67 protein-coding genes and 2 tRNA genes (2 of these 69 only partly in view) are annotated in these 54898 nt (G+C 51.7%); 48 read left to right on the top strand and 21 right to left on the bottom strand.

Annotated elements, in window-relative coordinates:
• From JOD20_RS00570 to JOD20_RS00545, 6 genes are all read right to left on the bottom strand, one after another.
• Nucleotides 1-812 carry the 5' portion of an aspartate carbamoyltransferase catalytic subunit gene (locus JOD20_RS00570; protein ID WP_204753411.1) on the bottom strand. It extends 145 nt beyond the left edge of the window, so the window shows 812 of its 957 coding nt (coding positions 1-812); the start codon lies at nucleotides 810-812; the stop codon falls past the left edge of the window.
• A 73-nt stretch (nucleotides 813-885) separates the two neighbouring features.
• Nucleotides 886-3969 (bottom strand): AAA family ATPase, encoded by a 3084-nt coding sequence (locus JOD20_RS00565; RefSeq protein ID WP_204753410.1) that lies wholly within the window; start codon nucleotides 3967-3969, stop codon nucleotides 886-888.
• The gene (pyrR, locus tag JOD20_RS00560; RefSeq protein ID WP_204753409.1) at nucleotides 3969-4505 is read right to left on the bottom strand and encodes a bifunctional pyr operon transcriptional regulator/uracil phosphoribosyltransferase PyrR; all 537 of its coding nucleotides are present in this window, start codon (nucleotides 4503-4505) and stop codon (nucleotides 3969-3971) included. The genes JOD20_RS00565 and pyrR overlap by 1 nt, the downstream gene beginning before the upstream one ends.
• 107 nt (nucleotides 4506-4612) lie before the next feature.
• Nucleotides 4613-5329 carry a dolichyl-phosphate beta-glucosyltransferase gene (locus JOD20_RS00555; RefSeq protein ID WP_204753408.1) on the bottom strand — a complete coding sequence of 239 codons (717 nt, stop codon included), beginning with the start codon at nucleotides 5327-5329 and terminating at the stop codon, nucleotides 4613-4615.
• Between the two features lie 366 nt (nucleotides 5330-5695).
• Complete coding sequence (fahA, locus tag JOD20_RS00550; protein ID WP_204753407.1) at nucleotides 5696-6994, bottom strand: fumarylacetoacetase; 1299 nt, start codon at nucleotides 6992-6994, stop codon at nucleotides 5696-5698.
• Nucleotides 6994-7890 (bottom strand): hypothetical protein, encoded by an 897-nt coding sequence (locus JOD20_RS00545; protein WP_204753406.1) that lies wholly within the window; start codon nucleotides 7888-7890, stop codon nucleotides 6994-6996. The genes fahA and JOD20_RS00545 overlap by 1 nt, the downstream gene beginning before the upstream one ends.
• Nucleotides 7891-8116: 226 nt before the next feature.
• Between JOD20_RS00545 and JOD20_RS00540 the strand changes: the two genes are divergently transcribed.
• The 5 genes from JOD20_RS00540 (at nucleotide 8117) to JOD20_RS00520 (ending at nucleotide 13452) form a co-directional block, all read left to right on the top strand.
• On the top strand, nucleotides 8117-8674 hold the full coding sequence (locus JOD20_RS00540; RefSeq protein WP_204753405.1) for an RNA 2'-phosphotransferase: 558 nt from the start codon (nucleotides 8117-8119) through the stop codon (nucleotides 8672-8674).
• A 129-nt stretch (nucleotides 8675-8803) separates the two neighbouring features.
• Nucleotides 8804-9361 carry a CvpA family protein gene (locus tag JOD20_RS00535; RefSeq protein ID WP_204753404.1) on the top strand — a complete coding sequence of 186 codons (558 nt, stop codon included), beginning with the start codon at nucleotides 8804-8806 and terminating at the stop codon, nucleotides 9359-9361.
• 42 nt (nucleotides 9362-9403) lie between these two features.
• Nucleotides 9404-11827, top strand: coding sequence for an endonuclease MutS2 (locus tag JOD20_RS00530; RefSeq protein ID WP_204753403.1), 2424 nt, complete (start codon nucleotides 9404-9406; stop codon nucleotides 11825-11827).
• Nucleotides 11828-11880: 53 nt separating this feature from the next.
• The gene (locus tag JOD20_RS00525) at nucleotides 11881-12261 is read left to right on the top strand and encodes a hypothetical protein (RefSeq protein ID WP_204753402.1); all 381 of its coding nucleotides are present in this window, start codon (nucleotides 11881-11883) and stop codon (nucleotides 12259-12261) included.
• Nucleotides 12262-12351: 90 nt separating this feature from the next.
• Nucleotides 12352-13452 (top strand): sensor histidine kinase, encoded by a 1101-nt coding sequence (locus JOD20_RS00520; protein WP_204753401.1) that lies wholly within the window; start codon nucleotides 12352-12354, stop codon nucleotides 13450-13452.
• Between the two features lie 33 nt (nucleotides 13453-13485).
• On the opposite strand, the gene JOD20_RS00515 is transcribed toward JOD20_RS00520, so the two are convergent.
• Nucleotides 13486-14166, bottom strand: coding sequence for a deoxynucleoside kinase (locus JOD20_RS00515; RefSeq protein ID WP_204753400.1), 681 nt, complete (start codon nucleotides 14164-14166; stop codon nucleotides 13486-13488).
• A gap of 559 nt (nucleotides 14167-14725) precedes the next feature.
• On the opposite strand from JOD20_RS00515, the gene JOD20_RS00510 reads away from it, so the two are divergent.
• Nucleotides 14726-14801 (top strand) — tRNA-Thr (locus tag JOD20_RS00510).
• A gap of 30 nt (nucleotides 14802-14831) precedes the next feature.
• Here JOD20_RS00510 and JOD20_RS00505 read toward each other — a convergent pair.
• The 3 genes from JOD20_RS00505 to JOD20_RS00495 form a co-directional block, all read right to left on the bottom strand.
• Nucleotides 14832-15767 carry a YitT family protein gene (locus JOD20_RS00505; RefSeq protein ID WP_204753399.1) on the bottom strand — a complete coding sequence of 312 codons (936 nt, stop codon included), beginning with the start codon at nucleotides 15765-15767 and terminating at the stop codon, nucleotides 14832-14834.
• Between the two features lie 483 nt (nucleotides 15768-16250).
• Entirely contained in the window at nucleotides 16251-17804 is a 1554-nt protein-coding gene (locus JOD20_RS00500; RefSeq protein WP_204753398.1) for a sensor histidine kinase, read from the bottom strand.
• A 107-nt stretch (nucleotides 17805-17911) separates the two neighbouring features.
• The gene (locus tag JOD20_RS00495) at nucleotides 17912-18394 is read right to left on the bottom strand and encodes a DUF2306 domain-containing protein (RefSeq protein ID WP_204753397.1); all 483 of its coding nucleotides are present in this window, start codon (nucleotides 18392-18394) and stop codon (nucleotides 17912-17914) included.
• Nucleotides 18395-18599: 205 nt separating this feature from the next.
• Here JOD20_RS00495 and JOD20_RS00490 point away from each other — a divergent pair, with 205 nt between their 5' ends.
• Nucleotides 18600-19181 (top strand): AhpC/TSA family protein, encoded by a 582-nt coding sequence (locus JOD20_RS00490; RefSeq protein ID WP_204753396.1) that lies wholly within the window; start codon nucleotides 18600-18602, stop codon nucleotides 19179-19181.
• Nucleotides 19182-19184: 3 nt separating this feature from the next.
• On the opposite strand, the gene JOD20_RS00485 is transcribed toward JOD20_RS00490, so the two are convergent.
• From JOD20_RS00485 to JOD20_RS00460, 6 genes are all read right to left on the bottom strand, one after another.
• Complete coding sequence (locus tag JOD20_RS00485; protein ID WP_204753395.1) at nucleotides 19185-19931, bottom strand: tetratricopeptide repeat protein; 747 nt, start codon at nucleotides 19929-19931, stop codon at nucleotides 19185-19187.
• Nucleotides 19928-20941 carry a vWA domain-containing protein gene (locus JOD20_RS00480; RefSeq protein ID WP_204753394.1) on the bottom strand — a complete coding sequence of 338 codons (1014 nt, stop codon included), beginning with the start codon at nucleotides 20939-20941 and terminating at the stop codon, nucleotides 19928-19930. The genes JOD20_RS00485 and JOD20_RS00480 overlap by 4 nt, the downstream gene beginning before the upstream one ends.
• Complete coding sequence (locus tag JOD20_RS00475) at nucleotides 20941-21933, bottom strand: vWA domain-containing protein (protein ID WP_204753393.1); 993 nt, start codon at nucleotides 21931-21933, stop codon at nucleotides 20941-20943. The genes JOD20_RS00480 and JOD20_RS00475 overlap by 1 nt, the downstream gene beginning before the upstream one ends.
• 184 nt (nucleotides 21934-22117) lie before the next feature.
• Complete coding sequence (locus JOD20_RS00470; protein WP_204753392.1) at nucleotides 22118-23038, bottom strand: hypothetical protein; 921 nt, start codon at nucleotides 23036-23038, stop codon at nucleotides 22118-22120.
• Between the two features lie 10 nt (nucleotides 23039-23048).
• A complete protein-coding gene (locus JOD20_RS00465; protein ID WP_110514133.1) occupies nucleotides 23049-23936 on the bottom strand; it encodes a DUF58 domain-containing protein in 888 nt (295 codons plus the stop codon).
• Nucleotides 23937-24103: 167 nt separating this feature from the next.
• Complete coding sequence (locus JOD20_RS00460; RefSeq protein WP_239583658.1) at nucleotides 24104-25081, bottom strand: AAA family ATPase; 978 nt, start codon at nucleotides 25079-25081, stop codon at nucleotides 24104-24106.
• A gap of 312 nt (nucleotides 25082-25393) precedes the next feature.
• Between JOD20_RS00460 and JOD20_RS00455 the strand changes: the two genes are divergently transcribed.
• The 5 genes from JOD20_RS00455 (at nucleotide 25394) to mtnP (ending at nucleotide 30258) form a co-directional block, all read left to right on the top strand.
• On the top strand, nucleotides 25394-25876 hold the full coding sequence (locus JOD20_RS00455; RefSeq protein ID WP_204753391.1) for a plastocyanin/azurin family copper-binding protein: 483 nt from the start codon (nucleotides 25394-25396) through the stop codon (nucleotides 25874-25876).
• Nucleotides 25877-26124: 248 nt separating this feature from the next.
• Nucleotides 26125-27204: a phosphate ABC transporter substrate-binding protein PstS family protein gene (locus JOD20_RS00450; RefSeq protein ID WP_204753390.1), complete on the top strand. Its 1080-nt coding sequence runs from the start codon at nucleotides 26125-26127 to the stop codon at nucleotides 27202-27204.
• Between the two features lie 2 nt (nucleotides 27205-27206).
• Nucleotides 27207-28880 carry a sensor histidine kinase gene (locus JOD20_RS00445; protein ID WP_204753389.1) on the top strand — a complete coding sequence of 558 codons (1674 nt, stop codon included), beginning with the start codon at nucleotides 27207-27209 and terminating at the stop codon, nucleotides 28878-28880.
• A 26-nt stretch (nucleotides 28881-28906) separates the two neighbouring features.
• Entirely contained in the window at nucleotides 28907-29299 is a 393-nt protein-coding gene (locus tag JOD20_RS00440; RefSeq protein ID WP_204753388.1) for a response regulator, read from the top strand.
• Nucleotides 29300-29397: 98 nt separating this feature from the next.
• Nucleotides 29398-30258 (top strand): S-methyl-5'-thioadenosine phosphorylase, encoded by an 861-nt coding sequence (mtnP, locus tag JOD20_RS00435; protein WP_204753387.1) that lies wholly within the window; start codon nucleotides 29398-29400, stop codon nucleotides 30256-30258.
• A 106-nt stretch (nucleotides 30259-30364) separates the two neighbouring features.
• Here the strand turns inward: mtnP and JOD20_RS00430 are convergent, their stop codons facing one another.
• From JOD20_RS00430 to JOD20_RS00415, 4 genes are all read right to left on the bottom strand, one after another.
• Complete coding sequence (locus tag JOD20_RS00430) at nucleotides 30365-30520, bottom strand: Flp family type IVb pilin (RefSeq protein WP_204753386.1); 156 nt, start codon at nucleotides 30518-30520, stop codon at nucleotides 30365-30367.
• 226 nt (nucleotides 30521-30746) lie between these two features.
• Nucleotides 30747-30902, bottom strand: a complete 156-nt coding sequence (locus tag JOD20_RS00425; protein WP_204753386.1) for a Flp family type IVb pilin — start codon at nucleotides 30900-30902, stop codon at nucleotides 30747-30749.
• Nucleotides 30903-31002: 100 nt separating this feature from the next.
• Entirely contained in the window at nucleotides 31003-32046 is a 1044-nt protein-coding gene (locus JOD20_RS00420; RefSeq protein WP_110514139.1) for a sensor histidine kinase, read from the bottom strand.
• Nucleotides 32047-32110: 64 nt separating this feature from the next.
• A complete protein-coding gene (locus JOD20_RS00415) occupies nucleotides 32111-33307 on the bottom strand; it encodes a beta-ketoacyl-[acyl-carrier-protein] synthase family protein (RefSeq protein ID WP_204753385.1) in 1197 nt (398 codons plus the stop codon).
• A gap of 106 nt (nucleotides 33308-33413) precedes the next feature.
• Between JOD20_RS00415 and JOD20_RS00410 the strand changes: the two genes are divergently transcribed.
• The 36 genes from JOD20_RS00410 (at nucleotide 33414) to rpsI (ending at nucleotide 53286) form a co-directional block, all read left to right on the top strand.
• Nucleotides 33414-34265: a DUF72 domain-containing protein gene (locus tag JOD20_RS00410; RefSeq protein ID WP_204753384.1), complete on the top strand. Its 852-nt coding sequence runs from the start codon at nucleotides 33414-33416 to the stop codon at nucleotides 34263-34265.
• Between the two features lie 32 nt (nucleotides 34266-34297).
• Nucleotides 34298-34394 (top strand) — tRNA-Sec (locus JOD20_RS00405).
• Nucleotides 34395-34661: 267 nt separating this feature from the next.
• A complete protein-coding gene (tuf, locus tag JOD20_RS00400; RefSeq protein WP_054535852.1) occupies nucleotides 34662-35864 on the top strand; it encodes an elongation factor Tu in 1203 nt (400 codons plus the stop codon).
• 65 nt (nucleotides 35865-35929) lie between these two features.
• Nucleotides 35930-36238, top strand: coding sequence for a 30S ribosomal protein S10 (gene rpsJ / locus JOD20_RS00395; RefSeq protein ID WP_041307187.1), 309 nt, complete (start codon nucleotides 35930-35932; stop codon nucleotides 36236-36238).
• Nucleotides 36239-36323: 85 nt separating this feature from the next.
• Nucleotides 36324-36962: a 50S ribosomal protein L3 gene (rplC, locus tag JOD20_RS00390; RefSeq protein ID WP_054535853.1), complete on the top strand. Its 639-nt coding sequence runs from the start codon at nucleotides 36324-36326 to the stop codon at nucleotides 36960-36962.
• A gap of 10 nt (nucleotides 36963-36972) precedes the next feature.
• A complete protein-coding gene (rplD, locus tag JOD20_RS00385) occupies nucleotides 36973-37602 on the top strand; it encodes a 50S ribosomal protein L4 (RefSeq protein ID WP_054535854.1) in 630 nt (209 codons plus the stop codon).
• Between the two features lie 12 nt (nucleotides 37603-37614).
• A complete protein-coding gene (rplW, locus tag JOD20_RS00380; protein ID WP_012192435.1) occupies nucleotides 37615-37911 on the top strand; it encodes a 50S ribosomal protein L23 in 297 nt (98 codons plus the stop codon).
• 11 nt (nucleotides 37912-37922) lie between these two features.
• Entirely contained in the window at nucleotides 37923-38750 is an 828-nt protein-coding gene (gene rplB / locus JOD20_RS00375; protein WP_110514143.1) for a 50S ribosomal protein L2, read from the top strand.
• A 147-nt stretch (nucleotides 38751-38897) separates the two neighbouring features.
• Nucleotides 38898-39185 carry a 30S ribosomal protein S19 gene (rpsS, locus tag JOD20_RS00370; protein WP_041304992.1) on the top strand — a complete coding sequence of 96 codons (288 nt, stop codon included), beginning with the start codon at nucleotides 38898-38900 and terminating at the stop codon, nucleotides 39183-39185.
• A 10-nt stretch (nucleotides 39186-39195) separates the two neighbouring features.
• Nucleotides 39196-39537, top strand: coding sequence for a 50S ribosomal protein L22 (gene rplV / locus JOD20_RS00365; RefSeq protein ID WP_012192438.1), 342 nt, complete (start codon nucleotides 39196-39198; stop codon nucleotides 39535-39537).
• Nucleotides 39538-39632: 95 nt separating this feature from the next.
• Entirely contained in the window at nucleotides 39633-40343 is a 711-nt protein-coding gene (rpsC, locus tag JOD20_RS00360; protein WP_054535856.1) for a 30S ribosomal protein S3, read from the top strand.
• Nucleotides 40344-40346: 3 nt separating this feature from the next.
• Nucleotides 40347-40784: a 50S ribosomal protein L16 gene (gene rplP / locus JOD20_RS00355; RefSeq protein WP_012192440.1), complete on the top strand. Its 438-nt coding sequence runs from the start codon at nucleotides 40347-40349 to the stop codon at nucleotides 40782-40784.
• Nucleotides 40774-40977, top strand: coding sequence for a 50S ribosomal protein L29 (gene rpmC / locus JOD20_RS00350; RefSeq protein WP_054535857.1), 204 nt, complete (start codon nucleotides 40774-40776; stop codon nucleotides 40975-40977). Before rplP ends, rpmC begins: the two co-directional genes overlap by 11 nt.
• Complete coding sequence (gene rpsQ / locus JOD20_RS00345; RefSeq protein ID WP_054535858.1) at nucleotides 40977-41315, top strand: 30S ribosomal protein S17; 339 nt, start codon at nucleotides 40977-40979, stop codon at nucleotides 41313-41315. Before rpmC ends, rpsQ begins: the two co-directional genes overlap by 1 nt.
• Nucleotides 41312-41680, top strand: coding sequence for a 50S ribosomal protein L14 (rplN, locus tag JOD20_RS00340; protein WP_054535859.1), 369 nt, complete (start codon nucleotides 41312-41314; stop codon nucleotides 41678-41680). Before rpsQ ends, rplN begins: the two co-directional genes overlap by 4 nt.
• 72 nt (nucleotides 41681-41752) lie before the next feature.
• Nucleotides 41753-42061, top strand: a complete 309-nt coding sequence (gene rplX / locus JOD20_RS00335) for a 50S ribosomal protein L24 (protein ID WP_041304996.1) — start codon at nucleotides 41753-41755, stop codon at nucleotides 42059-42061.
• A gap of 165 nt (nucleotides 42062-42226) precedes the next feature.
• Nucleotides 42227-42766 (top strand): 50S ribosomal protein L5, encoded by a 540-nt coding sequence (rplE, locus tag JOD20_RS00330; RefSeq protein ID WP_054535861.1) that lies wholly within the window; start codon nucleotides 42227-42229, stop codon nucleotides 42764-42766.
• Between the two features lie 63 nt (nucleotides 42767-42829).
• Nucleotides 42830-43015, top strand: a complete 186-nt coding sequence (locus JOD20_RS00325) for a type Z 30S ribosomal protein S14 (protein WP_083469995.1) — start codon at nucleotides 42830-42832, stop codon at nucleotides 43013-43015.
• Nucleotides 43016-43033: 18 nt separating this feature from the next.
• A complete protein-coding gene (gene rpsH / locus JOD20_RS00320) occupies nucleotides 43034-43432 on the top strand; it encodes a 30S ribosomal protein S8 (protein ID WP_012192447.1) in 399 nt (132 codons plus the stop codon).
• 55 nt (nucleotides 43433-43487) lie between these two features.
• On the top strand, nucleotides 43488-44027 hold the full coding sequence (gene rplF, locus JOD20_RS00315; RefSeq protein WP_110514146.1) for a 50S ribosomal protein L6: 540 nt from the start codon (nucleotides 43488-43490) through the stop codon (nucleotides 44025-44027).
• A gap of 69 nt (nucleotides 44028-44096) precedes the next feature.
• Complete coding sequence (gene rplR / locus JOD20_RS00310; protein WP_054535863.1) at nucleotides 44097-44462, top strand: 50S ribosomal protein L18; 366 nt, start codon at nucleotides 44097-44099, stop codon at nucleotides 44460-44462.
• A gap of 17 nt (nucleotides 44463-44479) precedes the next feature.
• On the top strand, nucleotides 44480-45028 hold the full coding sequence (gene rpsE, locus JOD20_RS00305; protein WP_054535864.1) for a 30S ribosomal protein S5: 549 nt from the start codon (nucleotides 44480-44482) through the stop codon (nucleotides 45026-45028).
• Nucleotides 45029-45030: 2 nt separating this feature from the next.
• Entirely contained in the window at nucleotides 45031-45228 is a 198-nt protein-coding gene (gene rpmD, locus JOD20_RS00300; RefSeq protein ID WP_054535865.1) for a 50S ribosomal protein L30, read from the top strand.
• Nucleotides 45228-45680 (top strand): 50S ribosomal protein L15, encoded by a 453-nt coding sequence (gene rplO, locus JOD20_RS00295; protein WP_204753383.1) that lies wholly within the window; start codon nucleotides 45228-45230, stop codon nucleotides 45678-45680. The genes rpmD and rplO overlap by 1 nt, the downstream gene beginning before the upstream one ends.
• 105 nt (nucleotides 45681-45785) lie before the next feature.
• The gene (gene secY / locus JOD20_RS00290) at nucleotides 45786-47105 is read left to right on the top strand and encodes a preprotein translocase subunit SecY (RefSeq protein ID WP_054535867.1); all 1320 of its coding nucleotides are present in this window, start codon (nucleotides 45786-45788) and stop codon (nucleotides 47103-47105) included.
• A gap of 86 nt (nucleotides 47106-47191) precedes the next feature.
• Nucleotides 47192-47848: an adenylate kinase gene (locus JOD20_RS00285; RefSeq protein WP_204753382.1), complete on the top strand. Its 657-nt coding sequence runs from the start codon at nucleotides 47192-47194 to the stop codon at nucleotides 47846-47848.
• Between the two features lie 195 nt (nucleotides 47849-48043).
• Complete coding sequence (gene infA / locus JOD20_RS00280; protein ID WP_012192455.1) at nucleotides 48044-48265, top strand: translation initiation factor IF-1; 222 nt, start codon at nucleotides 48044-48046, stop codon at nucleotides 48263-48265.
• A gap of 80 nt (nucleotides 48266-48345) precedes the next feature.
• The gene (gene rpmJ / locus JOD20_RS00275; protein ID WP_083469996.1) at nucleotides 48346-48462 is read left to right on the top strand and encodes a 50S ribosomal protein L36; all 117 of its coding nucleotides are present in this window, start codon (nucleotides 48346-48348) and stop codon (nucleotides 48460-48462) included.
• A 12-nt stretch (nucleotides 48463-48474) separates the two neighbouring features.
• Nucleotides 48475-48858, top strand: a complete 384-nt coding sequence (gene rpsM / locus JOD20_RS00270) for a 30S ribosomal protein S13 (RefSeq protein ID WP_110514151.1) — start codon at nucleotides 48475-48477, stop codon at nucleotides 48856-48858.
• 42 nt (nucleotides 48859-48900) lie between these two features.
• Nucleotides 48901-49314: a 30S ribosomal protein S11 gene (gene rpsK, locus JOD20_RS00265; protein WP_204753381.1), complete on the top strand. Its 414-nt coding sequence runs from the start codon at nucleotides 48901-48903 to the stop codon at nucleotides 49312-49314.
• Between the two features lie 158 nt (nucleotides 49315-49472).
• Complete coding sequence (rpsD, locus tag JOD20_RS00260; RefSeq protein WP_054535870.1) at nucleotides 49473-50108, top strand: 30S ribosomal protein S4; 636 nt, start codon at nucleotides 49473-49475, stop codon at nucleotides 50106-50108.
• 42 nt (nucleotides 50109-50150) lie between these two features.
• Nucleotides 50151-51146, top strand: a complete 996-nt coding sequence (locus JOD20_RS00255; protein ID WP_054535871.1) for a DNA-directed RNA polymerase subunit alpha — start codon at nucleotides 50151-50153, stop codon at nucleotides 51144-51146.
• Nucleotides 51147-51160: 14 nt separating this feature from the next.
• Complete coding sequence (gene rplQ / locus JOD20_RS00250; RefSeq protein ID WP_054535872.1) at nucleotides 51161-51508, top strand: 50S ribosomal protein L17; 348 nt, start codon at nucleotides 51161-51163, stop codon at nucleotides 51506-51508.
• A 9-nt stretch (nucleotides 51509-51517) separates the two neighbouring features.
• On the top strand, nucleotides 51518-52345 hold the full coding sequence (gene truA, locus JOD20_RS00245) for a tRNA pseudouridine(38-40) synthase TruA (RefSeq protein WP_204753380.1): 828 nt from the start codon (nucleotides 51518-51520) through the stop codon (nucleotides 52343-52345).
• Between the two features lie 102 nt (nucleotides 52346-52447).
• Nucleotides 52448-52882: a 50S ribosomal protein L13 gene (rplM, locus tag JOD20_RS00240; RefSeq protein WP_054535874.1), complete on the top strand. Its 435-nt coding sequence runs from the start codon at nucleotides 52448-52450 to the stop codon at nucleotides 52880-52882.
• A gap of 5 nt (nucleotides 52883-52887) precedes the next feature.
• Nucleotides 52888-53286: a 30S ribosomal protein S9 gene (rpsI, locus tag JOD20_RS00235; RefSeq protein WP_054535875.1), complete on the top strand. Its 399-nt coding sequence runs from the start codon at nucleotides 52888-52890 to the stop codon at nucleotides 53284-53286.
• Between the two features lie 388 nt (nucleotides 53287-53674).
• Here rpsI and abc-f read toward each other — a convergent pair whose 3' ends face one another.
• On the bottom strand, nucleotides 53675-54898 hold the 3' portion of the coding sequence (abc-f, locus tag JOD20_RS00230; protein WP_204753379.1) for a ribosomal protection-like ABC-F family protein. The gene runs 462 nt beyond the window's last position; only the last 1224 of its 1686 coding nucleotides appear in the window; its start codon lies off the right edge, out of view; the stop codon is at nucleotides 53675-53677.

Here is a 54898-nt window from a genome sequence, read left to right as displayed (position 1 = left end):
TGCATCACAATCACGTTGGAGTTGGCGCTGGCGACGCGAGTCGCATTCAAGCCAAAGCGGCGGCTATATTCGCGCAGCGATGGCAGCAAGCCACCTTCCATGCGTTCGTGCTGCAAACGCAAGGCCATCAGCACATCAGCGCCTTCGGCGGCGTGGTCGAGGCTATGCGAAATTTCGACCTTGGGCCAAGTGCTTTGCCAATATTTGGCTGGGCCAATTAGGGTCGGCGGGCCACAAACCACAACTTTTGCGCCCATTGTGGTGAGCGCCCACAAATTGGAGCGCGCCACGCGGCTATGCAGAATGTCGCCGACAATCACCACTTTTTTATCGGCCAGCTCGCCCAGCCGTTCGTGCATCGTGAAGAGGTCGAGCAACGCTTGCGATGGATGGGCGTGGCGACCATCGCCGCCATTAATCACCGAGCCACGGAAATGCTGGGCCACCAAGTAGGGCGCGCCGCTTTGGCCATGGCGCATCACAATATAATCTGCGCCTAGCGCTTGCACCGTGCGCACCGTATCAACCAACGATTCGCCTTTTTTGACGCTGGTATCCTTGGCTCCGAGGCTGAGCACATTAGCCGAAAGTGCTTTGGCGGCTAGCTCAAACGATGAACGCGTGCGGGTGCTATCTTCCCAAAACATATTGACCACAATTTTGCCGCGCAAGGTTGGCACTTGTTTGACTGGGCGCGCCAAGATGTCTTTCATCTGGGCGGCGATAGTCAACAAGCTGCGTAGTTCGTCGGCACTCCAATCATCAAGATCAAGCACATGCCGCCGGCGCGGAGTAGTGGTTGGCGAACTCATAGAAATTCTCCATCTATAGCAAGTTGCATATTAAGCAAAAGCGCTTAGGTTGTGGCCTAAGCGCCTTGACGATTTAGCGACGGGCTGGCAATGCTGCTCGCCAGCGCAACGCCGCTTCAATAAAGATGTCAAGCTCACCTGCAAGGGCGGCTTTGGGATTGGTATGCACGGTTTCGGTGCGCGGGTCTTTGATGGTTGAGCGTTTGCCCAAGTGGTAGCTGCGCACCACCGAACCCCAAGCATCGTCGCTTGGCTGAATAAAATCATCGAGCTTTTTCATGGCCAAGCGTGCTAAAAGCAGGCTCTGCAAGAGTTCGCGCACCGCGCGCTCGCTGCCTGCGCAGGCAAAGGCCGCTGTGCCACTATAGCGATGTAACGCCCGCCCAGTTACCCGTAGCTTGCGCAAAAAGTAGCCATCGGCACGGGTATTATTAACAGTCGTTTCGATTTCGCTGCTGGCTGGCGCTGGCGTATCTTCGGTTGGCACTGGCAAGACCGTTATTTGGACTTGGGTCACGGTTTTGAGCCGTGGCTCGCCGCCAGTTTCGGCAATTCGATGGGTGCCTGCTTCGCTGCGCAATAAGCCAAACGCTCCTGAGCCGCTAACCTGCAATGTCACCCGAATCAAATTATCTTCTGCTGGCGTTTCGTCGATGACCTTGGCTTCAAAGCGCTTGCCCAGCGACCATTCCAAGTAGGCGTTGGCCAAGTTGCGTACCCAGCGTAAGCCCGCTTGGTCGCTCTCCAAAACGATATAGGCATCGTACCAATCTTCTGGGTTGCTGAACAACATTTCTAGCTCAGCAAAGCGCAACTCGCGTTCGAGCCGTTTGGCCATGCGCATCAGTTCTGGGAACAAACGCCGTTCGTTGCGCTCGCGAATTCGTTGCAAAAGTTGATCTGCATCGTCATACAAACGCCGCAGATCGTCGCAACGGCCAACTCGCCGTGCTACATTGCTCAACTCAGCCAGCAAAAACTGCGCTTGATCATGATCATCCCAAAAGCTGGGGCTGGACATTTCGTCCATCAGCTCGGTTTGGCGTTCGCGCGCTTCGACCACATTCAACTGAGCGATCAGATGATTCAGTCGCTTGTGCAATTGCTCGATAAATAGCGCCGCTTCTTCGACGGTTTGGGGCAATTGCAGCGCTTGCTCCTCGGGCGAGGGCAACAGCGGCTCTTCATCATCATTCGCCACCCACGAAGCCTTGATTTGCTCGCGAGCTACGTACAAACGCAACAAGCCATTGGTTTGCTCAGGCCGAGTTAGCAAGGCCGAAGCCAAGGGATAGGTGACCATCTTTTCGATTTGGCGCTTCAGATAGCGCGCGCCATAGCGAATGCTGTAGCCATGTTTGAGCAAAATATCCAGCACAGCGTCGTCAAGCTCAACTTGCACGTTGCGCCGCACCAAGCCTTCGCGTTCGAATAATTTGCGCATTTCGCGGGCGGCAATTTTGCGCATATCGCTTTGCGACAGTGGCTTGAAGAAAATTACGCCATCAAGCCGATTGATAAACTCGGGCGAGAAAAATTCTTCTGTTTCGCGCAAAACCCGCCGTTCAACCGCTTCGATACCTTCGCGCGCTGCAAAGCCCCAGGTTTCGCCTTGTACAATCGTCGCGCCAAAGTTGCTGGTCATGATGATGATCGTATTGCGCAGGTTGATTTCCTCGCCCATCGCATTGACCAAAATACCTTCATCGAACAATTGCAAAAAGCGATTGAAAATTGAGCGATGGGCTTTTTCGAATTCATCAAGCAGCAGCACCGCAAATGGCAAATTGATCAGCGCCATGGTCAGTTTGCCACGGCGTTCTGCATCGCTATCGCCCCAGGTGCGGCCAAATAATTGGGCAAAATCGTATTCGCCGCTGTAATCGGCCATATTGAAGCGCACAAAGCGTTCTTCGCTGCCAAACAAGGTCGAGGCCAAGGTTTTGGCTAGCTCAGTTTTGCCCACGCCGGTTGGCCCAAGGAAAAAGTAGACACCCATTGGCCGCGCCGGATCGTGCAGCCGCGCTTTGAGCAAAGCCAACTTTTGCACCATGGCAATGACTGAAGGATCTTGTCCGAGCACGCGTTCGCTGAACGAACGACGCAGGGCAATTTCATCGAAGCGCTCATTTTCATCGAGCAATAATTTGGTGAGGCCAGTCCGATTGCCAAAACATTCGACCACATGGCGCGGCAACACTTCAGGCTCCTGTTGGCGTTCAGCCAAGAGCAGCGAATCTTCCAGCAATTCAATTGCCTTGCCAGGAAAGGCCTGATTGAGAATAAAGCGCCCAGCAATATCAATCGCGGTGGCTTGGCTGGCTGGCTCAATAGTCGCTCGGTTGCGATGGCGTTCGGCCACATGCTGCACAATTTCAGCAACTTGCTCTGGCTTGGGAATCGCCAAATGAATCGAGGTAAACAAATCGGCGAACGATTCGCGATCAGCAGCGATTGCCTGCCAACGATCGGGCCGCGCTTCGGCGATAATTTTCAATTTGCCGTTGTGTAAATTCGATTCAAGCGCGGCGGCCAAATCATCATCATCATCATCGCCACGTTTGACTCCAGCTCCAACCGCCGCGTGAATATCGCGAATAAACAGCAACACCGCGCCTTGCTCAGCCAATTTGCCAAACAAGGTCGAGAGATTGGCGCGCCAGCCCTCGCCAAATTGCAAACCAGCCAACAACGAAGCAGGAGTCATCTCGTACATCGGCAAATCGCGCAGTTTTTCGGGCATCTCTTGCGGCGTTTTGACCAAGCGCCGCACCAATTCATGCACCAAGGCGGTTTTGCCCGAACGCGCCTTGCCCAAAATAATTGGATTGACATGATCCATCGAGGTTAATAATTGCTGAACCGCCAGCAAATCTTCTTCGCGCAAAAAGGCCGGACGCAACTCATCGCGTTCGGCGCGGGCGCGCAGATCGATGGTACAGCGGCTTAATAAATTGGCTAGTTCTTCATCTTCGACCATAATTCTCTGCTCATCTAACAATGGTGCAAGTTCATCAAGGGTCGCCAACAATGCAGCGGTTTCTGCGCGGCCATCTAGTTGCAATGGTGCCACCGCTGCTCGTTTGCGCCGTGACCCAACGTGCTCCAAAAAGCGTGATGTCCGTCGCCGTCGTCGTGCTTGCCCGCTTCGCCCCATCAGTCCTCCTGCACAATTACAACACTATCTTGGGCTTGATCAATTTCACTGAGTTGCACATCAACCCGCTCATTTTTGGCAGTGGGAATATTTTTGCCCACAAAATCGGCGCGAATTGGCAACTCACGGTGGCCGCGATCAACCAGCACTGCCAGTTGGATGGCGCTTGGTCGGCCCCAATCGCTCAATTCGTTTAATGCGGCGCGGATGGTGCGTCCGGTATAGAGCACATCGTCGACCAAAACCACGACCCGCTTGCCTAGTTCGGGCAAAATCGTGCGGCCTAAGATGGGTGCTGGCCCACGTGAATGTAAATCGTCGCGGTAGAGGCCAATATCCAGCTCGCCAACTGGCACTTGCACATGTTCGGTTTCGGCGATCATGGCGGCTAAGCGGCGCGCCAATGGCACACCTCGCCGATGAATCCCAACCAAGGAAACCAAACTTGCTCCTGCATTGCGTTCGACAATTTCATGGGCGATGCGTTTGAGGGCGCGGCGAATTTCCTCGTCATTCATCAACTGTTTGGGTGTCATCGATCTGCTCCTGCCAACCAAGACTATCTGATCCGTCGCGTAATATCTATTGTAGCCCCGATTTGGTGCGAACGCTACCGCACAGCGACCTAGGGCTAATGAATGAGTTAGCCACCCAAGCGAACCCGCACCAAGCCTTTAATATCTTGCCATGCAGTTTTAACAATTTTGACCGTCGTGCCCAAATCTTCAATCCATTCAACAGGCACTTCAAAAATGCGATAGCCGCGTTTTTCTGCTTTGAGCAATAATTCTGTATCAAAAAACCATTCGTTATCGCGCACTGTTGGGATGAGTTCGTGGGCTGCTTGGCGAGTAATGGCTTTGAAGCCACATTGGGCATCACGAAAACGATGCCAAAAGAGCAGCCGAATTAAGAAATTGTAGGCGCGTGAGATCATTTCGCGCTTCCATTGGCGGGTTACAATCGCCCCGTGCATCAAGCGCGAGCCAGTGCCAAGGCTATAATCGCTATGAATTAATGCTGCCAGTAGTGGTGGCAAGGCACGGAGGTTGGTCGAAAGATCAACATCCATATAACACAGCACATCGGCACTGCTTTTGAGCCACGTGGTGCGCAAAGCCCGCCCACGGCCCCGTTGCTCCAAGCGTTCAAAATCGACCTCGCCAGGAAAGCGGCTGCGCAAATCGTGGCAAATTTGAGGTGTGCGATCGGTCGAGCCATTATCGGCGACCACAATTCGCCAACGATACGGGCATGAAGCCTGCAAAAAATCACGCAGCGCCAAGACGCTTTGCTCGAGCTGCTGCTCTTCATTCAATACCGGAATCACGATATCAACGGAGTAGTCGGTGTGTGCCATACAACCTCGGAGAAACAACAAACCCCAAGCCGACGATCCGACCTAGGGCATGAGCGAAAATGCGCAAAAATTGCTATTGAGCTACACGCCTTCGCAGCCTCGCCGGACCGCATTTAAAGGACTGCTCGATTATAGTGGGCAGTCTAGGCGGTGTCAATCCTAGATAAGGATGAAGCATAAAGAGCATAGAGCAAAGAACATAGAGCATAGGAATGAGATTAATCGACGAAATGAAGGCTAGAGGTTGAGGGCTATTGGATTGTTTGAAATGCCAACAGATGTTGTGCTAGCCTATAGCCTACAGCTTTAGCACTCTGCGCCTCTGCGTTAAAATAGCGCCAAGTTTATGTTCTATGTTCTATGTTCTTAATCTAAAACGACACCACGACACTCGCCAAAGCCAATTTTCAGGCCATCGGCGTTGCCACACCAACCACGGATAATCAGCTCGTCGCCAGCTTGCAAGAAACGCCGTTCCTCGCCGTTGCTGAGTTGAATTGGTTCTTGGCCACGCCATGTCAATTCCATCAAACAGCCGCGTGATTCTTTGTTTGGGCCGGAAATTGTGCCACTGCCCAATAAATCGCCAGGCTGAAGATTGCAGCCATTGCTGGCGTGATGGGTCAGCATTTGGCCAAATGTCCAATACATATCGCGGAAATTGCCAAGGCTCAGCACCTCGGCTGCTTGGCCAGCCTCGCGCATGCTGGCGGTTTGCAGGCTCACTTCAAGCACTACATCAAGGCCGCCAGCGCTGCGATTGGCTGAGCTATCCAAATAAGCTAGCGGAGCGGGATCGTCGGCTGGGCGCTCGAAGGCGGGGCAGCGATAGGGTGCTAGCGCTTCGAGGGTCACGACCCATGGCGAGATGCTGCTGATGAAATTTTTGGCCAAAAACGGCCCAAGCGGCTGATATTCCCACGCTTGAATATCACGCGCCGACCAATCGTTGAGCAAGCAAACCCCAAAAACATGATCTTCGGCCTGCTCAATATTGATTGGTTGGCCAAGTTGGTTGCCTTGGCCGACCCAAAAGCCCAACTCTAGTTCATAATCGAGCAAGCGACATGGCCCAAAGGTTGGGGCTTCAGCATCGGGAGCTTTGGTTTGGCCGTGTGGGCGTTTGACCTGCGTGCCACTCACCCGAATCGACGAAGCCCGCCCGTGGTAGCCAATCGGCACATATTTATAATTGGGCAACAGCGGATTGTCTGGGCGGAACATTGAGCCAATGTTGGTAGCATGAAAAATCGAGGCATAGAAATCGGTGTAATCACCAATTGCTGCTGGCAATGCCAACTCGGCCTCTGCTTGGGCCAGCAACAACGGCTCCAAGGTTGCTTGTAAGCCCGAGCCTTGGCGCAACATGCGGCTTAATTGTAGCCGAATGCTATGCCAAACCGCAGGCGTTAAGCTCATTAATTGATTCAGATTGCTAGCCCGACATGCGGCCAAAGCAGCTTGATCCAAATCGCTAAAATGCTCGGCGGCTTGGCTCAAATCGAGAATGTTGCTGCCGATTGCCACGCCAATGCGCCATTGCTCGTGGCTGGCTTGGCGGCGAAACACGCCAAACGGCAAATTTTGAATCGGAAAATCGGCTCCAGCTTGGTTGGCACTCGCTACCCAACTGCGCAACGCTGGATCATGGGTTTCGTTCAACATTAATTGCTTGCTCCATAGGCCAAGGCTGGCTGCTCGCTAAAACTGGCAAATTCGTTAATTGGCTCTTCGAATGAGCACGAACCAAAGGCAAGCAGTCCACTCTGACGCACTGCTTGGACATCATCAGCTTCAAACTGCCAATTGCGCCAATCAATTGTTTGCTGGCTAAACCTAATTGCACTGGGATCATGCTCGACCAAGGCGGCAAGCACATCGTGATGCGCGGCCTCTGTTTGAAGTAAGACGCTCGCTAACAAAAGATTAAGATAGCCATACATCCAGCCCTGATCGCTATCCGTTGCATAGGTTAGGCGATATTCGCCGCGCAACGGATGATGCAAGCCAGCGGTTGCTTTGTAGGCCACACCATTGCTGATGCAGGCATGCAAAAAGCGCAAAATGTGCTCTGGCTCAGGAAAAGCAGCAGCGGTGATGCCACCAGTGCGTAATTTGGCGCGTAGCCCCGTGCTGCGCAGGGCGGCAATTAAGCTGCTTGGGTCGGGATCATGGGGAATTTCAACGAAGACCGTAACATCAGCGGGCTGCGCTGCATGAATTGCTGCAATCTGTTCGAGGCGGTCGGCCTTGATCTCGGCACTATCAATCACCAACCAGCCTTGGTAGTGTTGGTTGAGCGCCGGAATTTCAGCAAGTTGGGCGGGGTCGTTGACCAAGAGGCTGATCGGCCAAGGCTGGCTTGGTTTGCTGCCAAGGCTGGCCTGCCATTCTGCAAGCCGGCTATAGGGCAAAATAAAACGCGCTAGATAGCCGTGTTGGTTGCTAGAACGATACGTGGCATAGTTGCTGGTGGCTTGATCCATGCTTAAAGCAGCTGGGGGAAAAAGCCCAGCATAATCGATTAAGCCCGTCAACAGTGGTTCCCAAATCGGTGACATAGCCAAAATCCTCCACGTCATTGTGGGACATACGATACACGCTCATACTGCAAGTGTACGTGAATTGAGGGTTGGGGGCAAATAGGCTGATCAATTTCCATCGCAAAACCGAGGCGCGGTCTAAATCCAGAGACTGATGTCAAAAGCCTAAAGTTATGGTCAAATAAAGCTAGCCCTAAAATTCAAGCGGCAAACAATCTTGTGGTGCAAAGGAGCCAAACCAGCAATGGATGAACGTCGATTAGTTCGGGTGAGCAAATATCTGAGTAAACATCTACGCCATCAGCCAGAGCGGTTGGGCTTGACCCTTGAACACGGTGGTTGGGTTGCGGTCGATGCCTTATTAGCGGCCTGTGAAGCCAATAATTTTGCCATCACCAAAGCCGAGCTTGAGCAGGTTGTGGCTCAAAACAACAAACAACGCTTTGGCTTCGACCAAAGTGGCCAAAAAATTCGCGCCCATCAAGGCCATACGGTGACGGTCGATCTCGGGCTGGTAGCCCAACAACCGCCAGCAAGGCTCTATCACGGCACGGCTAAGCACAATCTAGCCACGATTTTGCAAACTGGGCTGCGGCCTATGCAACGTCAGCATGTGCATCTTTCACTCGATCAGGCAACTGCTTTGCAGGTTGGCGCACGCCATGGCCAAGCAGTGCTCTTGATCGTCAAGGCCGCAGAACTCTGCAATGCTGGGCAAGCATTTTTTTGCAGCGACAATGGCGTTTGGCTTACCACTGCCATTGATCCAGCCTATCTGGAGCTAGCGAGTGAGGCTCGTTAGGCGCTTCTGAAGCGGCAGATCGGGCTATGCTATAATACGCCCATCGCGCTTTGGCCACCCATGATCCAGCAACATCAAAGGATTTTCTCGGATGTTTTGGTTCTGCGTGGGTAGATAAGGGACTTGCTCATGCCATTTGTAGACATTCTCTTGCTGCTATTCGTTGTGATTGGGCTTTTTTACGGGTTTTTTCAAGGCATGTTAAAGGTGGGGATTGCAATTATCGTCTTTTATCTGACGGTTGTGCTTTCATCACTCTATTTTCGGCCATTAGCCTCGTTTATAGGCAAAAATTCGACAACACCATTCCGGGTTCTGGAAATGTTATCATTTTTGGCTTTGTTGTTCGTTTTGTTTTTTATTCTGCTTGCCGTTGCAAGTTATACCTTTCGGTATCTTAATGTTGGTGGCAAAGCCCAATTTATCGATAAGGTAATTGGCTCATTGCTTGGGCTAGTTCTTGGGGCAATGATCGCCAGTATTTTTGCAATGATGTTGCGGTATTTATTTACAACAAATGCAGCAGCCGTCCTCGATTTTCCAGCTATGAAGTTTTTGCAATCGAGCACCAGGGCATCAGTCTTAAAAGATGTATTTTTAAATATTATCTTACCGCTGATTTATGCACCAATTAGTCCGATTATGCCCGGAAGTGCCGATGAATTATTCCGTAGTGTTCAACGGTAATCGTGCGGTGCTTGTTGCACTTGCAATAGAAGAAGTTTCGTGATGATATCAGAAGTTGTACTCCAAACTCTTGAATTTGATAAAGTTCGTGATCAGCTTGCACGTCATGCTGCGTTTAGTGCAAGCCGTGAGTTGGTTGCGCAACTCCATCCATCAACTGATGGGCAGTGGATTCTCCAGGCGCAAATTCGTACCAGTGCCGCCCGTGCTTTAATTGAATCGTTTGCCGATGTCTCAATTGGCGGTGCTCGCGATGTTCGCCCTGCGGTAGAACATGCTCGTCGTGGTGGGATTCTTGAGGCGAGTCGGGTGCAAGAGATTGCCTCCACCTTGGCGGCAATGCGCCGCTTGCGTGGCCAGGTTCTGCGCAATCATCCTGATTTTGTGCCGTTGCATTCCTTAGCCGAGCAACTGCCAAATTTGGCCACGCTTGAGCACGAAATTGAACGCACGATTGGCCCCGATGGCGAAGTTTTAGATAGTGCTTCTGCTGAATTGGGCCGTTTGCGCAGCGCTATTCGGGTGGCATTTAACCGTTTGCAAGAACGTTTGCAGGCAATTATTAATTCATCGCAATATGCCGATGTGTTGCAAGAGCCAATTATTACTGTCCGTGATGGCCGCTATGTTGTGCCAGTCAAGGCTCCGCAACGCCGTGCCCTGCGTGGGATTGTCCACGATCAATCATCATCTGGCGCAACGTTGTATATTGAGCCATTAGCCACGGTTGAATTAAATAACCAGTGGCGCGAGCTGCAATTAGCCGAACGCGAAGAGATTCAGCGCATTCTGGCGGCGCTTTCGGGCAAAATTGCCAGCGAAGGCATGCCAATTATTATTGGGGTCGAGGCAACCGCTGAATTAGATTTAGCCTTTGCCAAAGCCAAATATAGCATTAGCCTGCGTGCGAGCCAGCCATTAATTAATGCGCCAGCCCCTGCCGACGATTTGCACCCTGAATCGACGGTTTCGTTGTTAAAAGCGCGCCATCCGTTGCTCAACCAAGATCTGGTTGTGCCAACCGATGTTTGGTTGGGCGGCCCCACCCAAATGATCATTATCACCGGCCCAAATACTGGTGGTAAAACTGTTGCGCTCAAAACAGTCGGTTTGATGTCCTTAATGGCTCAAGCAGGCATGCATATCCCGGCTCATCAAGGCTCACGCTTACCCATTTTTGGCAAAATATTTGCCGACATTGGCGATGAACAAAGCATCGAACAAAGCCTCTCCACCTTCTCCTCCCACATGACCAACATTATTCAAATCTTAGATCGGGTAACCCCTGATTCGTTGGTGTTGTTTGATGAATTGGGCGCTGGGACAGATCCGGTCGAAGGCGCAGCCTTGGCGCGGGCAATTATTGAACGCTTGCTGAATGTTGGCTGTCTGGCGATGGCAACCAGCCACTATGCTGAACTCAAGGCTTTTGCCTATAGCACCGATGGGGTTGAAAATGCCTCAGTTGAGTTCGATGTTGAAACCTTATCGCCCACCTATCGGCTTTCAATTGGCTTGCCAGGCCGCTCGAATGCCTTGGCAATTGCTGAACGCTTGGGGCTTAAACGCGATTTGATCGAACGCGCTCGGGCCACAATTAGCCGCGATAATGTCCAAGTTGAAGATTTGCTGGCCGCGATTCATCGCGAACGCTCAACCGCTGAAACTGAAGCCGCCCGCGCCTTGGAATTGCGCGAAGATGCAGAGTTAGTCCGCGATCGCTTAAGCCGTGAATTGTACGAATTTGAGCAGGATCGCGAACAGCAATTAGCCAGTTATCAACGCCAACTTGACGAAGAATTGCGCGAAGTGCGCGCCGAATTACGCCGTTTACGTGATGAATTTCGCTCAGTTTCGGTTAGCCGCCAATGGATGGAACAGGCTGAACAACGCCTTAATCGGGTTACTGAACGGGTTCCTCAGGCTCCTACTCCACCCAAAGCCAAACCTCCGGTTGTTCCCAAAGTTGCAATTGCCCCTGCTCCGCGCACCATCCAAGTTGGCGATCAAGTCTTTGTGAGCAGCGTTAAGCTTTCGGGCGTGGTCTTGGATTTGGATGAAGAGGCCAGCGAAGCTGAAGTGCAATTGGGTGGTTTTCGGCTGCGGGTCGATTTACGCGAGTTGCGTTTAGAAAAAGCTGGCACTGCCCCAACCCAAGCGGTGCAAAAATATATGCCTGCTCAGCGTATGATCAATACTCCACCACCGCCACCAAATGTTTCGATGCAGCTTGATATGCGTGGTTGGCGCGCCTCAGATGTGGAAAATCAGCTCGATCATTATCTCAACGATGCCTATTTGGCTAATCTTTCGGAAGTGCGTTTGGTGCATGGCAAGGGAACTGGAGCCTTGCGCCAAGTTGTGCGCACGCTGCTCAAACGCCATCCTTTGGTCGAATCGTACAATAGCGGTAGCCAAGGCGAAGGTGGCGATGGCGTAACGATTGCCAAAATGTCCACTCGTTAACTACTAACAGGGTTGAGTATGCTCAGCCCTGTTGCTATTTTAGGAACCATGCTATGTATATTGTGCCCTTCGACCGCGATAGCTACCAAAGCATTAATCAACATCTGTTGTGGCTTAGTTTGCTCAATGCTGGCTGGAGTGTTTGGGAAAACTATCAGCGTTTACTGCTGACCGATTGGCTTTGGATTGGCGGGCTGTTGGCTGGCTATACAATCCTGATTGGCTGGCTGCGTACCCAAAGTTTTTATCGCCGACGCTTGGTCATCGATGGATTATTGATTGCGCTGAGCATTGTCATTGGCATTATGGGAACGCTGCTTTTTATCAGTTTAAGCGCAATTGGCTTGCCATGGCCGTGGTTACGCCAAATTAGCGGGATCGTTGGATTATTGCTTTGGCAACAATGGCGCATGATTTCGACCGAAGCGCGTTAATTGGGCTGCCAAAGAAGCACTTTTTTGGTATGATCTCTGCAAGCTAGCGAATGTGGTTTTCAGCCAAATCTAGTGTGGGGCCAAGACGGCATGATGTATTCGGCAACGTGGTTACGCCAGCGCCATCGGCGGGTGATGCGTGGGTTACGAACATACTTTGGGGTGCAATTGGTGCTCTCGGTTGGTGGTGCATTGCTGCTCTATTGGCTTGGTGAGCGGCCTGTTTCGCCATTAATCATCGTTAGCGGAATTTTGATTGGGCTTTTGCTTTTGCCGCAGGCTCGGCGTTGGTTGAGCTGGCTCTACATTCCCAGTTTATTGCTCACCGATTTAGTGCATGTGACGGCCTTGTTGTGGCTGACTCCCGCTGAGGCCTTGCAACGCGGCAGTTTATGGGCTTTGGCCTATATTCCGCTCTTGGTTGCTGCTGGGCGCTGGTGGAGCTATAGTGGCGGCGCAATGGCTCTAATTGCAATGTTAATTGCCGATGCTGCTGTGCTGTTTGGGCGTTTGGCGTGGCGCGATGCCTTGCCAGTCTTTATTTTTCAAGCAGTAACGGCTGCGCTTGGCACATGGGCGGCAGCGCATAACGAATGGCGCACGCGCCGCGATTTGCTGCATAGCGAAGCCTTTAATCTGAGTGAATCGCGGGTCAAAGAGCTAACCAAAAGCTATCAACAAACGATTCAGCAATTGCACAGCCTGCGCGAAACTCCCGATTCGACGGCAATCGAACAGCTGCGCCAACAATTGCACCGCAGTTTGCGCTCGGTTGGGGGCTTGCCATTGGCCCAACGCACCTTGCCCGAAGCCTTGGCCGCCGAATTGCGCACGCTCAAAACCGAAGGCAATTTGAATATCAATTTTACATGCGATGGCCATTTGCCTGTGCTCTCGCCAACTGCGACGGCCTATGTTTGGCGCGCCGCCCAAGAATTGCTCAGCAATGTGCGCGAACATGCCCATGCCCAGCATTTAAATGTTGAATTATATGGCGATGAGGCGGTTGTGGTTTTGCAGGTGCGTGATGATGGCGTTGGTTTTGATCCTGAGCAATTGCGCAACGATCAGCATTATTCAAGTTTAGCGGCGCTGGCGACCCAAGCCGAACTGTATCATGGTAGCTTCGAGTTGCAATCGGTTCCGCAACAGGGTACAACGATAACATTGCGGGTTGAAGGGCAGCATTAAGCCCAAGCCGATGCGCGACTTGGGCTGTTTGGCTTATTCTTTGTCGCCTTCGATTGGCAAACGATATTGGAAATTGCTGCGCCGACCAACTGCCTGACCAATAATCTCGATCACTTGCTGGCGATGATCGTCGCGATTGACTACATCCAAGTCGTCGGTTTCAATCGTCAGCACTGGACATAATTCAAAACGGCGGAGCCATTCATCGTAGCGATTATTCAAATGGCTCAAATAATCGGCGCTAATATTCATCTCGCTTGGCCGCGCGCGTTTTTTGATGCGCTCCAAGAGCGTTGGCACCGAGCCGCGCAAATAGACCATCAAGGTTGGCGGCGTGGTCGATTGGATAAGCGCTTGGTAGAGCTTGCGATAGCTGCGAAAATCGCGATGGCTCATAATGCCCTGCTCCAACAAACCCTTGGCAAAGACCTCGTAATCCTCGTAGATCGAGCGATCCTGAATTAGTGAGATCGGCGTATCGGCGATTTCGCGTTGTTGCTCGAAGCGCTGCGCCAAAAACCACATTTGCGAATGAAAGCCCCAGCGATGTTTATCGGCATAAAAATCATCGAGATAGGGATGATCGGCCACAAATTCGTAGTAGGGCTGCCAGCCAAACGCACCAGCTAACGTCTCGACGAGGGTACTTTTGCCCACCCCAATATTGCCAGCCACGCTCAAATACAAATGCTGGCCGAAAAATGTATGTCCCATTGTGCTTCAATCCTTGTTCACATGCGAATTGTTGTTCTGCAACCAGTCCATTATAAAGTCAGAAATCAAAAGGCAAAAATCAAAAGGATGAATTATGAAGGATGAGGGATGAAATCAAAAGTCAAAAGGATGAAGTCAAAAAAGAACAAAGAGCATAGAACATAGAGCATAGATGTAATAGTTCATTGGGTTAGCAACCAGGTGCATGCCCTCACCCCCAGCCCCTCTCCCAATGAACGCGGGCGAGGGGAACCCTGATTCAGCGGTTCCCCTCGCCCGTTCGACGGGAGCGGGGGCTAGGGGGTGAGGGGGGAATCGTTGTTAACGCAATGAATCAGTACACATAGAACATAGAGCTTTTAACGCAGAGGCGCAGAGGATGGGTGGCTATTGGCTGAGGGCTCTAGGCTATCGGAATATTTTGTGGTAAGTCAAGAATTCCCGATAGTCTAGAGCCTAGAGCCTTCTTCTATCACTGACCCCTGACCCCTGACCCCTGACCCCTCGTATTCTATTTGACAAGGCTGATGGGCACTGCTATAATTTTCAGCGCACATCAGCCGATGTAGCTCAGTTGGCAGAGCAACTGTTTCGTAAATAGTAGGTCACGAGTTCAAGTCTCGTCATCGGCTCCATGCAATCACTCGCTTCGGCGGGTGATTTTTTTATTCGGCCTTGGCGGGCCTGAAACCTTCACCCAACACTTCAACGGCTTCGGTCATTACCACAAACGCTCGTGGATCGATGTTGTAAATCAGTTTTTTGAGAATCGCAATTTCTGCTTGGCTGATCACACACATCAACACCGCTCGTTCTTCACCACTATAACCGCCGCGCCCTTCAAGCATGGTCACGCCCCGATCAAGATCATGCAATACTGCATCGCGAATCGCCTCTGGTTTATTTGAAACAATCAAGGCTGAACGGCCATCACTAAAGCCTTCCAACACAATATCGATCACGCGGGTTTCGATAAAGGCCAACAATAAGGCATACAGCACTGGCGTTGCGCCATAAATCCAGCCTGCTGCGCCGAAAACTACGACACTGGCAATCAACATCGATTGGCCTGGCCGAATGCCACGCCATTGTTGCAACAAGCGCGCGACAATATCCACCCCGCCAGTTGTGCCGCCAACCCGCAACACCAAGCCTGTGCCGATGCCGCTCAGTACAGCTCCATAGGCGATATAGAGCAACGGCTCGCGCTGCACAAACTGGTCCACGCGATTGGCCGTCAAATCAATAAAGACCGAAAGCATCACCGTCGCGAAGACGGTACGCATGCCAAAAACAAAGCCGCCCAAGCGCTTCAAGCCGATAATAAACAGCGGAATGTTGAGCGCCAACGAGGTTATCCCGATTGGCAAACCAAACAAGGTTTTGAGCATGGCCGCAATCCCTGTGACCCCACCAAAAATCACATTGTTTGGTTCGAGAAATATATTCAAGGCGAGCGCGATACACAATGTACCAATCGTCATCACCAAATAATCACGCAGAATGCCGGGAATTTGTTCGCGGCGAATAGCTAAACGGTGCATAAACCCCTCAAGATGCTGATAGCCAACCAAAAAGACCACCTCAATTAGGTGGCGCATCAATGGCTCGCTATCAGGGTAGCTGTTGATGTCGCTATCCTACCGCGAAACTATTAATTTTCCAACCCATCTGGCTATACCATTAGTCCTCAGCATGGAAAGGATGAAGGATGAATTATCAAAGGTCAGAAGTCAGAAGTCAAAAATCAAAAAAGAACATAGAGCATAGAACAAGGATGAAGGATGAAGGATGAGGGATGAAGGAAAGGCTGAAATCAAAAGTCAAAAGTCAAAAAGAACAGAGAGCATAGAGCATAGAACAAGGATGAAGGATGAATTATGAGGGATGAAGGAAAGGCTGAAATCAAAAGTCAAAAGTCAAAAAGAACATAGAACATAGAACATAATCTTAAAATCTGTGGCTAAAAAAGAGACTTTCGTGCAATTCGTGCAATTCGTGGCTAAAAAGCTTCGTGAATCTTCGTGCGCTTCGTGGTTATAACATATCCTTGGCCCCAGCCCCCAACAACCAATCCCCAAGATTTACAACGGCAAACACAAGGTCAACAGCGTGCCAGCGGTTGGCTGGCTTTGAATCGAGAGCGTACCATGAATCAGCTGTGTGCGTTCGCGCATGCTGGTGAGGCCAAAGCCTCCACTTGCGGTTTGTTGCACCGTGGCGAGTTCAAAGCCTTGACCATCATCGCTGACCGTAATTTGCAATTGGCCCGCAGCAACTGTTGAGCGAATTGCTACATGCTGGGCTTGCGCATGCTTCTCGACATTGCTCAGCGCTTCATTGACCACCCGCAGCACCTGAATCGCCATCTCGCTGGGCAAGTTCAACTCCTGCCCATCGTGGCTATATTGGCTTTGAATATTGGTGCGCTGATGAAAAGTATCCACCAATTCGGCCAGCACATCGTTGAGTACCCGTCCATCAATCGCTGGTGCAGATAAATTCCAGACGCTGCGGCGCAAATCGTGCAAGGCCGCCAAGGCCAAATCGTAGGCTTTTTGCAAGCGAATTTGGGCTTTTTCTGGTTGATGCAGATTGCGCATGCCAGCCTCAATTTGCAAACGCAACCCAGTTAATTGCTGGGCTAGCGTATCGTGAAAATCGCGCGCGAGGCGGTTGCGTTCGGCGAGGGTTGCCGAGAAGCGGGCTTGTTCGTAAAGCTGGGCATTATAAATTGCCAACGCAGCAGCATCGGCAAATGGCTGAAGCGCTTGGCGCAAGGCTGCATTGGCTGGCTCAGCACTCCAGCAGGTCAAACGCCCAATTGCTTCGCCCTTGGCATGCAGCGCTATTTCGAGACTATGTTGGTTTGGTTCGGGGCTGCCAATGCTGGTCGCAATTCGCCATTCGCTATCTTCGCGTAGCGCAACTGTTACCGCTTGGGCATTGGCCAGGGTGCGGCCTGCCTCGGCCACTTGGGCCAAAACCCGACTTAATTCAACTTCGCTCGATAACGCGGCGGTGCTTGCACTGAGTTGCCGTAAATAATCACGTTCTTGGGCCAACTCTTGGGCTAGTTGCTCAACTTGGTGGCGGGTCAAGACCGATTGGTTGGTCACATAGCCAAACAAGGTGACAAATAAGAGCAAGACGATTTGGCTCGATAAACCAGAGAAGCCCATGCTATTGAGTGGCAAGCCCGCTAAAATAAAACAGGCACTCATCAAAATAGAAATAAAGCCTGCAATCACGAGGGTTTTGGGCAATGGGTAGGTTCCGGCAATAAACACCATTGGCACCATAAAGGCAATTGGTTGGGTCGTAAAATCGCCGCTGATTAATTGCATCAAGGCTGCAAGGCCAAAAACTACGCTAATTAACAATTGTGGATAACGCCGCATGCGCAAACAAAATGCGGTTTCGGCCCAGAAAACGCGTTTGAGTAAAAAATAACAGCTGCCTGCTGCAATATATACTGCTAAGCGCCAACCATACAGGCTGCCAGTGCTGACCCCAATGATCAGCGGCACGATACAGGCTACCAGCCCTGCGATAATTCCCGACCACGATAAACTCTGGCCGTGAATCCGATCTTGCTGGGTTTGTTGTTCAGTTGGGGTTGATTCCGGAAGCATCATAAACCATCTACTCGGCTAAATCGGCCTCAATACTATAGCATTCTTGCCTAGCCCAACCCCTGGCCCATAGCATAGGCGAGGGGCTTGCAATTGCTCAATGGTTGAGCCTAATTGCTGGCGGGATTGCCTAATGGGTTGGGCTTGGAAGCAAAGCCATAGCGTTGATCAAGCTTTTTGCCCACATACGGCAAGATAAAGAATGGCAAGGAAACCTCAGCCGCAAAGATCAAAAAGGTAATTTCAATGCCCATACGAGCAATCAATTGGTTCAGGGTTGCGACACATACAAAGGCATACGATTGGCTCATCCATTGATAGTGCAAGCGCAACCAGCGCCGCCCCAAGCGTTTGCGAAAGAAGATTACGCCATAGGCAAAGGCCGCAGAAGCCATACCTAAGCCATTGAGTACGTCTGGCGCAGTAATGCCTTGGCGGCTAATAATAATCCCAGTGCTAAATAACGTAACCCAGCCAAGCAAATAGCCTTTGCCAATCCAGCGGTGAATTTTTGTGCCATTTTGCCAGCGATAGGCCGCCAAGCCCGTGCCCAGCGCCACCAGTGCTCCAATAATATGCAAAATCAGAAACATTGCCACACCTCACCAGTAAAGAACTAACATTTCAATACCAGAAGTTTAGCAATGTGCGCGGGTTAGGCCATCAGTACTAAGTGTTACGGCTAAACTAGATCAAAAGAACTAGCCGAAGTTAACCATAATGTTACCTACTATTGTGTGTCGGGCAATGCTATCGTATGCCTATACTGCTCCAATTTAAGCTACGAGGAACCTAGCGATGGATACAGCCCTGCCCCTGATTTCAATTCGCGATATGTATAATCAGAGTTTACCCTTTGGCTCATTATGGCGCGATCAAGCGGCGCTCTTGGTTTTTTTGCGCCATCCAGGCTGCGCGGTGTGTCGCAGCAATTTGCTTGATTTGTATGAGTACACCACGGCGTTTCGCATGTTGGATATTAATTTGGCAGTAATTACGATGGCCGAGCCAGCAGCAGCCCAAGCATTTGCGCGGCTCTATCGCTTGCCAATTCCAATCTATAGCGATCCTGAGCGCCAGATTTATCGGGCAACGGGTTTTGGTGAGGGGAGTTTGTATCGCGTGGCCAGCCCGCAGGTGATGTTGCATCAGGCTTGGCAATTTTTGCAGGGGCATTGGGTTGGGGGCGGGCAGGGCCAATCATTGACCCAATATGGCGGCCATGCCTTGATCAAAGCCCGCGCAACCGCCCCAAGTTATATTCACGTGGCCGATCCAATCTATCGCTATCCATCGTGGCAAAGCGTGTTGGAATATAGCCAACAACGTTTTTATGCCAGCGAAGATATTGCACCCACGCTGGCTCGCCAATTGGCCTAAATCCTACCAGCCTTCGTCATCGCCACCTTGGTTATCGGTGGGATTACCATCTGCGCCAACCGCATAATTATCGTAAAGATCCTCACGATTGCGATCTTCGCTACGTTTTAATTGGTCTAACTGACGCTCTGCTTCACCAGGACTGATGCTTGATGGCGGCGCTTCAGGTCGTTCTGGTGGTTGTTGACCGCCGCCAGGCTCTTGCTCAGGTGGTTCTTGGCCATTTTGGGGCGGCTGATTGGGATCTTGCTGGCCATCCTGTGGCTGCTGCTGATTGGGATCTTGCTGATTCTGCGCTTGTTGTTGCTGTTGTTGCTGTTGCTCTTGAATTTTTTGGGCTAGCTCCAGATTATATTTGGCATCAAGATCATCGGGGTTGATGCGTAGGGTTTTTTTATAAGCATCAATCGCCTGATCAAGCTCTTCGAGCCGAAAATGGGCATTGCCTTGGTTGTAATAGATAATCGCTTGGGTGGCTGGGTCGGCAGTTTGCAAGGCAGCATTTGGGGCTTCGACCGCGCCTAAATAATCGCCCATTTGATAGCGGGTATTGCCCAAATTAACATGCGGCTCGGGCCGATCAGGAGCCATCAAGGCTGCTTCTTTATATTGATTGAGCGCTTGGCCATAAACACCCTGCTCGTAGAGTGCGTTGCCCTCTGCATTCATATCGGCGGCAGACGGTGCGCCACAACCAGTGAGGGCTACTAACAGCAAGCCCGTGCTCACAATCGCTGGTGTTCGTTTCATGCTGTAGCCACCTTTCCTTGATCCAAGCGCCCAACATAGACATCAAGAACCAATAAGATAAAAGCAAGCCCTGCGAAAAGATAAAACCGCTCGCTATAAATTCGTCTGGTTTGATCGGCCATATCGACAGGTGCGCTTTGTTCGAGCGCTGTTTGCAACTTGTCGAGATCTAACGAACTACCGTCGAAGTAAGTTCCCCCAGTTGCCGAGGCAATTTGCTCAAGCAATGGCTGGTTGAGCTTGCTAATCACCCGTTGGCCTTGATCTTCGACATAGCTAATGTTACCAAGGTCATCATAGACTGGAATCTGGCCTCCAGACTCGGTTGCCATGCCAATTGTATGAATTGTCAGGCCCATTTTGGCGGCTTCACGAGCGGCTGCAACCGCCTCACCATCAGCTTGTGGGTCGGAGTCGCCACCATCGGTAATCAAAATCATCGTGCGGCCTTCGACTTGGCCAATTGGAAACGAGCGCAAGCCCTCGGTGATGACTTCTTCAACATCAGTGCCACCAAGCGAAAGCCCGCGCGGATTGATTGGCTCGACCAAGGAGCGGGCCGCAGCAAGGTCGCTGGTCAAGGGAAATTGCACGTAGCTCGAAGAACCAAACATCAGCATGCCCACCTGATTGCCGTCTAAGCGATCAAGCATTGCCAGCACAATCCGTTTGCTGGCATCGATTCGCGAGGGCCGAACATCTTGCGCGGCCATACTGCGCGAGCCATCAAGTAAAATCAGCACTTGCAAGCCGCTGCGCTTGAGCGTTTCGTCGCCGCTGCCCCACACTGGACGCGCTAAGGCCACAATAATTAAGCCGACAGCGCTCAGTTGCAAGGCCATGCGAATGCGGCGTTGGCGCTGTGGCAACATCGAAAGCAACGAAGCAATTAGCCCAGGATCGCCCAATGCCGCCCGATCGCGCTCTTCGGCACGGCGAGCGAGCCAAAACACGCCAGCCAAGGGTAACAAGACCAATAAGAGCCACAAATTTGCAGGAACAAGTGCCATTAGCCAATACTCCGTAGGATCGTATTGCGTAGCAAAATTTCAATCATCAAGAGCAACAATGCGCCGGCGGCCCATGGTTGCCAAGCCTCGGTGTAGCGAACCAATTTTTCGCTGGCAACTTGCGAGCGTTCCATTTTATCGATCGTGTCGTAGACATCGCGCAAACCTTGCTCATCGCCAGCGCGAAAGAAAATCCCACCAGTTTGTTCGGCAATGTCGCGCAATGCCACTTCATCTTCGGCGGTTGGCGCTGGAATTAGGTAGGTTTCATCGCGCCAAGCATCATGGACGGGATATTCACCGCCGCCTGGTTTGCCGACCAAAATCGTGTAAACCCGCACATCCAAGGCGCGCGCAATTTCGGCAGCTTGGGCTGGCTCAATATCGCCACGATTACTTGAGCCGTCGGTTAGCAAAATCACGACTTTACTTTTGGTAGTGCTGTTGCGCAAGCCATTGACCGAGTGGGCCAAGGCAGTGCCAATCGCCGTTCCATCAGGGCGACGCACTGTTTGCACTTGGCTCAATAAGGTTTGCAAAAAGTCATAATCAAGCGTCAATGGAACTTGTGTAAAGGCATTGCCCGAAAAAACCACCAAGCCAATCCGGTCATCTTTGCGACCTTTGATAAACTCGGCAATGACTTCTTTGGCCACGGTAATTCGATCTTTGGGATCGAAATCTCCAGCCTTCATACTCAGCGAAATATCTAAAGCTAGCTGAATATCGATCCCTTCGCGCACAACTCGCTCGGAGCTTTGGGCATATTGTGGTCGCGACAAGACGACGACCAACAAGCCCAGCGCCGCCGCGCGCAGCGAAATCAGCAATGGCCGCATGCGAATGCGCCACGATGGTTTGACCCCGCGCAGCATACCCAAATCGGAGAAACGCATGGTGACGACTTCGCCCCGACTGCGGCGATACATAGCCCACCAAACAATCGGCACAATCGGCAACAACCAAAATAACAACGGATAAGCAAATGTCATAAGCAACTCTAATCTAAGGATGAGGGATGAGGGATGAAGGATGAATGAACCATCTTCATAACCTGTACCGTCGATCAATCGTCAAATAATTTAAATCGTATCTCAATCAATATATTTTCATCCTCATAATTCATCCTTCATCCTTTCGTTTTCATCCCTCATAATTCATCCTTCATCCTTTCGTTCAGCGTGTTGCCAAAATTGCTTGGCGGGCATTATCGATCATGGCGTGGGCTTCGATTGGGTTTGGCAATTGGCGGGCAAATTTCACGCCATCGGATTCAGCCAACAAAATCAATAATTGATCGCGGCGTTGTTGCATGCTTGGATGCGAGAGCGCCAAACGCACTTCATTCGTGGTTCGCTCTAGCGCAGGTACCGAGAACCGATCGGTAATGAAGGTTCGCAGCACATCAGCAATCAAGGCATAATGCTCAACAATTCGGCCTTGATCGATCAAACCTAAGCCGCGAATTCGCTCAAGCTCGGCCATGGCGATGCCAAATGGATCGCGGACAGGCTGCGGGACGGCGGCTGGCACGGGCACTGGGCGATGTTTGCGGAAGTAGTTAATGGCCCACACTGCAAAGCCAGCAACCAACACTGCCAACAACGAAAGCCCGATGATCAATAAATAATTTGCTTGTTCATTCATAATCAATTGTGGTTTCAATGGTTTAATATCTTGGGCATTTTCATCAAGCACCGAAGCCACTTCGACGCTGACTGGCTGTGTATTGGCGCGGCCAGTGCTTCCATCGGGGTTGGTTATTTTGACCAATTGAGTTGGAAAGGCATGAATGCCCACATCCCAGTTGGTTAATTGACAGCGCCAGCCTTGGCGCAGCCCCTCGGCGACGGTTGTTTCGCTCAAGGGCGCACACTCGCGCACTTCCCATTCGCCAAAGGTTTTGGTTGGCATGGCTGGAAGTTCGCTTTTAAAGCCGTTGGGCGTGGTCACTTGCAATTCGTACTCGACCAAATCGCCAACCGTAATTTTGGTGCGGTTGAGTTGGGCGCGCACGGCTACGGCTGGCTCGGCGGCTGCGACCGGCGCAATCCAGAGCAAACAACTTAATCCTAATAACCACCACAATTTTGCCATAGCTGTTCCTCTAGCCGCGTTCACGGCGTTTCATCCGCCGATTAAAGAAGCTTTGCAATGAATCAGCATAGCGTCCATCGGTTTGTAAACTCATATGATCAACGCCAAGCGCGCGCAGCTCGGCCACATGGCTTTGATGCTGGGCTTCTGCTTGTTGTTCAAACATGGTGCGTAATTTTTCGTTGCGCAAATCGACAACTAACTCTTGGCCGGTTTCTGCATCTTGCAATCGCACCAAGCCAACTTTGGGCAATTTGCGTTCGCGTGGGTCTTCAACCCGAACCGCCACCACATCATGGCGACGAGCAGTAATCCGCAACGGGCGAATCCAATTGTCCAACGAACGAAAATCCGAGATGATAAACACCAAGGCTTTGCCTTCGACCACATTATTCAGGTAATCCAAGGCTTTGGTAATGTTGGTGCCGCGATGTTTGGGATCGATGGTAAGCAGCGAGCGCACAATTTGCATCACATGGTTGCGGCCTTTGCGCGGTGGCACAAAGCGCTCAACTTCTTCGGTAAACAACAGCATGCCCACGCGATCGTTGTTGCGCACTGCCGAAAAGGCCAAGGTTGCGCACAATTCTGCTTCTAGCTCGCGTTTGAGTTTGCGGGTTGTGCCGAAGTCTGCCGAAGCGCTCATATCAACCAGCAGCATCACAGTCATCTCGCGCTCTTCAACAAAGCGTTTGATAAACGGACGGCCTGTGCGCGCGGTCACATTCCAATCGATCGCGCGGACATCATCGCCAGGTTCGTATTCGCGAATTTCATCGAACTCAACGCCACGCCCCTTGAAGCTGCTCATATACATGCCAGCAAACACACCAGTTACCAACTTGGTCGTTTTCAATTCAATGAAGCGCACTTGGCGCATGAGTTCTTGTAAGTTCATGATGTATCCGCAATTGATCCACGAAGGACACGAAGTGCACGAAGCTTGGAACCGCTAAGATCACGAAGCACGCGAAGGTTTCATACCCCAAAATCCGATGTCAGTTCCTTACTAGTCTCTGACCCCTGAATCCTGATCCCTATGCTCTATGCTCTATGTTCTATGTTCTACGGCACCCGCACGCGATTGAGAATTTGGGCGACCAAGTTTTCCGACGTGATATTTTCGGCTTCTGCTTCATAGGTTGCAATCAAGCGGTGGCGCAACACATCCAAGGCCATGTGCTTAACATCATCGGGCGTGACATAGGCGCGGCCTTGCAAGAAGGCAGCGCCTTTGGCGGCCAAGGTCATAAAGATAGTTGCCCGTGGCGATGCACCAAATTCGATGTAGGGCTTGATTTGGGCCAAGCCATATTGCTCTGGCTTACGGGTGGCAAACACCAAATCCAAAATATAATGTTTGACCCGATCGTCAATATAAATTTGATGGAAAATCTTGCGCGCGTTATCAAGCTCTTCGATCGTCATGGTTGTGCTCATTTTGGGTGTGCTGGCCCCAGTCATGCGATTGAGAATTTCGTATTCCTCTTCGCGGGTAGGGTAATCGACCACAACTTTGAGCATAAAACGGTCAACTTGCGCTTCTGGCAAGGGGTAGGTTCCATCGTTTTCGATTGGGTTTTGGGTTGCCATCACCAAATATGGGTGGGGCAATTTAAAGGTATCCGAGCCAATTGTCACTTGGCGCTCTTGCATGGCTTCGAGCAAGGCGCTTTGCACTTTGGCCGGCGCACGGTTAATTTCGTCGGCCAGCAAAAAGTTGGTAAAAATCGGCCCTTTTTTAATTGAAAAATCGCCAGTTCGTTGATTGTAAATTTGCGTCCCAATCAAGTCGCCAGGCAACAAATCGGGGGTAAACTGAATCCGTTCAAATTGGGCATGAATCCCTTCGGCCATACTTTTGACCATCAAGGTTTTGGCCAAACCTGGCACACCTTCAATTAATAAGTGACCATTGGCCAACAAACCAATCAAGATGCGTTCAGCTAAGGCCCGCTGCCCAACAACAATTTTTCCTACTTCACCAACGAGGCTTTGCAAGGCCTCGCCTGCGCGGCGTACATCGCTACTATTTGTTTCCAAGGTGAACCTCGCACGTCAACAACGGGTAGCCCAAGCTTTCTGTTGTGGATAATACCATAACCTTGGGCCAAAAACCTGCTTTTTTAGCTGCGTTTAAGCCAATTCTCACCATAGTTAAGCTATGAAGAAACGATGAAGCTGCGCAGGCTTAACCCAAGCTAGAAAATTAGCAAATCCTTGTGCTTATTTCTACAATCAGGTTAATACCTGATACCCAGCCCCATGGGGGGATGGTATACTCAATGTGAGCCTTCCAGCCGTTGCCATAACGCCAACGGTTGTTTTAATGATAACATTTGAAAGGATGCTTCTGTGAAGAAGTTGAGTTTTGCACTCTTGCTCGTCGTTTCACTGACTTTAGCCGCTTGTGGCGAAGAAAAAGCAACTCCAGCCCCAACTACAAATAACGGCGCTGCAACCAGCGCACCAAGCACCGGGGGCGGTGGCTCAGCAGTGACAATCGATGCCGCTGATGGTGGCACCTTGGCCTATAAAACCACCGCAGTTGAAGCAGCTGCTGGCGAAGTAACCGTTACGTTCAATAACCCAGGTGCTTTGGCCCACAACGTGGTCATTGTCAAAGCTGGCGACGAACAACCAGCAGTTGATGCCTCAATGGCTTCAGCTCCCGACTTCTTGCCACCAGCCGACAAATCGTTGGGCCATAGCAAAACGATTGCAACTGGCGCAAGCGATACCTTTACTGTGAGCCTGCAACCAGGTACCTATAGCTTTATCTGTACCTATCCTGCTCACTACACCGCTGGCATGAAGGGTACGTTGACCGTCAAGTAAGCAAAATACTAGGTCGATAGTTTACGATTCCCTCACCCCAATCCCTCTTCCGTCGAACGGGAGAGGGGTTGGGGTGAGGGAATTCGTTGGTAAAAACGGGTGCTCCCCTCGCCCGCGTCCAGTGGGAGAGGGGGCTGGGGGTGAGGGAATGGATCACATCGTCATTTTGCCGATTCTTAACCTCGATATGACCAACACTTAACATTTGGCTACTACCCTACAAGCTGTATAGTTTGTGGAGTGTGGCTGTGCTACAACGATTTCTTTTGCTTTGCTGCCTATTGACGCTGGCTGGCTGTGGTGCAAACACCGCCCAACCAACGGCTACAAGCCTCCCCGCAACCGCGACTCCCCCACCAACGACGCTCGCGCAAGCAACCCCGTCGCCTGCAGTAACCGCCAACCCTACGTTGCGCGGCTCAATTGTGATCGATGGCTCAAGTACGGTGTTTCCCATTACCGAAGCAATTGCGCGTGATTTTGCCCATATTGCGCCCAATGTACAAGTGCAATTAGGCGTAAGCGGCACTGGTGGCGGGTTTAAGAAGTTTTGTGCTGGAGAAACGGCAATCTCCGATGCTTCGCGGCCAATCAAACAAAGCGAAGCCGCCGAGTGTGCCGCTAATCAGATTGATTTTGTCGAAATTCCTGTGGCCTTTGATGGCCTTTCGTTAGTTACCAACCCCAATAATACCTGGCTCGAATGTATTACGCTAGCGGAGCTGAACACGCTTTGGCAACCAGCAGCAACCAATACCATCACTGCTTGGAACATGGTTCGTGCGACTTGGCCAACCACAACCGTGCAATTGTATGGCGCTGGCCAAGATTCAGGCACCTTTGATTATTTTACCAGCGCGATTGTTGGCAGCGAAGGCTCAAGCCGTAGCGATGTGATCAGCAGCGAAGACGATTATTTGATTGCCCAAGATATTGCTGGCGATCCCAATGGCTTGGGTTATTTCGGCTATGCCTACTATCGCGAATACCAAAATAGCTTGAAATTGGTCGCAATCGATGCAGGCAATGGCTGTGTGTTGCCTTCCGAGCAAACAATTGCCGATGGCTCATATCAGCCGCTTTCACGGCCAATTTTTATCTATGTTCGCGCCGATGCCTTGGATCGGGCCGAAGTTGCTGCCTTTGTTGATTTTTACCTGAGCGATTTACCGCGCGTGGTGGCTGCGGTGAAATATGTGCCCTTGCCAACCCGCGCTTATCAATTTGCCCAAGAGCGGGTGCAACAACGCAAACTTGGCTCGATGTTCGAGGGTGGCTCGCAAATTGGGGTTTCGATTGAACGCTTGCTTGAGCTAGAGGGAGAGTAGCAATGCGGCTTTCGTTTCGCACAAAATTGCTTGGTTCAATTGCCCTCGATTTGGCCCTCATGATCGCCTTGGGCATTTTTGCGTTAAATGGCTTTAGCAGCGTTTTCCAAAAAGCCTCGATGATCGAACAAATTACCATTCCTTCGCTTGATTTGAGCGATCGAATTAATTTTATTAGCACCAAATATCATGCCTTGCAGCTTGAATATATTATCAACAACAGTGTTGCCGATAAAGCGCGTATCGAAGGTGAAATGCAAACGCTTGAGCAAGATATGCGCACGGCCTTCACTGCATACCAACAGCTTGATACCAGCATGGTCGAAGGCGAAACGCTCAATGCTGTCTCCATGGCGTGGCAGCGTTTTGTCCAAGCGACGAATGAGCAATTTTTGCCAACTGCCCGACTCGGCAATACTGGCAGCGTTCAGCCAGTGCTCAATCGGCTTAATCCCTACTACGAAGATGTGCTGAGTGCAACCGATATTTTGGGCCAGCTGAGCCAAAATCAAGCTAACAACGCTTTGGCTTCGGTTGGGCAAACTTTTGAATCATCGCGATTGGTGATTTATGGCCAAATTGCCTTTACTGTGCTGCTCTCAGGCGCGATTGGCTTGTTGTTGGCGACGCGCACTGCGCGGCGAATTCGCAAGTTGACCGATGCCACGGTCGCGGTCGCTGGTGGCGATCTTGATCGGATGGTTCAAGTTGGTGGCGGCGACGAGCTGCAAACCTTGGCCAACAACTTCAACAGCATGGTGCGCAGCCTGCGCGAACATCGCGATATGCTTGAGCTGCGCAATGCTGAGCTGGCCGAAAGTTTGTATGTACAGCAACAACTAACCGAAGATATTATTCGCCGCAAACAGGCCGAGGAAACTGCGTTGCGCGCTCAGGCAGCAGCAGAAGCTGCTAGCCAAGCCAAAAGTATGTTTGTGGCAACCATGAGCCACGAGTTGCGCACGCCGCTGAACGCAATTTTGGGTTATACCCAGCTGCTGCATCTTGGAGCCAAAGCCCGTGGCCAAGATGATGTGTTACCGCAGCTGGAGCGGATTCGTTTGGCGGGCAAACATCTGCTGACGCTGGTTTCAAATGTACTCGATTTCTCCAAAATTGAGCATGGCAAGATGAATCTTGATCTTGGCGAAGTGCAGCTTGCTAGCTTGGTTGATGAAGTGATGGGAATTGTGCAGCCGCTTGCTGAAGCGCGCTTTGATCAACTCAACACTGATTTTGCAAGTAACAGCGTGGTGTATAGCGATGCTGGCAAAATTCGCCAGATTTTATTCAACTTGTTGAGCAATGCGATTAAATTTACCGAAGCTGGCACTGTAACCCTGCGCGTGTGGGATGAACAGCGAGCCAACGAGCCATGGCTGGTTTTTGTGGTTAGCGATACTGGCATTGGCATGGCTCCCGAACAATTACGGCGCTTATTTAAGCCATTTGTCCAAGCTGACGAATCGACCACCCGCACCTATGGCGGGACTGGTTTGGGCTTGGCGCTGAGTCAACAACTTGCAGCGATGCTTGGTGGCACAATCAACGTCGAAAGCTGCCCCAATGTTGGCTCGACCTTTACATTGCAAATACCTGTTCAATGCCCAGCGCAAGCGGAATCGCCATTGGTGATGGCAGCATCGCCATTGGTTAGTTCGAGCGTTGTGGCCTGATACCCAACCAACTTAGGAGGCTTCCCATGGGGATGATTTTAGTTGTTGATGATAATGGCGATAACCGCTTCTTGCTCCAACAAATGTTATCGTTGAATGGCTATAGCGTGATTAGCGCCGTCAATGGCCAAGATGCGCTTGATAAAGTGCACAACACAACTCCCGATTTGGTGTTGATGGATATGGCGATGCCAGTTAAGGATGGTTGGACGGCAACCGCCGAATTAAAAGCCGAAAGCCGCTACTCACATATTCCAGTGATTGCGGTGACTGGCCACACAACCTATAACGAGCTATCGCGAGCGACTGCTGCTGGCTGTATCGATCATCTCGAAAAACCCATCGACTATGAAGTTTTAGTCAATAAAGTGGCCCAGTATCTAAAAAAAAATGAAAAACAGTTGGCGTTAGGCGCGTAGCCCTGATCGATCAATAATTGCTGGCCCTATCACCTAGGTGATGGGGCTTTTGGTGTGTGCTCTGCTATACTAGGCCAATAAACAACAGGAGGTAGCGTATGGAACCAATTAGCATTGGAATTATTGGCGGTAGTGGGCTTTATGCGATGGAAGCATTGACCGACCGCAGCGAAATACAACTAACTACGCCATTTGGAGAACCCAGCGATGCAGTGATTGTGGGCAATTTGGCTGACCAACGGGTGGCCTTTTTGCCGCGCCATGGTCGTGGCCATCGCTTCACGCCTTCAGAAGTGCCCTATCGGGCTAATATTCATGCGCTCAAACAATTGGGCGTGCGTTTTATTCTTGGTGTGAGTGCGGTTGGCAGCTTACGCGAAGAATTGGTGCCTGGCCATTTAGTCATTCCTGATCAGGCGATTGATCGGACGAAGGGTGTGCGCCCAGCGACCTTTTTTGGCGAAGGAATTGTAGCGCATGTGGCATTTGGTGATCCAGTTTGCCCCCATCTGAGTGCTTTGGTGTGCCAAGCAGCGCATGCTGCAAGCGGCACAACTGTGCACGATGGTGGCACCTATTGTTGTATGGAAGGGCCGCAGTTTTCGACCAAAGCTGAGTCGGAGCTATATCGCAGTTGGGGTTGCTCGATAATTGGCATGACCTTATTGCCAGAGGCTAAGCTTGCCCGTGAAGCGGAAATTGCCTATGCCAATCTTTCGTTAGTAACCGATTACGATTGCTGGCATCCCGAGCATGATAATGTAACTGCAGCTATGGTTGTCGAAACTATCAACCGTAATGTGACGGCAGCCCAAAACACGATTGCTGCCTTAATTCCGCTGATCGATCCTGCGGCGGTTTATCCAGCGCATTCAGCATTGGCGCATGCAGTAATGACTGCACCAGAGGCAATTCCAGCTGCGACGCGCGAACGCTTAGCGTTGCTCTATCGCGGTTAAGCATCGCTTCGATCAGTCAATGACTGAAAGTAGAGCTGGCGAACAAGTCGTTAAACACAAAACCAGCACCGATTGGTGCTGGTTTTGTAGATTCTTCGGAGAAGAACTAGTTCAAAGCGCTAGCGACGGTACCCAATTTGTTGTTGACGTTCTTGCCAAGCAAGGTCAAAACAGCGATAACGACGATAGCGATCAAGGCGAGGATCAAAGCGTACTCGACCAAGCCTTGGCCTTCTTCTTTAGCAAAAAATGAACGAAACATTGCGGTTCTCCTTGAGAGAAAGAAAATAATTACGATGTGAGCATAATATCTGACCGAAGCCTTAACGACAATAGGATGTTGGTACTATCGATCGGGGTGGGTTTCAATCAACCATGGGTTATGGCATAAATCAGAGGCTTAGGAGAGTCTACGGCATGACCATAAGAATGTTAAAAGCAAAACCAGCACCGATTGGTGCTGGTTTTGTAGATTCTTCGGAGAAGAACTAGTTCAAGGCGCTAGCGACGGTACCCAATTTGTTGTTGACGTTCTTGCCAAGCAAGGTCAAAACAGCGATAACGACGATAGCGATCAAGGCGAGGATCAAAGCGTATTCAACCAAGCCTTGGCCTTCTTCTTTAGCAAAAAATGAACGAAACATTGCGGTTCTCCTTGAGAGAAAGAAAATAATTACGATGTGGACATCATATCCGACCCGAGTCTGAACGACAATAGGATGTTAGTACTATCGTTAGGGGTGACTAGGGTGCAGGCACCACTGCCACAACCCGCGTACCCCGGCCTACCGTGCTTTCTATGCCCATTTGGCCGCGCAACAAGACTTCTGCTTGTTGGCGGAGGCTGGCGATACCCATATTGCGCTTGCCAGTGGGATCATTGAGGGTTTCGGCCACATGAAAACCAGCGCCATCATCCTCAATTGCAATCTGAATTTTGCTTGGGTCGGCCTCAAGGATAATGCGAACATGCGATGCATTGGCATGGCGTTGGACATTATTCAAGGCTTCTTGGACAAAGCGGAAAATGGTTACTTCATAATGGCTTGGCAAGCGTGATTCCAAGCCTTGCACCATAAGATTGATTTCAATGCCGTTTTTATCGCCAAATTCTTGGCCATAGCGTTTGAGCGTCGGCAGCAAACCAAGATCATCAAGGGTCATCGGACGCAGATCAAAGATAAACCGCCGCGTATCTTGCAACACCGTATTGATGGCAGTTTTGAGGCTGGCCATCTCTGAGCGTGCTTGATTAGTATCGTGGTCAAGAAAGCGTTCGCAAATTTCGGCACGGAGCACCAAGTTGCTCATCGATTGAGCTGGGCCATCGTGCATTTGTAGCGAAATCCGCAGGCGCTCTTTTTCTTGGGCCTGAATAATTGCCGCAATTTGCTCTTGTGGGTCAACTTGGGGCAAATTCGAGATGGTTGTTTCGGCGACAACGCTGACTTCATCGAGGCTTTGAATCAATTTTTGCAGCGTATCTTGTTGCTCGCGCAGCAATTGTTGCTTGGTTTGCAATTGCTCAACTTGACTGCGCATCATTTGCACGCGGGTTTGCACCTCTTGGGCTGAGGTATAGAAATTTTTAATATCAACTTTTTCGTAGCGCTCGAAATTGACTTCCATATCGCGACGGCGGCTGGAAACTGACATTTCGCGTTGCGACATTTTATCGACTTCTGCTTGATTTTGGCGAATCAAGGCATCGAGTTCGGTCATTTGGCGACGAATGCGGTCTTGTTGGTCACGCAATTCTTTTAATAATGCGTCTTTATCGGCTGCCATTGGCCCTCCAATTCGCTGGTGCTGCGTAAGAGAAATTATACTGGTGGCAAATTTGCTGCGTCAATTATACCCAGCGACGTAGCACTAAAACAGCGTTTGAGCCACCAAAACCAAACGATTCTTTAACGGCGAGATTAATTGGCTGCTTGCGTGCGCCTTCAACCACAAAATCCAAATCGCAATCAGGGTCGCCAGCTTGCCAATTGATGGTTGGCGGCAAGATTTGATCGCGCAAGGCTAAGATGGTGGCAATGGCTTCGAGCGCCGAGCTTGCACCCATCGCATGGCCGGTTGCGCCTTTGATGGCGGAGATTGGCACATGCTGCGCTCGTTGGCCAAAGACGGCCTTGATGGTTGCTGCTTCAGCTGCATCGCCAAGCTTGGTACCCGTTGCATGAGCATTAATATAATCGACATCGTGAATGCTCATATTGGCCCGTTGTAAGGCTTTGGTTAATGTTAATGTCTGATGCTCCAAATCGGGTGCGACGATGCTGCCGCTGGCCGTCGTAGCAGCAGAAGCAACGATCTCGGCCAGAATCGGTGCCTTGCGGGCTTGGGCATGCTCAAGGCTTTCGAGCACAAAGGCTCCAGCACCTTCGGCCAGCACTAAGCCATTGCGATCGGCGCTAAATGGACGACAAGCCCGATTTGGGTCGCTCAGATCGGTTGCCAGCACGCGCAGTGGTTTCCAGGCAGCAAACATACCTTTGGTTAGTGGCGCATCGGATGCTCCTGCAACAGCGGTTTCAATTACGCCAGCCCGAATCAAATCGGCGGCGATGCCAATTGCTTGCAAGCCAGAGGCGCAGGTTGCCGAAATTAACGTGCTAGGGCCGTGTAAATCGAAGACCGTGCAGAGGTGTGGCAGCACGGCGGCTGGCATACAGGCTGGCACGGTATCGGCACGTACTTTGCCATTAGTAAACCAATTTTCATAACAGGCTTCGATGGTTGAAATCGTGGTATAGCCTGTGCCCCATAAGACGGCGGTATCTTGGGGTAGGCCTTGGGCCATAGCGATGGCTTGCTCCACGGCGTGGTGGGCCAAGGTGATCATGCGATCTGGTTGGCGACGATGGCTGGTGAGTAGCGGTAACTCGGGGGTTGCGCCACCAACCACCGGATCTTTATAGGGTGCTAGCTCGGGCAGTGGTTTAACCCCACTTTGACCAGCGAGCAAGGCGGCCCAATACGTTTCAATATCATTCCCAAGGGCGCTGCAAATCCCGATTCCGGTGATGACAACTCGCTGTTTCATAGAGGCTCCTCTGCGCTGCCGACCTACCACAGGCTCCATTGACGTGGTATGGCTTGGCGGTTTCGGGGTTATGATGCTACGCTCATTGTAGCGGGGAGTGTATCCAATGTCGAATATGTATCTTGGCTGTGCGATTTGGGGCTACCGGCCTTGGGTTGGCCAATTTTTGCCTACTGGCACGAGCAATGGCGATATGCTCAAGGCCTATGCTGAACGGCTGACGACGGTGGAAATTAACGCGACGTTTTATGCAGTGCCCGACCAGCCGACGGTTGCGCGTTGGGCCAGCGATACGCCGAGCAATTTTCGTTTTTGCCCAAAAGTGCCGAGAGCAATTAGCCATAGCGGCAATTTAACCCAGCAGATTGCTGCAACCAAGGCCTTTGTGGCCCAAATGCAATTCTTGGGCGAAAAACTTGGCCCGATTTTTCTGCAACTTGGCCCAAGCTATAGCCCTGCCCAATTTGGCGATTTGCAAACCTGGCTCGCGGCTTGGGATCGGACTGTGCCTTTGGCGGTTGAGGTGCGCCATCGCGGTTGGTTTGCGTCGCAAGCAGCCCAGCGTTTGAATGGCCTGTTGGCTGAGCATGGGGCTGGGCGAGTGTTGGTCGATGTGCGACCGATTAACACTGGGGCAACCACGGATCAAGTCATTTTAGATGCGCGGCGTAAAAAGCCCACAGTTCCTTATCATGTTGATGTAACTGCGCCATTTGTGTTGTTGCGCTTTATGGGCCACCCCGATTTGGCGATTGATCGTCCGCTGCTGGAGCAATGGGCTGATACGATTGTGGCCATGCTGAGCGACGGCCTAACAGTTTATGCGTTTATGCATTGCCCCGTTGAAGAGCGTTCGCCAGAAATGTGCGAGATGTTGGCTCAAGCGTTGGTTGCGCGCGGCGTTGATTATCCCTTGCCAACGCCGCCAGCACCAATCCAACAACTATCGCTCTTTTGATCAAACCAGCGCTTCGTGGTACTGTTGCTGATGGGAGTACATGGGGTCTGGTGGCCTCGTCAGTCTTCAAAATTGGTCGGCGCTATGACGAATAGCGTTGGTGTGTTCGATTCGCACGTGCTCCCGCCAACGCTCGATTAACAAGCCAAGATTGTTTGCAAGCGGTTATTTGCGTTTCCGCTAAAAGGTGTGTTATAATCGGCTTTCGTGCGAGTTGTGACATTTAAACAAGTCAACTTTATCTGGGTAAGTGTACCCCGCACACCATAACGTAGAACCACGTAGGGAATGGTCAATTAAGGGGCCGCAGGGCGCGACTACCAATTTTCCATTCCTGTTCCGTTGTCTTTTTGTCAGCGGCTAACGGTATTTGTAATAGCAGGAGCCACAAACGACATGGCTAAGCAAAAGTTTGAGCGGAATAAGCCCCACATCAACATTGGGACGATCGGACACGTTGACCACGGCAAGACCACCTTGACTGCTGCCATCACCAAAACCATGGCACTCCGTGGCCGCGCTGAATTCCGCGCTTTCGATCAAATCGACAATGCCCCAGAAGAACGCGCACGTGGGATTACGATTTCGATTTCGCACGTTGAGTACGAAACCGAAAATCGCCACTATGCCCACGTCGACTGCCCAGGCCACGCCGACTATATCAAAAACATGATCACCGGCGCTGCCCAAATGGACGGTGCGATCTTGGTGGTGTCGGCACCCGACGGCCCGATGCCCCAAACCCGCGAACACATCCTCTTGGCTGGCCAAGTCGAAGTGCCCGCGATGGTGGTCTTCTTGAACAAAGTCGACATGATGGACGACCCTGAGTTGCTCGAACTGGTCGAAATGGAATTGCGCGAGTTGCTGACCAAATACGGCTTCCCGGGCGACGAAATTCCGATCGTGCGCGGCTCAGCGAAAGGCGCATTGGATAGCGCATCAACCGATGCGAGCCAACCCGAGTATCAATCAATCCAAGAATTGATGCAAGCGGTTGACGACTATATCCCAACGCCAGAACGCGCTATCGACAAACCATTCTTGATGCCCATCGAAGACGTGTTCTCGATCAAAGGCCGCGGTACCGTGGTGACTGGTCGGATCGAACGCGGGATCGTTAAAGTTGGCGATACGATTGAAATCATCGGGATGGGCCCAGACGTACGCACCACCGCCGTGACCGGCGTGGAAATGTTCAAGAAGTTGCTGGACGAAGGTCGCGCCGGCGACAACGTGGGGGCACTCTTGCGCGGGATTGAACGGACGGACGTGGAACGCGGTCAAGTCTTGGCAAAACCAGGCTCGATCAAGCCCCACACCAAGTTCAAAGCCGAAGTGTACGTGTTGAAGAAAGAAGAAGGTGGCCGCCACAGCCCATTCTTCAGTGGCTATCGCCCACAGTTCTACGTGCGAACGACGGACGTGACGGGTGCGATTGGCTTGCCCGAAGGCGTGGAAATGGTGATGCCAGGCGACAACATCCAAATGACGGTGGAGTTGATCGTTCCGGTTGCTATCGAACAAGGCTTGAAATTTGCGATTCGTGAAGGTGGCCGCACCGTGGGTGCTGGTATCGTGACCGAAATCATCGCATAAGCTATAAAACGGCTGGCAGGTGTGCCCGTCACACCTGCCTTCTTTTGCGCTTAGGAGTAATGACGTTGGCAAAGCAAAAAGTTCGCATTCGCCTCAAGGCGTATGACCACAAGATCTTGGATCAGTCGGCACGCCAGATCGTGGATGCGGCAGAACGCACCGGTGCCCAGGTCGCTGGCCCAGTGCCGTTGCCGACCAAGATCGAAAAATACAGCGTGTTGCGCTCACCCTTCATTGACCGCGACAGCCAAGAACAGTTCGAAATTCGGACCCACAAACGTCTGATCGACGTGATCGATCCAAGCCAGCAAACGATCAATGCTTTGATGAAGCTGAACTTGCCCGCTGGTGTGGATATTGAAATTAAGCTCTAATCGGGAATCCCGCTTGGAGCCATAGCCAATACGGCTGGGCTTGGTCGCCCAGAGGCTCCGCACGCTATGGACTAAGGAGTAACCAATGCTCAATGGTATTTTGGGTCGCAAAATTGGCATGACCCAGATCTTCACCGAAAAAGGTGAAACCATTCCTGTCACCGTGATCGAAGCTGGCCCATGTGTGGTCACCCAACTTCGCACCAAGGACAAGGATGGCTATGAAGCAGTCCAACTCGGCTTCGGCGAAATCAAACCACGAAAAGTAACGAAGCCAATCCAAGGACACCTGAAAGCTGCTGGTCGGCTGGTTCGCTTCATGCGCGAAGTGAAAACCACCGACTTGAACGCACACACTGTCGGCGACGTGGTAAATGTTGATATTTTCCAACTCGGCGAAAAGATTGATGTCGTCGGCACAAGCAAAGGTCGCGGTTTTGCTGGTGTTGTTAAGCGCCACGGTTTCCGTGGTGGCCCAGCAACCCACGGTCAAAGCGACCGCCATCGCGCCCCAGGCTCGATTGGTTCAGGTACCACGCCAGGCCGCGTATGGAAAAACATGCGTATGGCAGGCCGTATGGGCAATGATCGCGTAACCGTTCAAAATTTGGAAGTGGTAAAAATTGACCTTGAACGCCACGTAATCTTAGTGAAGGGCTCAGTGCCAGGCGCTAAGAATGGTTTGGTGATGGTCTCACGGGCAGCTAAGGCCACGAAGAAATAGGAGTTGACGCATGGAAGCCAAGCTTTATAACCAAGCCGGTCAAGCTATCGGCACGCTTGAGCTGCAAGACTACATCTTCGGCATCGAGCCTAACATTCCCGTGATGCACCAAGCAGTCATTCGCCAACTGGCCAATGCACGTTTGGGCACTCACAGTACCAAGACTCGTGGTGAAGTACGTGGTAGCACGCGCAAGTTGTATCGCCAAAAAGGTACCGGTCGCGCTCGCCAAGGCGCTATTCGCGCCCCCCATCACTCAGGTGGTGGTGTTGTTCACGGGCCAAAGCCCCGCAAGTACACCAAAGATATGCCACGCAAAATGCGTCGCTTGGCAGTACGCTCGGCGCTTTCGGTCAAATACGCAGACAACCAAATCATTTTCTTAGATGATTTGAGCATGAATGCACCAAAAACCAAAGACTTCTTGGCGTTGTTGAAAAACTTGCCTTTAGTCGGCGAAAAAACGCTGGTGGCCTTGGGTGAAAAGAGCGATAACATCACGTTATCAACCAGCAACTTGCCAAATGTCAAGACCTTGTTGGCAGCCTACCTGAATGTTCGGGATCTGTTGAACTACGACACCTTGATTTTGCCCAAGTCGGCACTCAGCGTTGTTGAAACAATTCTGGGCAAAAAGTAGGAGATGCAACCGATGAACGCGCACGATATTATTATTCGCCCTGTCATCACCGAAAAAAATACGGCGTTGATGGAAGAGGGCAAATACACGTTCGAGGTGGCACAAGAAGCCAACAAGCCGATGATCAAGGCTGCTGTGCAACAGATTTTCAACGTCAACGTGAAAGCTGTTAACACCATGAATGTCAAGGGTAAGTTGAAAGTTCGCCGTACTCGCAATGGCCAACAAAGTGGCTACAGCCGCAGTTGGAAAAAAGCCATCGTTACCTTGGCTCCAGGCGAACGGATCGAAATCTTCGAAGATCTCTAGGAGGTTACGCAGTGGGCATCAAACGCTATAAACCGACATCGCCGGGTCGGCGTGGCATGACTGTCTCGGACTTCGCAGAAATCACGAAGTTCGAGCCAGAAAAAGCACTTACCGAACCCTTAAAAAAACATGCTGGCCGTAACAACCACGGCCACATCACCACCCGTCACCGTGGTGGTGGCCACAAGCGCCGCTATCGCTTGATCGATTTCAAGCGCAAGAAATTTGATATTCCAGCAAAAGTAGCGGGGATCGAGTACGATCCAAACCGCTCAGCGAATATCGCGTTGTTGCACTACACCGACGGCGAAAAGCGCTATATCATTGCCCCATTGGGCTTGAAAGTTGGCGATATGTTGATGGCTGGCCCCAACGCCGAAATTCGCGTTGGTAACGCTTTGCCATTGGCCAACATCCCAATCGGTTCGCAAATTCACAACATCGAATTGACCCCCGGTCGTGGTGGCCAAATGGTGCGGAGTGCTGGTAACACCGCCCAATTGATGGCCCGCGAAGGGAATTACGCCACAGTGCGTTTGCCATCTGGCGAAATGCGCATGGTGCACATCAAGTGTATGGCTACCTTGGGTCAAGTCGGCAACGTTGATCACCAAAACATCATGATTGGGAAAGCTGGTCGCAGCCGCTGGTTGGGCCGTCGCCCAGTCGTGCGTGGTTCAGCAATGAACCCTGTTGATCACCCACACGGTGGTGGTGAAGGTCGCGCCCCAACTGGGATGAACCCCAAAACTAAATGGGGCAAGCCAGCAATGGGCAAAAAGACCCGCCACAACCCCCGCACCGAGCGCTTTATCGTGCGGACGCGTAAGCAAAAATAAACCCTGGGGAGCGCTTCGTTGTGATGCGCTCCTCACCTTGGAGCAAGGGCGGCTTGGCCGCCGCTGCACTGGGTTGCGATAACTCGTGCAGCGCCTTCTCCCTCGTGAGTAGTGACAACAACTACTGCAACTAAAGGAAGGAAACGAATGTCTCGTTCAACCAAAAAAGGTCCATTCGTTGACGTTCGGCTCTTGAGCCGCGTTGAAACGATGAATCGTGGCAATGAAAAGCGCCCACTCAAAACGTGGTCACGCGATTCAACCATCTTCCCTCAGATGGTTGGCCATACGATCGCTGTCCATGATGGCCGCCGCCACGTTCCAGTGTACATCACTGAAAACATGGTTGGTCATAAGTTGGGTGAATTCGCGCCGACCCGCACATTCCGTGGGCACGGTGGCAAAAAGGCCGACAAGCGCGGCAAATTAAAATAAGAGGTGCGCAATGCAAGCTAAAGCCATTCTGCGTAACTTCCGCATGTCGCCGCAAAAAGTTCGGCTGGTTGCCGACCTCGTGCGCGGTAAAAATGTGACGGAAGCGCTGGGGATTTTGCAATATCTGCCCCACAAGGCAGCCCCAGAAATTGCCCGCGTGATCAAGTCGGCCAAGGCCAATGCCGATCACAACTATCAAATGTCACCCGAGGATCTGGTCGTTAAAACGATTATGGTCGATGCTGGCCCAGTGCTCAAGCGCTACATGCCGCGTGCTCGTGGCCGTGGTGATCGTATCTTGAAGCGTTCGTCACACATTACCGTGATCGTCGATGACGGCGAAGTCTTGTAAAATATGAGCTATGAAGCATGAAGTCAGCAGCTGATTTGCAGCGATGCGCTTCATCCTTCATAATTCATATTTCATCATTATCTTAGGAGGATCTCTTGGGTCGTAAAGTGCATCCGAATGGATTCCGCCTCGGCATCATCAAAGATTGGAAATCGAAGTGGTTTGCCGAGCGTAACTATACCGAACAACTGCACCAAGATTTGGCACTGCGCAAATATATCGAAGGTGCCGATGAGTTGAAAAACGCTGGTGTAGCCCACGTTGATATCGAACGCTCAGCCAATCGGGTTGAAGTGACCATCCACACGGCGAAGCCAGGGATCGTCATTGGCAAACGCGGCGCGAACGTCGATACACTCAAAAACCAAATTGAAAAACTCACAGGCAAAAAGGTGCGCTTGAATATTCAAGAAATTCACCAGCCTGAATTAAATGCCTACCTCGTGGCCGAAAGCGTTGCTGAACAAATCAGCAAACGGGTTTCACACAAACGCGCCATGAAGCAAGCAACCCAACGCGCCATGCGGCTTGGTGCCCAAGGCATCAAAGTCAAATGCTCAGGCCGTTTGGGTGGCGCTGAAATGAGCCGCTCATTGTGGGAACGTGAAGGTCGGGTGCCGTTGCACACCATTCGCGCAGACATTGACTACGCATTGGTGCACGCTCACACCACCTATGGCCGGATCGGGGTTAAAGTTTGGATTTATAAGGGCGATGTGCTTGGTCAACGCGAACGCCAAGCTGCTCCAGCAGCAGCCGCAGCCGATGCACCAAAAACCAACACTCGTTCGGGCAAGGGGTCGTAAACCATGTTAATGCCCAAGCAAATGAAATATCGCCGCCCACACCGCCCTCGTAATATCAAGGGTATTGCTCAGCGCGGCGCGACGGTGGCATTCGGTGATTTTGGGTTGGTCTCACTCGAAGCAGGCTGGATTACCAGCCGCCAAATCGAATCAGCCCGCCGGACGATCACCAACTACGTGAAGCGGGGCGGTAAAGTTTGGATTCGGATCTTCCCAGATCGTCCAATTACCCAAAAACCTGCTGAAACGCGGATGGGTTCTGGTAAAGGTTCAGTTGAATACTATGTCGCAGTGATCAAGCCAGGTCGCGTGTTGTTCGAATTGAACGGCGTACCCGAAGATGTGGCCCAAGAAGCACTGCGCCGCGCTGCCCAAAAGTTGCCTGTTAAGTGCAAATTCGTAACCAAGGCATCGCAGGAGGTTGGCTCAAATGAAGGCTAGTGAACTGCGCGATATGAGCAATGCTGATTTGGAAAAGTTGATCAACGATAACAAACAAGAGTTGTTCACCATGCGTTTCCAAAAATCAGTTGGCAAATTGACCAACACCGCTCGCGTGCGGTTGTTGAAAAAAGATATCGCCCGCGCCAAAACGGTCATCCACGAACGCAGCTTGGTGGCGGAGGGGAATTAATGAACGAGCATTTAGCAACAACTGACAGCCGCAAACAAAAAGTTGGCCGCGTTGTCAGCAGTAAAATGAACAAAACCGTGGTGGTTGCAGTCGATTATCTGCGCCCCCACCCGTTGTATCGCAAAACCGTGCGCCAAACCAGCAAGTTTTACGCACACGATGAAAACAACGAATGCCATGTAGGCGATACCGTGGTGATCGAAGAAACCCGCCCCTTGAGCAAGCTCAAGCGCTGGCGCGTGGTCGAAATCGCCAAAAAGAATCGCCGCGAAGGCTTGAATGTCTTGCGCCAAGACGTTGTAACCGTTGAAGGCGAAACCGAGGAGGCCTCGTCGTGATCCAGCAAGAATCTCGGATGCGGGTTGCCGATAACACAGGTGCCAAAGAGCTGCTGTGTATTCGGGTGCTCGGTGGGACCAAGCGTCGCTACGCTAGCGTTGGCGATACCATTATTGCAACCGTCAAACAAGCCAACCCAGGTGGTTCGGCTAAAAAAGGCGAAGTTGTTCGCGCCGTAATCGTGCGGGTCAAAAAGGGCTACACCCGCCCAGATGGCTCGATGATTCAGTTTGATGATAATGCAGCCGTCATTATCAACCAACAAGGCAACCCTCGCGGCACGCGTATCTTTGGGCCGGTCGCCCGTGAATTGCGCGAAAAGCAGTTTATGAAGATCATCTCACTTGCTCCAGAAGTGTTGTAACATTCTTCACGAGCTGTGGTACAATACAACGCTTGTGGGCAACCGCATAGCGTTGACTATGGAGGCAAAACCATGCACGTCAAAAAGGGCGACCGCGTAGTGGTACTTAGTGGGCGCGAAAAAGGCCGCGAAGGTGTAATCAAGCTGTCTTTGCCCAAAAAAGAACGCGTCGTCGTTGAAAATGTCAATATTGTGAAAAAACACGTCAAGCCGATGGGCAATCGCCAAGGCGGCATCTTAGAAGTTGAAGCTGCATTGCATGTCTCAAAAGTCATGTTAATTTGCCCAGCTTGTGGTAAGCCCTCACGGACTGGCCACCGCGTCAACGACGAAGGCAAAAAAGTGCGTGTTTGCAAGCAATGCAATGCCGACGTTGCCTAATTTGGCAAAGTCGAAGACAAATGAGCAATGAACAACCATGCGTTGCTGACTACTCATTTGGTACGGAACTATCGTATTTTCCATCTGGGCTGGCGCAGTTGTGCCGCAACCGTTTGGTAGCCTTGGTTACCAATGCTGTCGCCGAACCCCAGAAGTGAGGAACCCATGGCACGTCTTAAGGATGTCTATTTGAAGACCGTGGCTCCTGCATTGTTCAAGGACTTTGGCTTTAAGTCCCCAATGCAAGTGCCCCGTATTACCAAGATCGTCATCAACATTGGCTTAGGTGAAGCGTTGCAAAACCCCAAAGCGGTGGAAGCGGCAATCGGCGATTTGACCATGATTGCAGGTCAAAAACCAGTTGTGACCCGCGCTAAGAAATCGTTGGCAGCCTTCAAACTCCGCCAAGGTATGCCGATCGGCGCAATGGTAACGCTGCGCAATGAACGTATGTACGATTTTTATGATCGTCTGGTCAACTTGGCGTTACCCCGTATCCGCGACTTCCAAGGCTTAAGCCGCAAATCGTTCGATGGTCGCGGGAACTACAGTATCGGTATTCGGGAACAAATCATCTTCCCTGAAATCGAATACGATAAAGTTGATAAAATTCGTGGGCTTGAGGTGGCGATTGTTACCACCGCTCCAAACGACGAACAAGGCTTTGCTTTGTTGAAGGCGTTGGGCATGCCGTTTCGTGACTAGGGTTGGCAAGGGACTACAGGGGTAGTCAACCGACAACTCGTAACTGGGAGGCCAAAACAGTCTATGGCTAAGAAATCGATGATCATCAAGGCGAATCGCGCACCAAAATTTTCAACGCAGGGATACAATCGCTGCAAGCGCTGTGGTCGGCCTCGGGCGTACATGCGAAAATTTGGTATCTGCCGGATCTGCTTCCGCGAGTTGGCTTCACAAGGGCTGATTCCCGGTGTAACAAAATCAAGCTGGTAGAACCAGGAGGACGAGCTAGTGAGCGTTAATGATCCAATTGCCGACCTGCTGACACGCATCCGCAACGCGGGTATGGCACGCCACCAAACGGTGACGATCCCATTGTCGAAAATCAAGCGCGGCATTGCTGAAATTTTGCAAGCCGAAGGCTATATTAAAAGCTTTGAGGTTCAAGAAGGCACACCATTCTCAAATTTGGTGTTGACCTTGAAATATGCTGCTGACCGCAAGCCTGTAATCACTGGCTTGAAGCGGGTTAGCCGCCCAGGCTTGCGGGTCTACACCAAGCGCAACGAGATTCCTCGCGTGCGCAACGGTTTGGGCTTGAGCATCCTTTCAACTCCTAAGGGGTTGATGACCGGCGATGCCGCTTGGAAAGCTGGCGTTGGCGGCGAAATTGTTTGTTACATTTGGTAATACTAAACGAGGACAACGGTAGCTTTACCGTCATCACTCGTGGAGGAAATGACCCATGTCACGTATCGGTCGTAAACCGATTGAAGTTCCAGGTGGCGTAACTGTGAACGTCGACAGCAGCAATGTTGTCACGGTCAAAGGCCCCAAAGGAACCTTGAGCGAATCAATTCGGCCTGAAATTGCGGTTAACATCGATGGCGCAACGGTAGAAGTCACCCGCGTCAGCGAAACCCGCCAGGCTCGCGCATTTCACGGTCTCTCACGGACGCTGATCGCCAATATGGTCGATGGCGTGACCAAGGGCTTTGAAAAAACGCTCGAAATGAATGGTACAGGCTATCGCGCTACCCTTGATGGCAAAATCTTGGTGCTTTCACTTGGCTTCTCGCACCCAGTGCGGGTTGAGCCATACGAAGGCAACAGCTTTGAAGTAGCTGAGCGTCGGGTTGTGATCAAAGGCCCCAACAAGCAAAAAGTTGGCGACCAAGCAGCGAACATTCGCAAGCTGCGTCCACCCGAACCCTACTTGGGCAAAGGCATCAAGTACAGCGACGAAGTGATCCGCCGCAAGGCCGGTAAAGCTGGTAAGAAGTAGGCTGTTGGCGGCGGCGTAGCGTGACACCACTAACGCGCCGCCTAACCCACCTACAGGAGAAATATAGCAATGTCGAAATTTTCATCCCGCGAATTGCGCGCCCGACGGCATCGTCGGCTTCGTGGCCAACTGAGTGGCACACCTGAGCGCCCACGCTTGAATGTGTTTCGCTCAGGCCTGAATATCTATGCCCAAGTGATCGATGATCTCGCTGGTCATACGCTTGTTTCCGCGTCAACGATCGATACCGAATTACGCGGCAGCCTTGGTGAGCAACGCAAACTCGAACAAGCACATTCAGTTGGCAAGGCCGTTGCAGAACGCGCTCGCGCCGCTGGGATTACCAAAGTGGTGTTCGATCGCGGTGGCTACAAATATCACGGTCGTGTGAAAGCTGTTGCCGAAGGGGCACGCGAAGGCGGACTTGAATTCTAATCAACTCTGGAGGCAACGTGGCGAAGCGAAATCGATCAAACGCTGACGAAGTTGAACTGGACGAACGAGTTGTCCAAATCAACCGGGTCGCGAAAGTGGTCAAGGGTGGCCGCCGCTTCAACTTTAGCACCGTCGTAGTCGTTGGCGATGGCAACGGCAATGTCGGGCTAGGGATGGGCAAGGCTTCTGAAGTACCCGAAGCAATCCGCAAGGGTGCTGAATCAGCTAAACGCAATATGATCGCGGTTTCGGTTATCGGAACCACCATTCCCCATGAAATTGTGTCAACCTATAAAGCATCCAAAGTGTTGCTTAAACCAGCCTCAGCTGGTACCGGCGTTATCGCTGGTGGTGGCGTGCGCGCCGTGCTTGAAGCCGCTGGCATCAAGGACGTTCTGACCAAATCATTGGGCAGCAACAACTCAGTCAATGTGGTGCGAGCTACTTTGAAGGCGCTTTCTGAATTGCGCACGCCGCAAGAAGAAGGCCGCCGCCGTGGCCGTGCTGCATCGTCATTCCGCCTGAGCGGCCAAAGCCGCGCCGTTATCAGCGGTACGGAGGAATAACGATGGCAACCTTGCGTATTACGTATAAAAAAAGTTCAATTGGCTATAGCCAAGCGCAAAAAGATACCGTTCGCTCGCTCGGTTTGCGCAAATTGAACCAAGTGGTCGAGCTTCAAGATACTCCAGTTGTCCGTGGGATGATCTTCAAGATCAAGCACTTGGTAACTGTCGAGGAAGTGACTGCGACGGAGGCCAAGTAATGAAATTGCACGATCTGAAGCCAGCACCAGGCTCAACCCGCAAAACCAAGCGGGTTGGTCGTGGTCATGGTTCGGGCAAAGGGAAAACCTCTGGTAAAGGTATGATGGGTCAAAAGGCTCGTTCAGGGCCAAACCCATACCCACACTTTGAAGGTGGTCAGAATCCTTTGGTCCGCCGGATGCCCTACAAGCGCGGCTTTACCAACATTTTCCGGGTCGAATATACCATCGTTAACGTTGGCGATTTGACCGAATGGAACAATGGCGATGTAACGCCTGAAGCACTGCGCGAAGTCGGCTTGATCAAAAACCTCAAGCAACCTATCAAAGTCCTCGGCGATGGCGACCTGAACGTAGCCCTCAAGGTGCGTGTCCACAAGGTTAGCGCCAGCGCTCGCCAAAAAATTGAGGCTGCGGGCGGTTCAGTCGAATTGATTGACGCTGCCGCCTAAACAATGGTGATGCGATGACCTTCTTTTGCGACGGCGTAGCGGGCTTTGCCCAAGGCTACGCTGTTTGCAAATGAAGGTCATTCGTGCATTACACAGGAGAATTCCATGCTTCAAGCTGTGGTCAACGCACTTAAAATCGCCGAAGTGCGCAAGAAGATTTTGTTCACCCTGATGATGCTGGTGATCTTCCGCTTTATCGCGGCTATTCCAGTTCCAGGGGTCGATACAGCCGAACTCGATCGGTTGTTTAATGGTCAGTTGCCGTTAAGCGATTTGGCAAACTTCCTCAACTTGCTCTCCGGTGGGGCGTTGCGGCAGTTCTCCGTTGCAGCAATGGGTGTCTATCCCTACATCACGGCCCAAATTATTATGCAGTTGCTGATCCCGTTGATCCCAGCGCTGGAGCAGTTGAGCAAAGAGGGTGAGCAGGGTCGCAATCGGATTCAACGCTATCAATATTTCCTCACTGTGCCTTTGGCTTATCTCCAAGGCTATGGCCAAATTAAATCGCTGATCAACAGCGGGATCAATTTGTTTGGCACGTTGAACTTCAGCATCACCCAAAACTTCTTCCAAACCTTCTCGATCTTGACGATTATGGTCGCTGGCTCGATGTTCTTGGTTTGGATGGGCGAGTTGATCGACGAACGTGGGATTGGCAACGGTCTCTCGATGATTATCTTCGGCGGGATCGTGACCGCGCTGCCAAGCATGGTCTATCAAGCAATCACCACTTCAAGCTCGGGTAATAACGTGATCGGCGGGATTTTGCTGCTGATCGTGACCTTGGCAACCGTGGTTGGGATTGTTTTGATCACCGAAGGCCAACGCCGCATTCCAGTTCAATACGCCAAGCGCGTGCGTGGCAATAAGGTCTATGGCGGTCAATCGAGCCACTTGCCTTTGAAGGTTAATATGGCTGGGATGATTCCCTTGATCTTCGCCCAAAGCATTTTGATTTTCCCCAGCACCGTTGCTTCCTACTTCTGGAAGCCTGATGGTACGGGTTTCCTCAATGGCATCGCGAACTTCTTCGTCAACAGTTTTGGCCCCAATGGTTTGGCCTTTACCTTGGCGATGTTCGTATTGGTGTTGCTCTTCACCTACTTCTATGCCTTGGTGATGTTCAACCAACAAAACTTGCCTGAAATGTTGCAACGCAATGGTGGCTTTATTCCTGGCATTCGCCCAGGCCGCAACACTGAAGTCTATTTGACCAAAGTGCTCAATCGCATTACCTTGATTGGCGCGGTTGGCTTAGCTGTGGTTGCCGCTTTGCCCTACTTTGTGCAACAAATTACCGGCTTGCAAATTGGCTTTAGCAGCACCGGTCTCTTGATTGTGGTTGGTGTGGCGGTCGATACCATGCGCCAACTCGAAGCTCAAATGATGATGCGCAATTACGAAGGCTTCATCTCGCGCTAAGAAACGCTACCTGCTTTTGGCAGGTGGTGCTACGGCGAACAAAGGCGTTCGCCGTTCTTTGCTGACTCACCGAGGAGCACTATCCTATGAACATCATTTTGCTTGGTTCGCCCGGAGCTGGCAAAGGAACCCAGGCAACTGAGTTGGAAGCAGCAACCGGCATGAAGCACATCGCCAGCGGCGATATGTTTCGGGCTGCTGTGCGCGAAGGCACACCACTGGGAACACTCGCCCAATCGTACCTCGATAAAGGCGAGCTGGTGCCCGATGATGTTGTGATTGGCATGGTTTTGGAACGGGTACAACAACCCGATTGTGAAAATGGGGTGATTTTCGATGGTTTCCCACGCACACCCCAACAAGCCGAAGCCCTGCAAGCAGCGTTAGCTGAACATAACGATGCGATCAATGCTGTGTTGCTGTTGCATGTCGATAAAGATGTGCTGATTCAACGGGTCATTGGGCGCTGGACTTGCAGAAAATGTCAAGCTGTATATAATACATACTTCCGAGCACCAAAAGTCGAGGGTGTTTGTGATCTCTGCGACGGCGATTTGTACCAACGCAGCGATGACAACCTTGAGACGATCAACCATCGACTTGATGTTTATGCAGCTCAAACATCGCCGCTCATTGCCCATTATCGCACGCAAGGCATCTTGCACGAAATTAATGGCCTCGGCGAGATTGACGATATTACTGCACGCATGGTTCAAGCAATTGAATCGGCAAAGCCGTGCTAAATTTGTGGTATAGTAATAGGTACCGATGCAGAAGCATGGGCCGACGGCCTATGCTTCTAGCTTGCTGCGTATGCTATACACCGTCGTCTGACGTATTGCACAGCCCAGTGACGGATTATTCTTTGGGGCAATCGCGCACCACTCGCAACGCATGCGACCATTGCCACCGCTGATGTGCTAGTTTTAAGGAGTCATATGGCCAAGAAGAAGGATGTCATTGAGGTCGAGGGCGTTATTACTGAGCCACTGCCAAACGCGATGTTTAAAGTAGCGTTGGATAACGGGCTGGAAGTATTAGCACATGTCTCTGGCCGGATTCGGATGAATTACATTCGGATTCTGAAAGGCGACCGCGTGTTAGTTGAACTCTCGCCCTATGATCCAACTCGTGGCCGTATTACTTATCGGTACAGATAACACACTGACCACCGCAACCAATGCCTCTGGCCGAAGCGGACGGAGGGTTGGATTGTTGTGTGTCTACGAGCGAGGTTCCGATGAAAGTCCAACCATCAGTCAAACCACGCTGCGAATATTGCCGGGTCATTCGTCGTAAGGGCGTTGTCCGTATCATTTGCAGCCGCACCCCGAAGCATAAGCAACGGCAAGGCTAAGAGGAGCATCGAATGGCACGTATTTCAGGGGTTGATATTCCCCGCAACAAACGGGTGGAAATTTCCCTTACCTACATTTATGGGATTGGGCGCACCACCAGCAGCGAAATTCTGGCTCGCACCAGTATCAATCCAAACGTTCGGGTCAAAGATTTGACCGAAGACGAAGTAATTCGTTTGCGCGAAATCATCGACCAAGATTACACCGTTGAAGGCGATTTGCGCCGGGCTGTTCAATTGAACATCAAGCGTTTGATGGATATTGGCTGCTACCGTGGGATTCGCCACCGCAAAGGCTTGCCATTGCGCGGTCAACGCACCAAAACCAACGCCCGTACCCGCCGTGGTAAAAAAGGCGCAGCAATCGGTGGCAAGAAGAAAGCTACCAAGAAGTAATTTCCTGAATTTTTATTTTCAACGCTATTTCGGAGGCCTTGAATGGCGAAACAAGCAAAAGCGGGAGCATCTCGCCGCCCTCAACGCGGTCGTCGCCGTGAGCGTAAAAATGTGCCCCGTGGCCAAGCTCACGTCCAAGCGACCTTTAACAACACGATCGTTACAATCACCGACCCAGCTGGCAACGTGGTTTGCTGGAGCAGCGCTGGCGCAAGTGGCTTCAAAGGCTCACGCAAAAGCACGCCCTATGCAGCCCAGGTAACTGCCGAACAAGCAGCCCGCAAAGCCATGGATAACGGCATGCGCGTGGTTGAAGTGTATGTTAAAGGCCCTGGTGCTGGCCGTGAATCAGCAGTGCGCGCACTGCAAGCGACTGGCTTGTCGGTTATTGCAATCACCGATGTTACGCCAATCCCACACAATGGCTGCCGCCCACCAAAGCGCCGCCGCGTGTAATGGCTTCGCGGCAGCATGCTGTCGCCGAAGTGTGTAGTAGCAACGCCACGACTAAGATACGTGAGCAGGATGAAGCACGGCTGTTCCTATACGTGGAAATAGGAGTCGGTGTGTAAACTGCCTTGGCAATTAGGAATTGCGAAGGGACAAACAAGAACATGGCTCGATATACTGGTCCAGTATGTAAATTGGCACGCCGCGAAGGCGTTGACCTAATGCTCAAGAGCGGTAACAGTGGCCGCAAGGTGCTTGAGCGCCGTGGGAGCCAGCCCCCTGGTCAACATGGGGCTTCAGTCCGACGACGACAATTGTCTGATTATGGTGTTCAGTTGCGCGAGAAGCAAAAAGTTCGCCGCATCTATGGTGTTTTGGAACGTCAGTTCCGCCGCTATTATGGCATTGCGACCCGTACCACCGGCCAAACCGGTGCTGTGCTCTTGCAAATTTTGGAACGTCGCCTCGATAACGTGGTGTTCCGCTTAGGCTATGCGGTCACCCGCGCCCAAGCTCGCCAGTTGGTCAACCACGGTCACATTACCGTGAATGGCCGCAAAACCGATATTCCTTCAGCCTTGGTTGAAGTTGGCGATGTAATTGGCGTGCGTGCAGAAAGCCGCAAACGCGATTATTTCAAAGATCTCGAAGAAACCAAACAACTGAACCGCGTGTCTCCACCAAGCTGGTTGTCACTTGACGCTGGCAAGTTGGAAGGGGTTGTCCAAACCTTCCCTTCACGCGAGGAGTTGGATATGTCGATTAACGAGCAGTTGATTGTTGAATTCTACAGCCGCTAATCGGACGTAATCGGTATCACTATCCCAGCAGGAGGCGGATACGTGCTAGACATTGCAATGCCCAAACTCGAATGTGTCGCAGCGGCGGAGAACTATGGGCGGTTCAAAATTGAGCCACTGGATCCCGGTTACGGGCATACCTTAGGGAACGCGCTGCGGCGGGTGTTGTTGTCGTCCATCCCTGGGGCAGCGGTCATCAAGATTAAAATTGATGGGATTTTCCACGAGTTTTCGCCAATTCAAGGCGTGCGTGAAGATGCTACCGAGATTGTGTTGAACGTTAAAGGCATTCGTTTGCGCTCCTACGCCGAACGCCCAGTCAAGATGATTTTATCTAAGACTGGCCCAGGCGTGGTGCGCGCAAGCGATATTGAATGCCCTTCAAACGTGGAGATCGTTAACCCCGATCACTACATCGCAACCCTCGATAGTGCCGATGCTCGCTTGGACATGGAGCTGACCGTCGAACGTCACCGCGGCTATCTGCCAGCTGAAAATCGTGACCCGGTGCCGATTGGCGAAATTCCGGTGGATGCGATCTTCACGCCGGTGCACAAGGTTAATTACGTTGTGGAACATACCCGCATTGGCGGGATGACCGACTTCGACCGCTTGTTGCTTGAAATTTGGACTGATGGCACGGTTAAGCCAGGCGATGCCCTGAGCTATGCCGCGCAAGTGCTAGTGCAATATTCATCAATCATCGCCGATTTCAATCGCTTTGACGATGAACAAGAGCAAGTTGGCGATGCCAATGGTCTGGTGATTCCCAGCGAGATCTACGACATGCCGATCGAAGATCTTGACCTTTCAACCCGCACCTACAACTGTCTCAAGCGCGCTGACATCACCAAGGTGGGTCAAGTGCTGGAGATGGACGAGAAGCAACTGCTGGCTGTGCGGAACTTGGGGCAAAAATCAATGGACGAAATTCGCGAGAAATTAATCGAGCGCAATTTACTGCCAACCTTGCCTTTCAACTCCGCTATTCTGAACACCAATGTCGCTGCCCGTCTGAACGACGGTAGCGCTGAATAGACGAGGATCGTTTCATGAGACACCGTAAGTCTGGCAAGAAGATGGGCCGGCCAACGGCTCAGCGCAAAGCCTTATACCGTAGCTTGATGATTGCCCTTATCGAGCACCGCGGCATTACAACCACTGATGCTAAGGCCCGCGCTGTTCAACCAGAAGTTGAAAAATTGATTACATTGGGTCGCTTTGATACTCCCCACAATCGCCGGATGGCGCTTTCGAAGCTGCACAGCAAGAATGCCATGAACCTTTTGTTCCAAGTGGCTCCTGCTTACGCCGAACGCCCAGGTGGTTACACGCGGATTGTCAAAATGGGCTTCCGCAAAGGCGACGCTGCGGAAATGGCTCGGATTGAATTGGTCTAAGTTTGCCGTATGAGCCGTACTTTAGCATTGTGTTTTGAATATGTCGGCACTGCTTTTTGCGGCTCGCAATGGCAACCAGGCGGTCGCGCCGTGCAAACGGAGTTAGAGACCGCTTGGCAACGATTAACAAGCGATAATGGGCGTTGGATTTTTGCCGGTCGGACCGATGCAGGAGTTCACGCCCTAGCCCAAGTCGCCCATATCGTCAGCGCTACTGACCGGAGTTTGGATACGATTGCCAAGGCAATGAACGCCATTACGCCAGCAGATATTAGTGTTCACGAAGCATGGGAGATGCCAACTGGCTTTCATTCCCGCTTTAGTGCCCGTCAACGAACATATCGCTATGTTTTTGATAGCGCACCTGCACCTTCAGCCACGCTCTCTGGGCGAGTGCTGCGCCTCGATCATCACCTTGATTGGGCGGCGATGCAGGCGGCCTTGGATACGCTGATTGGGATTCACGATTTTGCGGCGTTCGCTGGCGCTGGTCACGAAGGCTCGACCATCCGCAACTGTTATTTGGCGCAATTGCGCCCAGCAGAGTGGCTTGGCCGTCCAGTGACTGTGCTGCATTTGCAGGCTAATGCTTTTCTGAAGCATATGGTGCGCAATATCGTTGGCACGTTACTGATGGTTGGCGCTGGCAAGCTTTCATTGGAAGCTTGGCTGGCAGTTATCGCCAGTCGCGACCGTCGGAATGCAGGACCAACCGCGCCCCCACAGGGGTTGTATTTAGAGTCGATTGGCTATGACCCAGCACTTCAGCCATTGGCGACAAGTTCACGCTGGGATGGCACGACCTATTTTCGGACGTATCAAGGCGAAACGGTGTGAGTACGGGCAGTTTGCCAACGCTTCTCACCGCCACCCTTACAACGATTTGTGAACATGCCAGCGTGGCATAATTCACAATTCATACACGAGGAATTCAGCAGCATGAAGACTTATAGCCAAAAAGCTTCGGAGATTCAGCGCGAATGGCTGGTCGTCGATGCAGAAAATCAGGTGCTTGGTCGGCTCGCGACCCAAATCGCAACCCTGATTCGCGGCAAACACAAGCCAACCTACACGCCTAGCATGGATGGCGGCGATTTTGTAGTCGTGGTCAACGCTGAGAAAATTCGCGTTACCGGCGATAAAGCCAACCAAAAAATTTACTATCGCCACTCGAACTTCCCTGGTGGTTTGAAGCGCACCGCTTATAAAGTGATGATGCAAACCCACCCAGAGCGGATCATTTACTTTGCGGTTAAGGGCATGTTGCCACGCAATCGCTTGAGCCGCCACATTATCAAGAAGTTGAAAGTGTATGCAGGTGCAAGCCACCCTCATGCATCACAATCACCTAAAACCTATGCGGTGAAAGGTTAATCCCGATGAGTGAACAACGCTATTTCCAAGGCACTGGTCGCCGCAAGACCGCTGTGGCCCGGGTACGCTTGTATCCTGGCACCGGTGAGTTCGTGGTCAATGGCCGCACCTCAGAAGAATTCTTCGGCGGTCGCGCGCTGTACCAACAATTGATTCGCCAACCGTTGTTGGCTGCCAATCAATTGGGCTCGTTCAATGTGTTGGTCAAGGTTCGTGGCGGTGGCGACACTGGCCGCGCCGAAGCTGTACGCCACGGCGTAGCTCGCGCTTTGGTCGATGCTGATGCAGCATTCAAGCCAATTATGCGCGCTGCTGGCCTCTTGACCCGCGACGCTCGTAAGAAGGAACGGAAGAAACCAGGTTTGGTCAAGGCTCGCCGCGCCAAACAATACACCAAGCGGTAAGTTTTTACCCTTTGGTGTCCGGTTTCCCCCAGCCACGGAGCTTCGGTTCCATGGCTGGGGTTTGTTTTTTAGGGGTCAGGGGTTAGGGTAACAAAACCACGAAGAACAGAGAGCATGAAGGGAGAATTGGCTATAGGCTTTGGGCTATGTGTATTGGTTCAGCGCGTTAACTACCGCATGATCCCCTTACCCCAACCCCTCTCCCATCCGATGGGCGAGGGGCTTTAACCGCATGGTTCTGCCACACTGCGTGGTAAAAAGGGTCTGCTCCCCTCGCCCGCGTGCAGTGGGAGAGGGGCTGGGGGTGAGGGATAGTTGCTCCTCCAATGTACCAGTACAGCTATGTTCTCTGTTCTCTGCTCTTTTCATCCCTCATCCTTCATCCTTTCTATCGTTTGGCTTTCGCCTTGGCTTTGACCACAACTGGCTCGATGACTGGTGGTGGCGGGGCTTTGCTGGCCTCGCGCCAAGCACTGTAGCCACCAAGATGGGCTTTCAGGCTGCCATCTGCCACAGCCCACACCCGATCAACCACCCGATCGAGAAAGTAGCGGTCGTGCGAAATCACGATTACCGTGCCATCGTAGCGCTCTAAGGCATCTTCCAAAACTTCAACCGAATCAATATCCAAGTGGTTGGTTGGCTCATCGAGAATCAAGCAATTGGGCTTGGCTAACATCAACAAAGCCAATTGTAGCCGCGCGCGTTCGCCGCCAGATAGTGAGCCAATCGTTTGGCGACATTGGTTGTAGCTGAACAAGAAGCCGCCCAAAAAGGCCACTGCTTGGCCTTCGTACATCGAGCGGGTGAGGCGCACCACGTCAATCGGGGTTTGGTTGTGATCAAGCGTCTCAACGCCTTGGGCAAAATAGCCAATGTCGATCGACGGCCCAACCCAAACCATGCCATCGCTTGGCTCATATTGGCCATGCATCAGCTTGCCCAGCACGCTTTTGCCAGAGCCATTTTGGCCGATAATGCCAACCCGCTCGCCACGCCAAATCGTTTGCTCGATGCCGAGCAGCACCAAATCATCGCCAAAACTCATGCTTACATCACGCAGGTCGATGATTTTCTGGCCGCCGCGTTGCTCGGAGCGTAGGCTCAAGCCAACTTTGCGGCGCTCGAGCACAGGTTTTTCAACTTTATCCAGCTTGTCGATTTGCATTTGCTTGACGCGCGCCTGCTTGATATGGCGCTCATTTGGCACCATCGAAGCCCAGAGTTGAAAGCGCTTAATCGCTTCTTCAAGCCGATTAATTTCCTTTTGCTGCGCCACAAAATCTTGCTGCTGGCGTTGCAAGGCCAATTGGCGATTAACGGCGTAGGTCGAATAATTGCCAAGCCAGAGGCTAGTTTTGCCATCTTCTAAATGGACGACGCTGGTGATAGTTTCATCGAGCAAATAGCGATCGTGGGCCACAATCACCACTGCGCCGCTAAACTCACGAATTGTTGCTTCTAGAAACTCGCGCCGATTCAGGTCGAGGTGGGTTTCTGGCTCGTCGAGAAGTAATAAATCAGGCCGCTGGATCAAACAACTTGCCAAGCCGATCATTTTGCGCTGGCCACCGCTCAGCGCACTGGTTGGCAAGCTCAAATCGTTGCTATC

This window comes from Herpetosiphon giganteus, assembly GCF_016907925.1.
In the GTDB taxonomy this organism is placed as follows: Bacteria; Chloroflexota; Chloroflexia; order Chloroflexales; family Herpetosiphonaceae; genus Herpetosiphon; species Herpetosiphon giganteus.
Note: the sequence above shows the minus strand (reverse complement) of the source record. Positions and strands in the feature narration are given on the sequence as shown.

Excerpts from the sequence above, each read along its gene's own strand:
- JOD20_RS00325 (WP_083469995.1), top strand. The coding sequence starts at position 42,830 with ATGGCTAAGAAATCGATGATCATCAAGGCGAATCGCGCACCAAAATTT.
- rpmD (WP_054535865.1), top strand. The coding sequence starts at position 45,031 with ATGGCAACCTTGCGTATTACGTATAAAAAAAGTTCAATTGGCTATAGC.
- JOD20_RS00465 (WP_110514133.1), bottom strand. The coding sequence starts at position 23,936 with ATGAACTTACAAGAACTCATGCGCCAAGTGCGCTTCATTGAATTGAAA.
- rpmJ (WP_083469996.1), top strand. The coding sequence starts at position 48,346 with ATGAAAGTCCAACCATCAGTCAAACCACGCTGCGAATATTGCCGGGTC.
- JOD20_RS00555 (WP_204753408.1), bottom strand. The coding sequence starts at position 5,329 with ATGGCACACACCGACTACTCCGTTGATATCGTGATTCCGGTATTGAAT.
- rplQ (WP_054535872.1), top strand. The coding sequence starts at position 51,161 with ATGAGACACCGTAAGTCTGGCAAGAAGATGGGCCGGCCAACGGCTCAG.
- rplF (WP_110514146.1), top strand. The coding sequence starts at position 43,488 with ATGTCACGTATCGGTCGTAAACCGATTGAAGTTCCAGGTGGCGTAACT.
- JOD20_RS00535 (WP_204753404.1), top strand. The coding sequence starts at position 8,804 with ATGCCATTTGTAGACATTCTCTTGCTGCTATTCGTTGTGATTGGGCTT.
- rpsI (WP_054535875.1), top strand. The coding sequence starts at position 52,888 with ATGAGTGAACAACGCTATTTCCAAGGCACTGGTCGCCGCAAGACCGCT.
- pyrR (WP_204753409.1), bottom strand. The coding sequence starts at position 4,505 with ATGACACCCAAACAGTTGATGAATGACGAGGAAATTCGCCGCGCCCTC.
- rplM (WP_054535874.1), top strand. The coding sequence starts at position 52,448 with ATGAAGACTTATAGCCAAAAAGCTTCGGAGATTCAGCGCGAATGGCTG.
- JOD20_RS00525 (WP_204753402.1), top strand. The coding sequence starts at position 11,881 with ATGTATATTGTGCCCTTCGACCGCGATAGCTACCAAAGCATTAATCAA.
- JOD20_RS00480 (WP_204753394.1), bottom strand. The coding sequence starts at position 20,941 with ATGGCACTTGTTCCTGCAAATTTGTGGCTCTTATTGGTCTTGTTACCC.
- rplV (WP_012192438.1), top strand. The coding sequence starts at position 39,196 with ATGCAAGCTAAAGCCATTCTGCGTAACTTCCGCATGTCGCCGCAAAAA.
- rplC (WP_054535853.1), top strand. The coding sequence starts at position 36,324 with ATGCTCAATGGTATTTTGGGTCGCAAAATTGGCATGACCCAGATCTTC.
- rplD (WP_054535854.1), top strand. The coding sequence starts at position 36,973 with ATGGAAGCCAAGCTTTATAACCAAGCCGGTCAAGCTATCGGCACGCTT.
- JOD20_RS00285 (WP_204753382.1), top strand. The coding sequence starts at position 47,192 with ATGAACATCATTTTGCTTGGTTCGCCCGGAGCTGGCAAAGGAACCCAG.
- rplX (WP_041304996.1), top strand. The coding sequence starts at position 41,753 with ATGCACGTCAAAAAGGGCGACCGCGTAGTGGTACTTAGTGGGCGCGAA.
- JOD20_RS00420 (WP_110514139.1), bottom strand. The coding sequence starts at position 32,046 with ATGGCAGCCGATAAAGACGCATTATTAAAAGAATTGCGTGACCAACAA.
- rpsK (WP_204753381.1), top strand. The coding sequence starts at position 48,901 with ATGGCGAAACAAGCAAAAGCGGGAGCATCTCGCCGCCCTCAACGCGGT.
- rpsQ (WP_054535858.1), top strand. The coding sequence starts at position 40,977 with ATGAACGAGCATTTAGCAACAACTGACAGCCGCAAACAAAAAGTTGGC.
- rplR (WP_054535863.1), top strand. The coding sequence starts at position 44,097 with ATGTCGAAATTTTCATCCCGCGAATTGCGCGCCCGACGGCATCGTCGG.
- JOD20_RS00505 (WP_204753399.1), bottom strand. The coding sequence starts at position 15,767 with ATGCGCCACCTAATTGAGGTGGTCTTTTTGGTTGGCTATCAGCATCTT.
- JOD20_RS00470 (WP_204753392.1), bottom strand. The coding sequence starts at position 23,038 with ATGGCAAAATTGTGGTGGTTATTAGGATTAAGTTGTTTGCTCTGGATT.
- JOD20_RS00485 (WP_204753395.1), bottom strand. The coding sequence starts at position 19,931 with ATGAAACGAACACCAGCGATTGTGAGCACGGGCTTGCTGTTAGTAGCC.
- JOD20_RS00515 (WP_204753400.1), bottom strand. The coding sequence starts at position 14,166 with ATGGGACATACATTTTTCGGCCAGCATTTGTATTTGAGCGTGGCTGGC.
- JOD20_RS00475 (WP_204753393.1), bottom strand. The coding sequence starts at position 21,933 with ATGACATTTGCTTATCCGTTGTTATTTTGGTTGTTGCCGATTGTGCCG.
- rpsM (WP_110514151.1), top strand. The coding sequence starts at position 48,475 with ATGGCACGTATTTCAGGGGTTGATATTCCCCGCAACAAACGGGTGGAA.
- JOD20_RS00545 (WP_204753406.1), bottom strand. The coding sequence starts at position 7,890 with ATGTCACCGATTTGGGAACCACTGTTGACGGGCTTAATCGATTATGCT.
- rplE (WP_054535861.1), top strand. The coding sequence starts at position 42,227 with ATGGCACGTCTTAAGGATGTCTATTTGAAGACCGTGGCTCCTGCATTG.
- truA (WP_204753380.1), top strand. The coding sequence starts at position 51,518 with ATGAGCCGTACTTTAGCATTGTGTTTTGAATATGTCGGCACTGCTTTT.
- JOD20_RS00445 (WP_204753389.1), top strand. The coding sequence starts at position 27,207 with ATGCGGCTTTCGTTTCGCACAAAATTGCTTGGTTCAATTGCCCTCGAT.
- fahA (WP_204753407.1), bottom strand. The coding sequence starts at position 6,994 with ATGTTGAACGAAACCCATGATCCAGCGTTGCGCAGTTGGGTAGCGAGT.
- mtnP (WP_204753387.1), top strand. The coding sequence starts at position 29,398 with ATGGAACCAATTAGCATTGGAATTATTGGCGGTAGTGGGCTTTATGCG.
- JOD20_RS00520 (WP_204753401.1), top strand. The coding sequence starts at position 12,352 with ATGATGTATTCGGCAACGTGGTTACGCCAGCGCCATCGGCGGGTGATG.
- rplW (WP_012192435.1), top strand. The coding sequence starts at position 37,615 with ATGAACGCGCACGATATTATTATTCGCCCTGTCATCACCGAAAAAAAT.
- rpsS (WP_041304992.1), top strand. The coding sequence starts at position 38,898 with ATGTCTCGTTCAACCAAAAAAGGTCCATTCGTTGACGTTCGGCTCTTG.
- tuf (WP_054535852.1), top strand. The coding sequence starts at position 34,662 with ATGGCTAAGCAAAAGTTTGAGCGGAATAAGCCCCACATCAACATTGGG.
- JOD20_RS00540 (WP_204753405.1), top strand. The coding sequence starts at position 8,117 with ATGGATGAACGTCGATTAGTTCGGGTGAGCAAATATCTGAGTAAACAT.
- rplO (WP_204753383.1), top strand. The coding sequence starts at position 45,228 with ATGAAATTGCACGATCTGAAGCCAGCACCAGGCTCAACCCGCAAAACC.
- JOD20_RS00565 (WP_204753410.1), bottom strand. The coding sequence starts at position 3,969 with ATGGGGCGAAGCGGGCAAGCACGACGACGGCGACGGACATCACGCTTT.
- JOD20_RS00500 (WP_204753398.1), bottom strand. The coding sequence starts at position 17,804 with ATGATGCTTCCGGAATCAACCCCAACTGAACAACAAACCCAGCAAGAT.
- rplP (WP_012192440.1), top strand. The coding sequence starts at position 40,347 with ATGTTAATGCCCAAGCAAATGAAATATCGCCGCCCACACCGCCCTCGT.
- secY (WP_054535867.1), top strand. The coding sequence starts at position 45,786 with ATGCTTCAAGCTGTGGTCAACGCACTTAAAATCGCCGAAGTGCGCAAG.
- rpmC (WP_054535857.1), top strand. The coding sequence starts at position 40,774 with ATGAAGGCTAGTGAACTGCGCGATATGAGCAATGCTGATTTGGAAAAG.
- JOD20_RS00430 (WP_204753386.1), bottom strand. The coding sequence starts at position 30,520 with ATGTTTCGTTCATTTTTTGCTAAAGAAGAAGGCCAAGGCTTGGTCGAG.
- infA (WP_012192455.1), top strand. The coding sequence starts at position 48,044 with ATGGCCAAGAAGAAGGATGTCATTGAGGTCGAGGGCGTTATTACTGAG.
- JOD20_RS00490 (WP_204753396.1), top strand. The coding sequence starts at position 18,600 with ATGGATACAGCCCTGCCCCTGATTTCAATTCGCGATATGTATAATCAG.
- JOD20_RS00410 (WP_204753384.1), top strand. The coding sequence starts at position 33,414 with ATGTCGAATATGTATCTTGGCTGTGCGATTTGGGGCTACCGGCCTTGG.
- rpsD (WP_054535870.1), top strand. The coding sequence starts at position 49,473 with ATGGCTCGATATACTGGTCCAGTATGTAAATTGGCACGCCGCGAAGGC.
- JOD20_RS00415 (WP_204753385.1), bottom strand. The coding sequence starts at position 33,307 with ATGAAACAGCGAGTTGTCATCACCGGAATCGGGATTTGCAGCGCCCTT.
- JOD20_RS00440 (WP_204753388.1), top strand. The coding sequence starts at position 28,907 with ATGGGGATGATTTTAGTTGTTGATGATAATGGCGATAACCGCTTCTTG.
- JOD20_RS00425 (WP_204753386.1), bottom strand. The coding sequence starts at position 30,902 with ATGTTTCGTTCATTTTTTGCTAAAGAAGAAGGCCAAGGCTTGGTTGAA.
- JOD20_RS00495 (WP_204753397.1), bottom strand. The coding sequence starts at position 18,394 with ATGTTTCTGATTTTGCATATTATTGGAGCACTGGTGGCGCTGGGCACG.
- JOD20_RS00530 (WP_204753403.1), top strand. The coding sequence starts at position 9,404 with ATGATATCAGAAGTTGTACTCCAAACTCTTGAATTTGATAAAGTTCGT.